Below are 57,671 nucleotides of genomic sequence, written 5' to 3'. Positions count from 1 at the left end.
TCCCTGCAGAGGCCGGCTTTGAAGAAATTGTAGATGGCATCAAGTATGTGTTGGCCAGTCACTACATGACAGGAAGAACCTTGCACCTTGATGGTGGCAGACACCTGAAGTAAAAGGTTGGCCTTCTTCTAGATTCACTCCCCCCGCTAGAGCTTCAAAATCTCTAGTGGTAGAGCCCATATATCGCACTCTACTTGTTCAACTCGCGCTCACCACTCTGGTTAAACTAAGCCCATAACGTGACAAACTTCACATTTATACCAATTCATCTCCTGAATTGCGCGCGCTGTATTAAACGCGACTCATATTAAACTTCGCTTGAATCCACCTAACTCTTTGGGGTTTGAGCGTTCAAACAAAAAATTCAAACAAATGTTTAAATTCATCGATTTTTGGAGCGATTTTCCACTCATTTAACAGGATGACTTTCGCTTTGATCTTGATCAATATGTTAACTGTTGCGCAACATTTCGAACGATAACTTGCATTAGAAGTGAATATTCACTTCCCCCATTTGCTTAGTACAAGGAATGAAACTATGTCTACTCAGGAAACCTTTAAAGCCTTCACTTCACAGCTAGAGTCTGTAACTAACCCGTTCTACAACTTCAATCAGCTAGTGACTAAAAACATCGAGACACTGACCAAGATTCAACTTGATAGCCTACAAGCATACAGCGCGCTTGGTAATGAATCTTTGCAAAGCCTCGCATCATTAAAGCAACCGCAAGACATCCCTGCTTACGGCTCAAAACAAATGGAAGTCGCGAGCAAAATCTCACAGCAGCTAATGGAAGATAGCCAAAAGCTGACCCAACTTGGTCAAGATTTTAAATCTGCCGCTGATGAACTGACGGCTTCTGCGGTTAAAACCGCGAAAAGTGCTTAATTTATTGTTTGTCGGTTGATGGCGAAGCTCAACGGTAAGCATCGCCATCTCTCAGCATCACTTCTTACAAGGATGTCAGAATGGAAAATAAATCGCCCTTTGAAGGTATGATGGATCTTATGTCCCAATATGGGCAAGCATGGATGGACAACCTAGGTCAGCCAACACAATCCACATTGATGAAAACCCAATCAGAAGACTTTACAAAGTGGGCAAACTCAATGGTGCAGAACCCAACCAATATGGTTGAACAGCAGATGAATTGGTGGACTCAACAAGTCAATTTGCTCAACGATTGTATTCTTGGCAATCAAGAACAAACCAAAGAGACCGATCGCCGTTTCCGTGACCCTTCTTGGAACGACACACCGCTTTATCGCTACATCAAAGAGAGCTACAAACTCGCCTGTGACAACATTCAGCAATCAGTAGAAAACAGTGAGGGTTTGGATGACGAGACCAAAACGCGCCTCTCATTTTTCACTCGCCAGTACCTCAATGCCATGTCGCCAAGCAACTTTGTTGCGACTAACCCCGAGATACTCAAGCTGACCATGGACAGTAACGGTGAGAACCTTATCCAAGGAATGAAGCAATTTCGTAAAGACTTGGAGCAAAGTGCCGACATCCTCAACATTCGCATGACGGATAAGAACCAATTCACCTTAGGTGAGAACATTGCTTCGACTCCAGGGAAGATCGTGTTCCAAAATGAGATGTTTGAGCTGATTCAATACAAGCCAACTACAAAGCAAGTCTATAAACGCCCGACACTGATCGTGCCGCCCTTCGTGAACAAGTATTACATCATGGACGTTAACCCTGAGACCTCTTACGTGAAATGGTTAGTCAGCCAAGGTCACACGGTGTTTATGATCTCTTGGGTAAACCCGAACGCACAAATGCGAGATGTCGACTTCGGCAACTACGTTACTCAAGGCGTGTTACCCGCGCTTGACGCAATTGAAAGTGTCACTGGTGAGCGCGAAGTCAATGGCATTGGCTACTGCATTGGTGGCACAACCTTAGTCGCGGCCATGGCTTATCTTTCAGGAAAACGCCGCAAGCAACGTATTAAGTCAGTCACGCTACTCACCACCATTCTCGACTTCACTAAACCCGGTGAACTAGGTGTGTTCATCAATGATCCAATCATCAGCAGCATTGAAGCACAAAACAACCAACGCGGTTATATGGACGGTCGCCAAATGGCGGTGTCATTCAGTCTGCTCCGTGAAAACAGCCTGTATTGGAACTACTACATCTCTAACTACTTGAAAGGCGAAAGCCCTATAGCGTTTGACCTACTCTACTGGAACTGTGACAACACCAACGTGACTGCTGCGACCCATAACCAGCTACTACGTCAGTGCTACCTTGAGAATCGACTCGCCAAAGGCGAACTGGTGATTGATGGCGTGACTATCGATTTGGGTAAGGTTAAGTCACCCGCCTACTTCCTATCTGCCATTGATGATCATATCGCCCTGTGGGATGGCAATTTTGAAGGCACTAAACTATTAGGTGGAGACAACAAGTTTGTCCTCACTGAGAGCGGGCACATTGCTGGGCCAATGAATCACGCCGACTCAAATAAATATGGCTTCTGGACCAACGACAACAACGACCAAGCTCCTTCTCAATGGCTTGCAAGTGCTGACAAACATCAAGGCTCATGGTGGGCGCATTGGCAAACTTGGGTTGATGAGCGTAACTTCTCTGAAATGATTGAAGCTCGTGAACTTGATGGTGAACTCGACGCGCCAGGTGAATACGTGAAACAACGCATTCAAGATGTCATCGTACAAGAAGCAAAAATGGAAAAGGAGTCCGCATAATGAAGCCAGAAATCGGCCAGACTGCCACCATAGAAAAGACCCTAGATAAACAAACCGTCGAAGCGTTTGCGAGTGTCTCAGAGGACCACAACCCAATCCATTTAGATGAAGATTTCGCTAAAACCACTCAATTTGAGCGCCCAATCGTACATGGCATGCTGGCATCTAGCCTTATCTCTGGCCTATTGGCCTCAAAAGTACCCGGAGCTGGCAGCATCTATTTAGGGCAATCCTTGAAGTTTGTTCGCCCTATCTTTGTAGGCGAAACCGTCACAGCCAAAGTGGAAGTGACTAGCGTACGCGACGACAAACCCATCGCAGTGATATCGACTCAGGTATTGAACGCAAACGGTGAAATCGCAGTCGACGGTGAAGCAACGGTGATGTACTGCGTTTAACCCTCAAACGAAGAGTTAAGCTCTACATTCAGCGCATCTAGTTGGTTGAAGAAACAATCAATGGGTGCTGCTGGATGGCTTATGTCAAGTCAGACAAACTCATTTCCAAATATCGACAGTGCCCTGTTCCTATTTAACATTCGAACTCATGCCACAGTCTTTAAGAGTTTTCCTCTACCAAGACTCTCACGCCTTTCTGATTCTATGTTCCTAACTAAATCATCATGAGATACCACTATTTGCAAATATATATTTCTAGTAATATTTCAATAACAAAGAGCTAGACAGAAGAGCCCTATATTTGCGTATAGAAACTTTCTGTTTAAGTGCTTTCAGATTATGCCTAAAGGGAAGACTATGGAAAGTATCATCAAACAAGCCATCGAACTACGGAAAGAGTCTAAGTACCAAGAGTCGAGAGCATTACTTAAAACACTATTAAACGATGAAACTTTTGCTGCTAAAGCTCACTTGCAGATTGCGTGGTCATACGACAATGAGGGCAAAGAGCAAGAAGCGGTCGAGCATTATCTATCTTCTCTTTCAGGGTCATTATCGTCGGTAGAAAGGTTTGATGCTTTGTTTGGGCTAGCAAGTACTTATCGCAGTCTAGGTATGTACTCGCAGGCACTAACCTACTTCGAGCAAACGTTAAGCGAGTACCCCAATTCTGTTGAAGTTCAGCCTTTCTATGCGATGTGTCTTTACAGCTTGGGTCGCCATAAAGAAGCAACATCATTACTGCTTGAGCTTTTAGTATCAACCACAAACAGTTACGCCATTAAAGAGTATCAGCGTGCCATTTCTTTATACGCTTAAGATTTAGATAGAACGTGATGAATCGAAACCCAGCCATGCTAACTCAAGTACTAGCCCTAGCTTGAAGTACTGCTCATGGCGTACAGAATGGAATTCGCGCGCCAAGTATCAAACCAATTCGTCTTCTTAGAAAAGGGAATATTGATAGAAAAAACGCCCCCGAAAAATTCTTTACTCACCCAGACTCAACGCGTGTAAGGCAGTTTTTGAACCTAGACGCTTAATAAACGACTAAACCAGAACACTCATCGGATAGTTCTTAGCTGGAGCACTTTCTGCGTTGAAAGTGCCCCAAAGTTTGTTAGAACAACGGAAATAAGGCTGATGAGTCAGCCTCTTTAATGGCTCGTTTGGGGGCTGTTTTCCTAGGAGAGCTTTGGCCTCGATTACGTTTTTGTTGCTCGTCAAATTTCAGAACATTACCTAATCGCTTGTTATCGACCTACTTGAGCTTAAATCACTTAAGCGTCCTGTGCGACTTTTAAAACGACTCGGCCTTGCTTCCCTTGATTACTTAAACGTTTAAAAGCTGCTTCGTAATCAGAGAGGTCGTAAACACTATCGACGTATACTTGCAGCTCTGATTGTTCAACCCATTTTGCAATTTTAGTCAATTTTTGATGATCACCTTTACTAACCATCAGGTACTTCATTTTTTTTGAACTGAAAAGATTTGTCACAAAGCCTAAGATCTGTTTATCGGGTTCAAGTGGTATAAATTGGCCGTTATCTGCAAGAACGGGTTTAACTTCTTTAAATTGCTTTTTATTAGACAGATCTAGAAATACATCAAATTTGGTTTGTAATTCATTAATGTCTGTTTCTTTATAGTTATAAACTTCATCAGCGCCCAGTTGTAAGAGAAAATCTTTCTGACCTGGCCCCGCAATGGCAGTGGTATGAGCGCCTAAGATCTTTGCAATCTGAACTGCATAAACTCCTAGTCCTCCTGAAGCACCATTAATTAAAAGCTTTGTGCCAGATTGCACATCACTCACCTCAGTTAACGCGGTTAAGGTAGTTAGTGCGCCTAAAGGTAAAGCTGCCGCTTGTTCAAAATTCAGATTTTCTGGCATTAAGGCAATATAATCGGTATTGATGCAGATATATTCTTGATGGGTTTTCATGCCTTTCAGCAAATCAACATATCCAAAAACCTTATCGCCTTCTTTAAAATTTCCAGCCCCTTTTTCAACAACGCCAGAAAACTCCAACCCCGTTCTTACCTCATGGAAGCCACCTAATAACTTCAGGTATAAGTCATATTTTCCGTTTATAAAGTCAATATCGGTGGGATTAACCGAGGCAAATTGTACTTTGACTAAAACTTCGTTTTCTTTAGGAGTCGGGATATCAATGTTGGTATTAAGGGAAGTCTTTTTATTGCTTGTTGTAATTCCTTTCATCATTCTTCGCTCCGATGGTTATTTGAATATAGCTTAACGAATGACATAGATTCCCTTACCAAGGTTCTGCCACACTCAAGTGGTCAACACTATTACTGGAAGCACCATGTCTAATCTGTCTTATTGCGCACCAATTGGGTCAGTTGACCCAATTCCCATCATGCTAAAGATTATGAATTAACCTGTCAATGAGTTTGTGGGTCGATTGACCCAAAAGTGCAAGTTGGTATAATTTGAGTTTGCGACAAAGATCTAGCTATATGGGGATATACGATTGAACAACCGTAGTATTGCAACGAGAAACCAGATTATGGAAGCCACTTTAGCTATCTTGAAAGTCTCTGGTGTAGAAGGGGTGACGATGAGAAAAGTGGCTTCAATGGCAGGTAAGAGTCTTAACAATGTCCAGCATCACTTCAAGAATAAAGAGACATTGTTGAATAACTTAGCGGATTTTTACTTTGCGCAATGCTATGAAGATATTGCACAGTTCTCACCCAGCAATCGAGTAGACGAGCCGAAACAAGTGCTTTATGAGTTTGTCCTGTTCATTTTAGGGCAATCTGAGCACATTAGTGATGCGTGCCTTGTTTTTAGAGAGCTTTGGGCTGTGGCTACTCGAAACTCAGAACTTGAGGATAAACTCAATCAATTTTACGTATCTTCAGTGGATAGAGCTTGTATCTTTTGGAGTGACTATGACAGAGCAAATGCAGAAAAAGCAGCATCACTGCTCCTGCCTTATGTTGAGGGTTACTCTATTCAGCACAAAGCCTTGCCTCTTGATAAAGAACAGATGGCTGAACTACTCTCAGAAACGCTTCACACTCTGTTGACTCAACCCGTTAATGATTAGGGCGGTGGTATTCACATGGATGTGGCTGTTTCTTCTACTCTGCTAAGTCATTGCTATTATCACTAAATTACTCCTGCCACTCAGAGAAATGGTCGAGTAAGAAGTCGATAGCAAGTCTTGCTCTTAACGGTAGGAAATGTCGATTCTGATACACAATCCAGCTGCTATTACCACTGCCCCAGTACGGTTCTAGAATGGGAACTAAACGACCAGATAAAATTGCTTCACTAAAGCTACTTTTAGGCAGATACGCTATGCCTAGCCCCTCTTCACAAGCTTGCAAAACAGTATGGACATTATTACTTTTCCACCGCCCTTGAACTTTCACTTCATCTAAGGGTTTATCATCTTCTTCAAATAGCCAAACATCTTTATTGGAGATAATACAATTGTGATGCCTCAATTGTTCAGGGTGAGTCGGTAAACCATGCTCATCAATGTAACTCTGGCTTACAGCTGCCATCATTGGTCGTTCGACTAGCTTTCTAGCGACAAGTCCTGAATCACTCAGTCGTCCGTAACGAATCGCAAAGTCGAAGCCATCTTCAATAAAGTTCACCATGCTGGTATTGAAGTTTAATTCGACCGTGAGGTTGGGATGTTGCTTGGCAAATTCCATCAAAGCAGGCGCGACATAGTTTTCAGAAAATGCACCAGCAGCGCTTACTCGAAGCACACCACGCAATTGCGTCTGCTGGGTGGTGAGTTGCTCATTAGCTTGTTGAAGTCCAAGTACTAACTCTTTGCACTGTTGGTAATAGGCTTCCCCCTCTTCCGTTAAGCTCACCATTCTTGTCGAACGGGCTAATAACGCAACGCCTAGTCGTTTTTCTAACCTTGTGACTTGGCGACTGACGTGGCTAGTACTGCAACCTAAATGTTTCGCTGCAGCAGAAAACCCCAAGCTTTCTGCAACCGTAACAAACTCGTTAATACCTTCAAAACTCTCCATATTCACCTTTGCTATTTGGCAATAATGTTTTCCTGAATAAACGTATTATCACTTAAATTCAAAATAATTAGTATAAAGGCGTTTAATAAGAAAACACTAAGAGTTAAGGAAAGCACCATGAGTGAAATTTTATCGTCAGGCAACGTTGCATTGGTCACAGGCGCTAGCAGCGGAATCGGCGCTGCTACTGCCCGACACTTGGTTGCTCGTGGACTACGTGTGATTGGCACTGGACGCAGCCTTGAGCGACTAAAAGAGCTGGCTGATGAGCTAGGTGAGTCTGGACTGATGATCGAACTCGACGTTCGTAACGAAGACGCTGTCGCTGCCGCATTAGCTGACTTACCCGCCGAGTGGCGTGAGATTAATATTCTAGTAAACAATGCCGGCCATGATGCTGGCGGCTGGCAGGAATTTCAGGATCTCGACCGTACGGCAAGTGATGATGTAATCAACACCAACGTCACTGGCCTGATCCGCATGACATCACATGTTATACCAGGGATGCTCAATCGAAACCGGGGTCATATCGTTAATATAGGGTCGATCAGCTCTTTCACGCCTTATCCGAAATCAGCAGTCTACTGCGCCAGTAAATTTGCCGTAGATGGCTTTACCCAATCCCTACGTATGGACATGGCTAACACCGCTATCCGCGTAACACAGATCGACCCCGGGGTAGTGCTGACTGGATTCCAATTAAGCCGCTACAAGGGTGATCAAGCTGCGGCGGACGCTTTTATTGATAGCTATCCGACCGGACTAACACCGGACGATGTCGCACGCGCTATTTGTTTTTCACTGGAACAACCACCTGGCGTGATGATAGACCGAATTGTACTACAGCCTACGCAAGGAGCCTGAGCCACATAGCTGGAGTGCGTAAAACAATATTGAGAGGTTAAAATGAGTCAATTATTTAGTGCCGAAAAAATCGGAGAACTCAATCTTACAAACCGCATAGTTATCGCACCAATGTGTCAATACTCTGCCGAATCTGGACAGGCTAGTGCTTGGCACCGCATACACTATGGTTCACTGGCAACTTCTGGCGCAGGATTGCTGATTATGGAGGCGACAGCTGTTGAACCAATTGGCCGTATTTCAGCGGGAGATTTAGGACTGTGGGATGACATGACAGAAGCCGCATTACAAAGCGTTTTGTCTGATGTTCGCGCCTGGTCCCCCATTCGTATAGGGATTCAACTATGTCATGCTGGGCGGAAGGGCTCTTCTCATTTGCCTTGGGAGGGAGGGCATAAATTGCAGTTGAGTGAAGGTGGCTGGCAAACTGTTGCTCCTTCCGCGTTGGGCTTTACTGAGCAAGACGAAACGCCAGAGTCACTCGACTTAGCGGGTATTGTGCGTATCAAACAAGCGTTTGTTGAAAGCGCACTTCGTGCAGTACGTACAGGGATTGAACTAATAGAAATTCATGCGGCACACGGGTATCTACTCCACCAATTTCTTTCTCCATTAAGTAACCAGAGGCAGGACCAATATGGTGGTTCGCTGGAGAATCGCTTACGCTTCCCACTTGAAGTATTTGAAGCTGTGCGCGAAGCCATACCTTCTTCAATTCCGGTTGGAGTTCGGCTTTCGGCAACTGACTGGATTGATGGCGGCTGGGATCTTGAGCAGTCGATTGTGTTCGGTCAGCAACTGGAACAGCTAGGTTGTGACTATCTGCATGTTTCCAGCGGTGGGCTTTCGCCGTTGCAATCCATCGACGTAAAACCAGGTTATCAGCTTCCGTTCGCTAGTGCCATTCGTCAACAAGTTACGATCCCGGTAATTGGCGTAGGTCTAATCACCGAACCACAGCAGGCTGAAGAAGTAGTTAAACAAGGGGATGCAGATTTGGTTGCATTAGGCCGCACAGTACTTTTTAACCCGCACTGGCCGTGGCAAGCTGCCGTTGCGCTCGGCGCTCAGGTTCAGGCCCCTCCTCAGTATTTGCGTTCTGAACCACATGGCTCGAAAGGCACGCTTGTTTTACCTTAATTATTTAACTGCTCAACATACTGAGTCGTTAATCTATCTAGGAACATACCTTCAATTAAGTTTATTTTCTGATCTAACTTATAATTTTCGATTTATAAATAATTACGCTGAGGGTAATTATTTAATTCGTTTACATATGCTGACAAGCTGAAAATGAATTTAGTTGCAATGAATTTACGTGGTAACCATGCTGGTAGCTCATCAGCAATTAAGTAGAAACTCTAACGAGCTTTTGTCCAGAGGTGTGCTGAAGCCGATCACGGCAAACACACCTTTGCCCTATTGTAAGTTATAGAATTTTTGCGTGATTGTTTGAACATAGGTATTTGGGCTATTCATTCTAGTCTGAGTAATGTCTATCGAACTGACACTCGCAGATGGAGCCACATCAAAAGATTTGAGCACGCCTTAATAGACAAGGTACTCCAATTTACCACTCCGGTTGCAGCATTATTTGCAATTAATAAGTAGAGGTTACTGCTTGAGTGCCTCTTGTAACATCTCTTTCAATTCAGTTGAGCTTTTAGCCTCTTTAACACAGTCTAAAGTCGCTTTATATCCAATTTTTGACTTGACCCGCACGACGAGTGGCACCAAGGCAGACTCATTGCGCGATTGTGTCTCTGAGTTAACTTCTATTCCGAAAATACACTTTTCAGTGAGTACCGAGATTCCCTTTTCTAGGTGATCTATGGCATCGAGTAGATTGGTAATCAGTAGCATTCCCCACGGGTTATAATCTAACTCTCCATGGATGTGTGCTTGTTTAGACGAATAGCAATGTCCTTGAGCCTGCATAGCAGACTGAATGGCAAACTCGGGAATCGTAGGATTTACTTTTCCTGGCATAGCACTTGAACCAGCCTGTACCGCTGGAAGCGTAATTTCTGATAAACCGCCCTCGGGACCGGAAGACATTAAACGCAGGTCTTTCGCTATCTTGATAATAAAGCCCGCTAAGTTCTCTACCTGACTCACACAATGAATTTGAGCATCAAATGATTGGCTGGATTGAAATAAGTTATCGCTCTTGCGAAGCTCTATACTGGTAACGTCTGAAAGTACTGCGATACAACGCTCGGCATAAGCCGTTGAGCAGTCCCCACTTCGCCCAATAATATTACCGCTTAAATTAACAGCCTGAAGGTCATTGCGACACGCTTTAAGGTGCATTTGATAGGTGCGTAGTGATGCTAAGTAACCACCCCAAAACTGTTTAAACTCAATCGTGACTGCATCCTGCATACAGGTTCTGGCGAGTTTAGAACTGTCGCTGTGATTCGCCATTAAATACTCAAGTGCGTATATCAAGCGCTCAGTGGTTGTATCTAAGCGATCAAGGGCTTCAATAGCAGCCAAGTGACTTGCTGTTTGCAAGCAGTCGCTCGTTGAATGATTCATGTTAATGGCATCATTCGGATGAGCAGGAGAATAAGAGCCGTAGGGCTGGGCATAATAGCTATGATTGACAATGTTAGCGACGACCTCATTGACATTCATATTAACGGAAATCCCACCACCACCATGAAAAGCGTGAACGGGGAATAACTCCCTTTGGTAGTTTTCTAATATGGACTGACAGGTGTTTTCAATATTCAATGAAAGTACTGGATCCATTTCTCCGATTTCCCTGTTTACACGAGCAGAAGCTAATTTGATACGTAAAACAGCGTTGATAAGTGACGCGTAGTCGCCAAGTGTTTTTTGATTGTCTACGGGGTACAGATTTAGAGCTCGCTGTGTTTGAGCACCATAAGGGAGTAACACCGGGATTCTCACTTCACCAATATTATCGACTTCGATTCTGTATTGCATGACTTTCCTTAATTGGGCGGATAGAACCGCCCAACATATTTGATTAGCTTTCGCCGTAGTAGACCCAAATACTCTTCGTTTTGGTGTAAGAAGATAGCGAATGAATGGCCATTTCTTTACCCCAGCCACTTTGTTTAAAGCCGCCGAATGGGCTGGCAAGTCCATAGCAACCATATTTGTTCACAAACACCATACCAGCATCAATCTTATCAACCATTCGGTGCGCACGAGTTACATTAGACGTGTATATACCTGCCGCAAGCCCATATTCAGTATTGTTGGCTATTCTAATTGCATCTTCTTCGGTTTTGAATTTGATGCAAGAAAGCACCGGACCAAAGATCTCTTCTCGTGCAATTCGTGCATTTTCAGGCACTTCTGAGAAAATCGTTGGTCGAACAAAGTAGCCTTGTTCATTACCATTTGATGTATCTCGCTCACCACCAGCTACCAGTTTTGCTTCTGTTTTACCGATCTCAATGTAAGACATGATTTTATTGAACTGAGCTTCATTACATTGAGGCCCTTGTTCACTTTCAGGGTCTAGTGGGTCTCCGCATTTTACCGCTTCAGCTTTGGCAATCAGCTTCTCAAGAACGTAATCGTAAATCCCTTCTTGGATTAAAAATCGCGTTGGTTCGGAGCATTTTTCACCTTTGTGAGAGAACATCACAGTAAAAGCACGGTCGATCGCAGCGTCTAGGTTTTCGGTGTCCTCGAAGAAAATACAAGGAGACTTACCGCCAAGCTCAAGCGTGACTGATTTCATGTTTGATTGGCCGCTATTTTCAATGATTTTGCGACCAATAGGTGTACTTCCGGTAAAGGAGACTTTTTGGACGTTATTGCTGACTGTAAGCTGATTTGAAGCTGCGCCATCAGCAATAACTAGGTTTAAAACGCCGTCTGGAATATCAACGCTTTCAATAATCTTTTCTATCAAGTATAGAGACGTCAAAGGTGTAAACTCGGATGGTTTAAGAATGACCGTATTCCCCATAGCTAAAGCCGGAGCGATTTTCAACGCAGCCTGATAAAGCGGGAAGTTCCAAGGTGCGATAAGTGCACATACCCCAACTGGTTCTTTATTCGTGAAGTTAAGGTATTCAGGATCGACAGGTGACGTTTCGCCATAAAACTTATCAGTCCAACCTGCATAGTACTCAAAGATGTCAGCACAAGTTGGAATATCGTCTGCTAATGACTCTGATAAGAGTTTGCCATTTGGTAGCGTCTCTAGCACCGCCAAAACTGCAGTATGGTCACGAATAACTTGAGCAATATCGCGAAGAACTTGAGCTCGCTCAGTCCTACTTACTTTACTCCATACACCTGATTGATGAGCTTGTGAGGCAACAGCCGCCGCTTCTTCAACCAACTGCTCATCAGCTAAAGGGATATTACACAACACATCTCTATTACTAGGGTTGGTAACCATCCAATTGTTCTCTGAGTTGCCAAGAACCCATTGGCCGCCAATAAATTGTTTTTTGTCTTTGCTTAGCCACTCTTTAGCTGAAGAGATCGCTGAGTTGTATTGAGTATCCATATTTTCTCCAAACTGCGCATTTGTTATTGTGGTCAGTCCTTGAAAATTTACAGATATCACATTTTTACAACAACTGAATAAAAGTAATTAACATATGAGTTTTAATCGTTAGAATTCAAAAAAATCTACACAAGCGTGCTATTTCTGAAATTTAAATGAAACGCAGTGACCGTGTTTACGTTCTACGTCGCTGTATTTGTGACAAGGAGCAAGATAATGAGACAACTACCCTCGCTGAATGCAGTCCGAGTATTTGAAGTTGCAGGCACCCACTTGAGTTTCACCGCCGCGGCAAACATCTTAAATGTTACGCAGGGGGCGGTTAGCAAACAGATAAAACAACTTGAGGAATATTTGGGTGTACCGCTTTTCAAACGCACATCTACTCGAGGTCTCCTTGAGTTAACTCCGATTGGCGAACAAGTTCTCGACACGATTTCTCGTTCTCTTTCAGAGGTAGAGAAAGGATTAGAGGTCATACGTAACCCTAATCTTCAACAGAGGTTAGTTATCCTTGCCCCTCCGACATTTACCAGCCGTTGGTTGAGTGTTCACCTCGTTAACTTTGCTAAAGCATTTCCACAATATGACTTACAGATCTACAGCAAACGAGAGCAAAGTACTCTGTATGATATTGAGATCCTTTTTGATGAGGTTGGTGAGTTCTATGCAAAAGACAACTTGTTGTTTAAAGAAAAATACGTAGCAGTCTGTAATCAAGACCTAGTAACAGAGAGCATGAATATTGAAGCCCATACACATAAGATGCTCCATATTCGCCACCATGGTCATAACCTCCCGGCATGGAAAGACTGGCTTGACTCAGCCAATATCCAATTGACAGAAGGACACCGAAAAGGGATTTCGATGAGCACTCAAGAACAGGTGATAAATACAGCTATCGCTGGAGGTGGATTCGCGGTAGTCGATCTAAATATGGTTTATCACTCACTTAAAAAACAGGAGCTGATCCAATTCCACCCTCTGCAATGTCGCAGTCGATATGGGTATTTCATTCATGTCCCTACTCCCAAAGTCGGTACGAGTAAAGTTGAGGCATTTGTATCTTGGTTGAAAGACGAGTGCCTTAGCGTGTCTTAGCTTCAACTTTTCAAACAACTATATTTCTCCAGACAATTTTAAAGTGTTGTTTCTTATGTTTTTTTAATTTTACATTAAGGTTTTAAGAACTAAACTCATGTATACCTAACTTATATTCACTCGTGTTTTGTTGGCTTTTGAATCTAAATACTCAGGTCAACAAACAAAAATTAAACATTTTGTTTACATAATGCGAGGAGTGAATATGGAATACGTACAACTGGGTAACTCTGGCCTCAAGGTGTCTCGTTTGTGCCTTGGAACTATGAACATGGGCTCTAAGGAATGGAAGCCTTGGATCTTTGATGAGAAAGAGAGCGAACCAATCATTCGTCATGCTATCGACCATGGCGTTAACTTTATTGACCTAGCAGACTTTTACTCATATGGAGCAGGTGAGGAAGTCGTTTGTAATGTACTCAATCGCATTGGACAACGTGACAAGCTGATTGTCACAACTAAAGTTGGCTACCAAATGAATGATGACATCAACGCACAAGGCCACTCTCGCCAGCATATAATGAACTCAATTGATGCGTCGCTAAAGCGCATGAAGATGGACTATGTAGATATTTACATGCTTCATTTCTTTGATGTAAACACCCCTATCGAAGAAACGATGTGCGCTCTGAATGATATCGTTCGATCAGGTAAGGCTCGCTATATTGGTGTTTCAACCATGTATACATGGCAGCTCGCCAAAATCATTCAGGTATGTGATCAAAACGGTTGGGTAAAACCAATCAACATGCAATTGCAATATAATTGCGCCTACCGAGAAGAAGAGAGAGAGATGATTCCATATTGCCAAGACCAAGGTATTGGAGTGTCGGTATTTAGTCCTCTTGCTAGAGGTATCCTCACCAATGATATGCAGTCTAACCGAAACAAAACTGATTTCTTTACTGCCGAAATGTATAACGACAAGGCTTCATTTGATATTTCTACTTCTGTTGCCCGTGTTGCCCAGAGGCACAACGTAGCCCCAGCTCAGGTAGCGCAAGCTTGGGTGCTATCAAAACAATACGTTTCATCGATGCTGGTTGGTGCTGATACACCTGAACAATTCAATAGCGCCTTAGCTGCTTTGGAGATGAATCTAGATCAAGAGGATATATTTGAGTTAGAACGCAATTATACGCCTTGCGATATAATTAATGATTATACTGCAGGGAACCGTATCCCTCGTGAGGCTCGTCTTCCCAAAGGTATTTACGCTAAATAAATTGCATATAATTTTAGCTGTATTTGAATGGCACGTTACGTGCCATTTATTATTTTATAAGAAAGAAACTCATCTATAACATTTAACTTAATAGATGAACCCGATCATATTACCCACTTCTATACAGCCCTTCTTGATCAAGTCAAAAATTAGCTCGACTACCTCCATTAGAACCTATTGCTAACTCAAGGGTTTTACAAGCCACTATTTTCACAAAATCAACTTAACTTACTGATACTTTGAGTGATATCGGCCTTTATGCACGTCTTGCAATTAAACTTAGCTCACAGAACTAAAAGTAAACCTCTCAAAATGCAACACTCAGTTAACAACGTGTTATTGATGACTATCACTTTTGACATATATGTATTTAAGCTCGACTTCACCTAACTATCTGTTAAATCGTGATATTCGATATTGAGTGAATTTTGTTCTTAAGTATGGGACTTTATTTCCATCAACCCCTAATAACATTGCTGTAACATTAGACCTAATTAATACGGTAGTTTATTAAGGGACATGAAATGACAAACCAATTTGTACTTGGCTCCAATCGAAAAATAGATCCTTCACGTCGACGCGCTGCACAATTAAAACCAGATGGAAGCGTGAACGATAATGACAGAGTTGAGATTGGGCCTACCGCTCTAGCATTCCAAGAGTGGGCAGACCTAGGTCTCACTCCTCCAAATCTACACAAAATGCGAGAGTATCGATTAAAACGCATTGTAGACCAGCTGCAAGCCCGAGACTTAGCCGGAGTTTTGCTATTTGACCCCCTAAATATTCGTTACGCAACAGATTCGACCAACATGCAGCTTTGGATAGCGCACAACCATGCTCGTGCTTGTTTTGTATCTGCAGAAGGCTACATGATTCTTTGGGATTTCCATAATTGTGAACATTTATCCGCACACCTACCGCTTGTAAAAGAAGTACGTAACGGAGCCTCGTTCTTCTACTTTGAAACTGGAAATCGAACCAATGAGCACGCCCATCACTTTGCAAAAGAGATCGCAGACATCGTAAAGCACCACGGTGGTGGGAGCAATCGTATCGCCGTAGACAAAATAGAGATTGTCGGCTTGCGTGAACTCGATAAACAGGGCCTTGAAATCTTTGATGGCCAAGAAGTTATGGAGCTAGCTAGAGCAGTCAAAAACATTGATGAGATCAACGCAATGCGCTGTTCGATTGCATCGACAGAGATAGCAATGAAGAAAATGCAAGAGGCAACTGTTCCTGGCGTCACTGAAAACGACATTTGGTCGGTGTTACATGCTGAAAACATTAAGCGCGGTGGAGAGTGGATAGAGTGTCGAATCCTGTCTTCAGGACCTCGTACAAACCCATGGTTTCAAGAGTGCGGCCCTCGCATAGTTAAAGAAGGAGAGCTCTTAGCTTTTGATACCGATCTCATTGGTCCTTATGGATTCTGTGCAGACCTATCACGCACGTGGCTAATCGGTGATGTAGAAGCTACCGAAGAACAGAGACATTTATACCGCGTGGCCTATGAACATATCCAACACAACATGGAAATACTAAAGCCAGGTATGACATTCGAAGAAGTTACACGCTCTGGACTTTTACTTCCTGAAAAATACCGACCACAACGCTATGGAGTAATGATGCACGGTGTCGGTTTATGTGATGAGTACCCTTCAATACGATATCCAGAAGATCTAGAAGGTCATGGGTATGACGGTGTATTGGAGCCAGGCATGGCACTTTGTGTTGAGGCATATGTTGGCGCTGTCGGCGGCAAAGAAGGGGTCAAATTGGAAGACCAAGTCATTATCACAGAGGATGGGTTTGAAAACCTAACGAACTACCCATTTGAAAAAGAGTTATTAAAGTAGGAGCAGCACATGACATCCGTACCTAAAAACACTCATAAATTACTAGTAAGCGCAGGAGCTGGGATAATTTTAACTCTGTGCTTTGTCTATGTATTACTTGCTCCAGAAGCAAGCACTGACATGTTCTCAAACCTGAAGAACTATATCGCACATAAATTTGCTTGGTTTTACATGGGCAGCGTCGCCTTGTTTATCTCCATTTTGATTTTCAGTGCTTGTAGCCGCGTGGGAGACTTAAGGCTTGGCAAAGATAATGAGAGACCTGAGTTTTCCGGGTTTGCGTGGGGTTCGATGCTGTTCAGTACAGGGATGGGCATTGGACTTGTATTTTTCGGCGTCGCTGAGCCTGTCATGCACTACATGAACCCTCCGATCGTAGAGGCTCAGACCGATGTCGCAGTCAGAGAAGCAATGAACATCACTTTCTTTCACTGGGGAATCAATGCATGGGCTATTTACACCATTGTGGCGCTTGTTATTTCTTATGCAGCCTATCGTAAAGGCCGTCCACTAGAAATGAGAAGTGCGTTTTACCCAATCTTTGGTGAGCGAATCAACGGACCATTAGGCGTAGCCATTGATGTCTTTGCGGTACTTGCCACAGTGGTGGGTATCGTTACCCCTTTAGGTTTTGGTGTACAGCAAATCAACGCAGGCTTAAATTACGTACTTGGCTTCGAGATCAGCACAGGCAATCAAATCGTCCTGATTACAATCATTGGAGTAATGACATGTATTTCGCTAGTACTTGGCCTAAAGAAAGGGATTAAAGCGCTATCACTCATCAATATTTGCGTCGCAATTGGCCTAATGACATATGTATTCTTAGCTTCTAATACCACCTTCATTCTTAACTCAACCGTTGAAAATGTTGGCAACTATTTGGCGAGCTTTGTACCACTGTCTTTTGATACTTATTCCTTTACCAACCCTGATTGGTTTTATGGTTGGACCCTCTTTTACTGGGCTTGGTGGATTGCCTTTGCTGCTCCGACAGGACTGTTTATTGCTAGAATTTCACGCGGTAGAACAATACGAGAGTTCGTAGTTGGCGTACTTGTTATTCCAGTAGGTTTTTCTTTCGCATGGCTGACTATATTCGGCAATAGTGCATTGGACCTTATTCATAACCAAGGTGTCGAGGAGCTAAGCACGGCTGTAATGACAAACTCTTCATCAGCACTGTTTAAGTTTTTTGAGTTGGTATCTGATTGGAGTCTGCCTAGTTACCTAGCACTATTCAGCATTTTCGTATTCTTTATTACGACCTCTGATTCGGGCACGCTTGTTATCAATACACTGACATCAAAGGATGAAGATAATGCTCCGATTTCACAACGCATTGGCTGGGTGATTGCTATTTCTGGTATCACTAGCTTGTTGTTAATGAGTGGGGGCATGACCGCCATTCAATCGCTACTTGTTATTATGGGATGTCCATTCGCCATTATGGTAACGATGATGAGTTATGGGTTTATGAAGTCTGTGTATATTGAAGTCTATTCACCCGCCACCAAGACCCGAGGTGCAGAATTGGATGAAGTGATTAGAAAAGCAGAACAAACAGAGATTGAATATCGGAAAGCTCAAATCATCCATGGTGGTAAGTAATCATATTGAGTTAAATTCTTTAACATCAACACCATAGATATTGTATGTGATTACACGGCTCTCCTACTCAAAAGTTCCTCCTTAAAAATACTTTTGAGTAGGAGAGCATTACATTCGCTCACAAAGTGTTCTGCGATACTCAATGACTGTATGCCCAATTCGCAGCCTGTTTCATACCAGAATCAAAGCAGTACGCTTGGCAGATACAAAGAAAGGCTTGGGATGAAGGTTACGATGAGCACCATAGGCAGATGTCCAAGCAGAATTAGCTTCATAGTTGGTTTAATGTATTTGTCGAGCGAGAGCTTGGCCACTCCCCCAGCCATGAACAGCATAGGCGCACACGGCGGCGAGATGTTCCCCAATCCTAAGTTAACGCCCACGATAGCAGCAAAATGAATCGGATCGATGCCTAGTGCCTTAATGATTGGCAGGAAAATAACTGCAGCAAGAATACTGCCGGAAATATCATCTACTATCATGCCTATCAGCATCAACAACACATTGATCAATAAGAGTAATACCAATTTGTTATCGCTAATCTGCAGCAACGCATCCGCGATCTGATTTGGTATCTGTTGAAATACCATCGCACGACTCATAACGAATAAAAAGAACAGCACCGCGATAATGGATCCCGTCATCGCTACTGAACTGACAGTAATATCCATTAGCTGTTTAAAGCTGATGCCTTTGTACACCATGAGTCCAATGACAACTGAGTAAACCACAGCAATGGAGGCAGCTTCAGTCGGTGTCGCCAAGCCGCTGTATATGGTGCCTAAAATAATGATTGGCATAAGAAGAGCGAACGTTGCTTTTCTTCCCGTTTGTTGGATATTTTGAAACTGGGCTTTGTAAGACTTAGGTTTCTGTACTTGGATACCCTGCTCATTTCTCAAAATAAAATGGTTGAGTACGCAGTACCAGAGAGCGAGTAACAGCCCCGGAACTATGGTCGAAAGGAACGCTGCTCCCACAGAAATACCGCTAGTAATCGAGAATATAATCATAGGGATGGATGGCGGGATCAGCAAAGCCAACACCGACGAACAGGCAACCAAACCAGTGGCATGCCCTTCTGGGTAGCCCTCTTTGACCATTCGTGGAATCATGATTTTGCCAATAGCAGCGATGGCGGCCGTCGAACTTCCTGAAATAGCGCCAAACAGAGTACAACTGATCACAGTCACAGCTCCCAAACCGCCTTTGATGCGCCCAACAAACGCATTAATGAAGTTGAGAATACGCTCAGAGATGCCACTTTCGGCCATGACAAAGCCGGAAAAGATAAATAGTGGCAGTGCCAACAGCGAAAAGCTAGCGACTGTGTTGTAACCATGCGGCAGCAAGAACGAGATGTTACTACCGGTGATATAAGAAAAGAGTAATGCGCCGACCCCAAAAGCAAATGCCACAGGGACACCGATCAGCAGCAACACGACGGTGACTGCCATTGCGAGAATAAATAAGGTCATGATCTGCCCTCCGGTTTAAACAGTTCGCGAACGTCACGACCAATATCGAGTAACAAATAGAGTGAAGAAAGGACAAAACCAAACACCATCGAAGAAGACCACACCCAGCGAGGCCACGCTAGGTTGGTGCTTAACCGCCCCCTGTCATAAATTTTCATCACATATTCCATAGCAAGATAAGAGAAGAACATCAGTGCGCTGAGAGAGACAAGATAGCCAAACAGCTTAATCAGCTCGATGGTCCTTGGATTGTTGACGATAAGATGAATGACTCCCCCGGTGATATGCTCTTTCGTCTTAGTTGCGTAGGCCATACCTGAAAAATAAACCCATACCCCAATTAACAATGCGACTTCTTCGATACCAGTGAATGGAGAATCAAACACGTAGCGCAGGATTACTTGAAAAAACATCAATAGTGACAAGCTAATAACCGAGCTAATCATGATGAATCGAAGTAAAATTTCTAAGAAATCACACACGCTGTAAAAAGTAGGCACATCACGTTGTGCAAGAGAGTCGTTCATAATTGCCTCACATCACTACTTCTGAACACCGGAGACGGAATAGACCTGATCCATGATGTCTTTACCTACCGTTTTCTCCATGCTTGGCCATTCGTTGCTGTAAATACTGGCCTTCGCTTTATCCATTTGCGCGTCAGTAAGTGAGACGACTTTGATGCCCGCTCCTTTTACTTTCTCGAGGTAATCGGCATCAATTTGTTCTGCTTTTTGCCAAACAACTTGCATGGTTTTATCTGCAGCTTGCTGCATCTTATTGCGCTCTTCGTCTGGCAATCCGTCCCACCAATCTTTGTTCACCAGAAAGAACCCTTGCTCGAAGTAATCTTTGGTAAGGATGTAAGTCTCTAATACATCACGCATTTGCCAGATTTCGATCGAAGGACCAAAGCCACGGCCATCAATCACGCCAAGTTGAAGAGAGGTGTACAACTCACCATAGGGCATAGGCACCGCTGAGAATCCCCAGTCTGCAAAACGGTCAACCGCGACAGGCACATCGACCGTACGAATTTTCAGCCCTTTGGTATCTTCTGGGAACTCGACAGGCACTTTCCCTACCCCTTTGCGAATTGCCATAGAGCCAAAACCCGTCGGTACGATGCCAAGAGCATGAAGGCCGATATCAGCAAAGATGTCATTGTAGATGTCGAGCATCCCACCTTTCAGACCATAGATCTGTTTAGCGCTGTTCCAATCGTCGGCAACGTAACCGAGCCACGTCAGATCAAGGCGTTTATCGAACTCAGACGCACCAAATGAGATGGTCATCGGGATCACCCCATCAACCGCTTGCTCGAACTGAGACTGCCAATCACCGAGATCGCCCCCAGAGTGATATTGCGGCGTGTAGTCAGAGCCTGTTTCTTTTAGCTCTTGCATGAACGTCTCAGCGGCAAAGTTAAAGATATGGTCGTTTGGATAAGCTTGAGCCAAAATGAAACGCTCAGCGGCTGCGTTAAATGCCACACATGAACTGATCGCTGCGAGTGCTACTGACTTGAATAACGTGTTAGTTTTCATAGTTCCTTCCTTGTCAAAAAGACGGCTTAATAAGACATTAAGCCGGTAGAAAGATGAGTTAGAACAACTCATTAGGGAAATTTAGCTTGGGAATGAGTACTTAATACCTTCACGCACACCGGAAGATGGCCAGCGTTGAGTGATGGTTTTACGATCGGTGTAGAAGCGAATCGCATCTGGCCCATAGATACACAGGTCGCCAAATCGCGATTGCTTCCAACCACCAAAGCTGTGATACGCCACAGGCACAGGTAGAGGGATATTTATGCCGACCATGCCCACTTTAATTTCGTCACTGAAGTAGCGCGCCGCTTCACCATCTCGGGTAAATAGGCACGTGCCGTTGCCGTATAGGTTGTCATTGATGATTTGCACGGCTTGATCCATTGACTCAACACGAATCACTTGCAGCACTGGGCCAAAGATTTCCGCTTGGTAGCTGGTCATTTCCGTGGTGACATGGTCAATCAAAGTCGCTCCGACGTAGTACCCTTCCTGACAGCCAGCCACTTGGATGTTGCGTCCGTCGACAACAAGGCGAGCCCCCTGCTCAACCGATGACGTAATATGCTCTTCGATACGTTGTTTGTGCTCTTGACTGATAACCGCACCAAAGCTGTTCTCTTTCTCGGCATAGTGGCCAACTTTGATAGAGCTCATCTGCTCTGTCAGTCTAGCAATCAGTGCATCTGCAACTTCATCTCCAACCGCCACTGCAACGGATAGCGCCATACAACGCTCGCCAGAAGAGCCAAAAGCAGCTCCTATCAATTGGTCCACGGCGTTATCTAAATCAGCATCTGGCATCACAATCGCATGGTTTTTCGCACCACCTAATGCCTGGCATCGCTTGCCATAACGCGCGGCTTCTTGATAAACGTAATGAGCAATCGGTGTTGAACCCACAAAGCTGACAGCTTCCACTCGTGGATCTTCTAGCAGCGCGTCTACCACCAGCTTGTCGCCATTAATCACATTGAACACACCGTCTGGCAGGCCAGCTTGCTGAAGAAGCTGCGCTAGGAATAGCTGCGCTGAAGGCACACGTTCTGAAGGTTTGAGAATAAAACTGTTGCCGCAAGCGATCGCCATCGGATACATCCAAAGTGGCACCATAGCTGGGAAGTTAAATGGCGTGATGCCTACAACGACCCCAAGCGGTTCAAATTGACTCCAAGAATCAATTTGGCCTGCAACATCTTTACTGAATTCACCTTTCAGCAGTTCAGGAACCCCAGCAGCATACTCAATGTTTTCAATCCCGCGGATCAGCTCCCCCATCGCGTCGTGGCTTATCTTGCCATGCTCTTTACCTATCAACTCGCACAGTTTCTCTGCGTTATCTTCAACCAACACTTTAAATTTAGCGAAGATCTGTGCGCGTTTTGCTGGTGGGGTTTTACGCCAATCTTGTTGTGCTCGCTGAGCAATGGTGATGACTTCATCGACCAAGGCTCTATCAGCCATTGCCAACTTAGACTCCACTGCTCCTGTTGATGGGCAGTCGACATCTAAGAAATTCTCACTGGTTTCTACCACGCGTCCATTAATATAGTGACCAATAATGTTCATTACCTTCTCCTTGTCTTATTTGTTCTCAATGCTTTCGCCTAGTGCATTAACCAGTCGATCAATCTCATCGGGGGTGGTGATAAATGGGACGCCCAGTTGAACCGTATCGCCGCCATATCGGAGGTAGAACCCTTTGTCCCACATGCGCATTGCCACTTCGTAAGGTCGTTTTACTGGTGAACCATCTTTATGTGTCAGGGTAATTCCAGCAGCTAATCCGTAGTTGCGGATATCGCTGATGTCGGGAAGATCACGTAGAGAGTGGACCGACTCTTCAAATTGAGGAGAAAGACCATTCACTCGTTCCATGATGTTTTGATTTTCGAGTTCGTCGAGCGTGGCCATCGCAGCGGCACACGCAACTGGCGATGCGGAATAGGTATAACCATGAGGGAATTCAATCGCGCTGACATCACCACTGTTTGCCATGAAAGCGTCGTAGATTTCACTTTGGCAGATCACAGCACCCATCGGAATAATGCCGTTGGTTAGCTGTTTCGCTGTGGTCATGATGTCTGGCGTGACACCAAATTTCTCTGCGCCACTGTAAGCACCCATTCGTCCGAATGCGCAGATAACTTCATCAAAGATCAATAAGATATTGTTCTTATCACAGATCTCTCGAACCTTTTTCAGGTAGCCCACAGGAGGTGGCAAAACGCCCGCTGACCCCGCAACGGGTTCAATAATCACCGCGGCAATATTGCTGGCATCATGCAAAGCGATCATTTCATTAAGCTGCTCAGCTAAGTAAGCCCCTTGAGCTGGTAGCCCTTTTTGAAACTCGTTACCGGGAATGATGGTGTGTGATAAGTGATCGGTATCCAAGCCTTGCCCATAAAGTGCCTTGTTGCCAACGATGCCACCAACGCTCACTCCACCAAAGTTCACACCGTGATAGCCTTTTACGCGGCCGATGTATTTGGTTTTGCTCGCCATACCTTTCTTACGCCAGTATGCACGCGCCATTTTCAGAGCCGTATCGACAGATTCAGAGCCATCATTGGTAAAGAACACTTTATCCAAACCTTTAGGCATCAAGTCTGCAATCCGTTCAGCTAACTCAAATGCAGTGGGGTGACCAAATTGAAACGAAGGGGCGTAATCTAATGTGGCCAACTGTTTGGTTATAGCTTCATTAATATATTGATTGTTATGACCTAAGCCACAAGTCCATAAACCAGACAGCGAATCATAGATCTTGCGATTGTTTTGATCGGTAAAGTAGCAACCTGACGCAGAAGTCATTAATCGCGGATTACTTTTAAACTCACGATTCGCCGTAAACGGCATCCAGAGAGAATCCAACTGATTCGGGGTGAGTGCTCCATTCATGTTAACGTTCCTTTTTATCTGCCGTTACGACATGCAGCCAAAACAGCAATTAAACAAAGTAGTAACATTTACTTTACATTCCGCCTTGCTCGCATTAAATTGCATTTACCAAAACGTAAGTTTGCTTATTTCAAACTAACTAGAGTTAGCAATGGCTAAGAAAACGATTAATCAATTTTCCCACTCTGATTTACGCCTGCTGAACATCTTTAAAGTGGTGGTTGAAAATAATGGCGTTACCCCTGCCCAAGACGTACTAAGCAAAAACAAAGCAACCATCAGCATCGCGCTGTCAGATTTAGAAACTCGATTTGGATTTTCCCTGTGCCAAAGGGGGAGAGGCGGCTTCAAGCTAACACCTGAAGGGGAAGTGATTTATCGTGCCTATTTGGCCCTGCATGAAGGGATTGATAACTTCACTAACGTGATCAACTCCATCGATGAAACCACTCGTGGCGAGCTACGTATTTACATCGACGACAACTTTATTAATCACCAAGAGATGCTGGTCACCCACACTTTACAGAAGGTCAGCCAAAAGTTTCCCAACATTAACCTGTACCTCACTATGGGAAGCAGCCAAGCAGCGAAAGAGAAGCTCAGTCATGATGAAGTCGACATTGCCGTTATGCAGAGGACGACGCCTGACGCCGGATTGACCTATCTCGACCTGTACAAAGAAAAAGAGTATTTGTACGCGTCAAGCAACCACACCATTTTCAGACGCAGCTATCTCGACATCAGCAAAACGGATATCTTGCAGCTCCCGACAATACAATCGAACTACTCTAATGGTGTAGAGTGGTCGCGTTACAACACCAAGGCAACGACCGATGATAAAGAAGCAACGGCTTTCTTGATTTTGACTGATGAATTCACTGGCTACTTGCCAAGCTTCTACGCCAAACAATGGCTAGACAGCGGTCGAATGAAAGCGTTAAGACCACAGGACTTTAACAATCACATTGATTACTGCGTCGTGATGAAAACAGCGCGCAGCAACGAATTGCTCATCAAAATCTGGCTCGACTGTTTTGATGATATATTGAGGGAGAAAGGTTACGTCACAAACTTTGAGGCTTTACGTTGAAATTAGCCACGCCCTGCACTAATACGTCTTGATAAGATATTTCTCTCGTTACAATGCTTGAGACTCCCTCATTCGAAGCTACAGAACTCAAACATCCGAACAACAATCAATCAAATGCGCATATTGTTTTATAAACTATATTGAATATCATTGATATTAGTGATATTTCTCAAAAGATCATATCGTTGGATAACGAGCACACCGATAAACAACATTGCATACAAGGAAAGCATGAGCTTCGAAGACAGACCATATCTTAGAGAAATACAGTTAAAGCGCGACAACATTAGTGACTTCGAAAACTACCCTTTCTCTATTCCTGCGGTCAAAGAATTAGACCATCTCGAATTTCATCCTGATGTCACCTTTTTCGTCGGGGAGAGCGGGACAGGGAAATCCACTCTTATCGAGGCGATTGCCGTTTCGCAAGGGTTCAACCCAGAGGGAGGGACGAAAAATTCAACTTTCTCGACCAGCCGTACGCATTCAGATCTGCACGAATTCATCAAGCCGATAAAGAGCTTTAAGCACCCTAGAGACGGTTATTTTCTTAGAGCAGAGAGCTTCTACAATGTCGCGACCTTGATGGACGACACTGGATATTTGCAAGGCTATGGTGGCAGATCTCTTCACCAGCAATCACACGGTGAGTCTTTCATGGCAACATTAACCAATAAGCTTCGTGGGAACGGGTTATACATCATGGATGAACCCGAGGCTGCGCTATCACCAGCCCGTCAAATGGCTGCTGTATCAGCTATACATCAGCTGGTAGAGGAGAATTCTCAATTTATAATCGCTACACACTCCCCTATTTTGTTAGCTTACCCAAGAGCCAAGATATATCAGTTCTCCAATACGGGAATCTATGAAGTCGCGTATGAAGACACTGAGCATTACGCGATCACTAAAGACTTTCTCAATCACCATCAGCAAATGATGAAGATCTTAATGGAAGACTAATGTGTAACAAGGTCAGTCAGAGTAGGGAAAAAGCTCTCGCTTCTAAGTTGAGTAAGGCTTTCAGCTTTAACCATTAGAGCGTGTTTGCATCGGAGACTCACCAAACAACTGCTTATAGCTTTGGCAAAAGTGCCCTAGATGGAAAAAGCCAAAGTCGAAGGCGATTTCATTGATGCAGCGCTGTTCGCTTGGATCTTGTAGAACGCGTCTTATCTGGTTGAGACGTACACTTTGTATAAATTGTTTCGGTGAAATGTCACAACAAGACTCAAAAGCGTATTGCAGCGTGCGGCGACTAACATGAACAGCATCACATAGCTCGGTCACGGTTATGGGGTTGCGATACTGTGAATTGTCTAGGTACTGCCTAATTCGACGCATCGTCACCTCTCGCTGTGTAGCATTGGCTTTTTGAGTATCTTGACTAGACGACTGAGCGAATAACTCAACCAACATATCCTGAACTATTCCCTCATGAGTATGAAAAGACCAACGAGGTTGATTTGAGGAAAGTAGCAGTGCCAAGTACGCTTTTATTTGTTGAATGTAGTGTTGAGAACAGGAAAGAAACTGACTCTTGTTGGTCAATGATTCAACCTCCAACTGTTGCTGAATTTTCTTAACCAATGTTGGGCTGACGACAAGCCCATAGATAGAAAAGTTTTCCGGCGTGAGCAACTCAAAATCTACCCCATCCTCTCGCACCAAAATGCTATCAGAGTCGCCTTGTGCGTGGTTGATGTGTAACGGTCTGTCGTTTGCACTGAGGCCTAACCAAATCCCTTCATTAACGCGGCATTGCTGCTTGAGCTTTCGGTTACTGTCTTCTTGAAACAGGTGCACTTGCGAAAATTTTCGTTCTCGGATCTGACCTAGAAAACGCCCTCGACTCAGTTGGTCATATTCTTGCTGCCAGTTAAAAAGACTGGCTGCCTGCTGATTTGCATCAAATGTGTTAAACGTGCACAAATCAGGTGCATGACCCATTAATTGTTCATTTTCTCTCATCATTTCATGACCTACCCACTTGACCCAACTTAGCGCAAAATCAATTTAAATAACTGTTTATTAATGATTTTTTATATTTGCCAATTCTTGATATTTAGTCGGTTCAAAAATCGCTTAATTGCCCTTTATACACAAAAGGTTAGTCAGCAAGAACTGAACCAGTTTATTGAGAGGGTATTTATGACAGCAACTTATCGTCGCCAACTGGGACATCTGGTTTTTAACTTTGAGTCATTAGCAGATCTCATGGCAAAGGCGACACCAGAACGTTCAGGAGATGCTCTAGCGGGTGTATCTGCGACTTCTGCTGCAGAGCGTGTCGTGGCTCAAATGACACTGGCAGACTTGCCCCTCAAAACGTTCTTAAATGAGGCTGTGATTCCTTATGAGAAAGATGAGATCACTCGATTGATCATTGATAGCCATCATAGAGAGGCATTCAAGCCAATTGAGCACCTTACCGTAGGGGACTTTCGTAACTGGTTACTCAGTGATGAAGCCGACAGTTTCGCCCTTGCTAAACTGCGATCTGGCTTAACTCCGGAAATGGTGGCAGCAGTAAGCAAGATCATGCGCAATCAAGATCTGATTCAAGTAGCCAAAAAGTGTCGGGTAGTGACTGCGTTTCGTAACACCATAGGTTTGCCTAGCCGATTGTCGACTCGCTTGCAGCCTAATCATCCTACCGACTCACTTAATGGCATTGCAGCCACTATCTTTGATGGGCTGATGTATGGCAATGGAGATGCAGTAATCGGCATTAACCCAGCCACAGATAATGTACCGCAGGCGGTTAAGCTGATGAATCTAATGGAAGAAGTCATTCAGCACTACCAAATCCCGACCCAATCTTGCGTATTGACTCACGTGACCAACACGATAGAAGCAATAGAGATGGGTGCCCCAGTGGATCTTGTCTTTCAATCGATAGGAGGTACTCAAGGTACCAACGATACCTTTGGTGTTAACCTTTCGGTGCTCAAAGAAGCTTATGAGGCGGCACTTTCTCTAAACAGAGGCACCGTGGGAAGCAATGTCATGTACTTTGAAACTGGGCAAGGTACCGCGCTCTCTGCCAATGCTTTTCATGGTGTCGACCAACAAACGTGCGAGACACGAGCTTATGCCGTAGCACGCCATTTTAATCCGCTACTAGTAAATACCGTGGTTGGCTTCATCGGTCCTGAATACCTCTTTGATGGAAAACAGATCATTCGAGCCGGGCTTGAAGATCATTTTTGCGGCAAGTTACTTGGCCTGCCGATGGGGTGTGATATCTGCTATACCAACCACGCCTACGCCGACCAAAATGATATGGATAACCTTCTTACATTGCTTGGTGTTGCCGAATGCTCGTTCATTATGGGCATTCCCGGTTCTGATGACATCATGCTAAATTACCAAACAACCTCGTTTCATGATGCGCTCTATGCTCGCAAGGTATTAGGTCTAAAACCTGCCCCGGAGTTTGAAGATTGGCTAACTCAAATGCAGATTTTTGATGACGTCAATGAGGTGCGCCTAAATGAACATCTATCCGGTTCATTTGCTGGTGCTCTCGCACAACTTAATGGGGGGCGCGCACATGGGTAAAGTGGTCTCTATAGAAAAGCACTCAGCTGACAAGGTGGTTACGCAAAACCCTTGGGACGAGCTTAGAAGTTTTACATCGGCACGCATTGCACTGGGCCGAAGCGGAAACAGCATACCAACTAAAGAGTTGCTCTCATTTCAACTCGACCATGCACAGGCGATGGATGCCGTTCATTGTGCTCTGGATATAGATGTCTTCATTGAGAATCTCAGTCATTCAAACTCTGTTATTCAACACACTTCTCAACCACCAATTAAGGCACACAGCAAAGCGGTTGACAGGTTTATGTACCTACAAAGGCCTGACCTGGGTCGTCAACTTGATGATGCTTGTTGGAAGCATCTACAAGCAATCCATCGCTCGGAATCGACCCAGTTTGACCTCGCAATAGTAGTAGCAGATGGCTTGTCTTCAGTAGCGATTCAAAATCATGCAAAGCCCGTTATTGAGTACCTACTCTCTTCACTAAAAGAAGACGAAATGCCATGGCGTGTTGCTCCAATTACGGTCGTAAGCCAAGGCCGAGTCGCAGTCGGAGATGATGTTGGTGAGTGCTTACAAGCCAAGATGGTACTCGTCTTAATTGGAGAGCGTCCTGGGCTTACCTCTCCAGATAGCATGGGGATGTACCTGACTTGGCAGGCCAGAAGAGGCTCAAAAGACTCAGATAGAAACTGCATTTCCAATATTCGGCCACAAGGCTTGGTTTATGAGGATGCGTGCCATCGAGCGATATACCTGCTGAAAGAAGCCCGTCGGTTAGAACTATCTGGAATCAACCTTAAAGACCGCTCGAGTATCGAGGAAGAAGTTGGTGATCAGCTGGATGACAAGCACATAAGCAATTTTTTAATTGGATAACACACAAAGATAGAGGGATTTACAATGTCAGAACATCAGGACTATTTGGCGCAAAGACAGCTTAAAAGGGGCACCGCAGGGTGGATATTGCTAGCTGGTTTGGGAGTATCATATGTGATCTCCGGTGACTTTGCTGGTTGGAACTTTGGTATCGGTCAAGCCGGTTGGGGTGGATTTCTTATCGCAGCCATTGCAATGGCGGTGATGTACTTCACCCTTGTCCTCTCATTGGCGGAAATGTCTGCGGCCATTCCAGCTGCAGGCGGTGGCTATAGCTTTGCTCGACAAGCAATGGGGCCAACGGGTGGATTTTTTACGGGCTTATCTGTCTTAATTGAGTACGCCCTAGCGCCCGCCGCCATCGTCATTTTTATTGGCTCGGCAGTGAATGAATTAATGGGTATTGATGGCCCCCTTGTTTACGCGATCTTCTATGCCATCTTTATCGGTATTCATATGGCCGGAGTGGGAGAAGCTCTCAAGGTCATGATGGTTATCAGTGGATTAGCTGTACTAGCCATTCTTATGACCGCTGGCGTATTAGTGAGTGAGTTTGATGCGAGTAAGCTCTTTGATATCGCTCCGACAACGGCACAAGCTACTGAGCTACTTCCTTTTGGTTGGTATGGTGTCTGGGCGGCTCTGCCATTTGCAATGTGGTTATTTCTTGCGGTAGAAGGGGTTCCACTGGCTGCTGAAGAGGCGAAAAACCCAGCCAAGGATGTACCAAAAGGCATTATCGGCGCAATGTTGTTCTTGCTTGTCACTGCAACCTTAGTGGTTCTGCTGCTTGCAGGTGCGGTCGGTTCAGAAGTCATTGCAAATAGCGCTGTCCCACTGGTTGATGCCTTGAAATTAACGGGTAACCCAACGGTTGCAACGGCCGTTAATATTCTAGGACTTGCCGGACTTATCGCTTCATTCTTCTCGATTATTTATGGTTACAGCCGCTTGGTTTTCGCTTTGTCGCGTGCGGGTTACCTACCACAAAGCCTATCGCTTACCAACAAAAACAAAGTGCCTGCTCGCGCTTTAGTGGTACCGGGAGTGTTTGGTTTTGCTGTGTCATTGACTGGAGAGGGAGACCTAATATTAGCAATGGCAGTCGTCGGGGCAACGGTGTCTTATGCGTTAATGTCACTTAGTCATATTCTATTGCGTATTAAGCAGCCCGAGCTTCATCGTCCATACAAAACACCAGGTGGCGTACTGACTTCTGGCACCTCTCTTGTGCTGTCACTTATTGCAATGACTGGGGTTTACGCTTTTGACCCATCTGCATTCTTTATGACTATGGGGTTATTTGTGATTGGTGGTGCGTATTATGGTCTCTACAGCCGCAACAAACTGGTCGCAACTACGGCAGAAGAGGAGTTCGAGATGTTGTCTGTTGCAGAAAAAGAGCTAGAGGTAATTAACTAAATCTAATATCACCAAGGGTTTAAAGCTCTACGTATTATCAGAGCTTTAAACCTTACTTCACTCCTTCCCCACCATCTCCTTCAACCAATCGACAAACAGATTTACTTTGTCCGATTTCCTCTCTGGTGAAACAGCAACGTAGTAGTGTTGTTTGCAGGTCACTTGGGTGTTCGGAAACGGGGTCATCAACTCTCCAGACAAAAGCAGAGGTTCAATTAAACTGGTTCTTCCCATGGCAACCCCTACTCCATGCTGCGCGGCGAGCACAGCTAAGTCAGAACGGTCGAAGCTCATTCTAGAATATTGCTCAACACCTTCGAGGTCATTCGCATGCGCCCACACCTTCCACTCGTCTTCATTTGAGTCGTAATCCCATGCTTGGTTGTCATGCAGCAATGTAGCGTGGCGCAGTTGCTCTACCGACTCTCTCAAGTTCAGTTTATCGGCATACTCTGGCGTGCATACAGGAATAATAGTTTCTGAAAAAAGCGATTCGCACTTGAGATGTTTAGGCTGGTCGGCATCAAAATAGATCGCGGCATCAATGCCATCTCCTTGAAGCTTTATATTCTCATTACCTGTAAGCAATTTGAGCTCAATTGAGGGGTACAACTCTTGGAAACGACGAATATTAGGTACTAACCAGCACTGCGCGAATGAAGGGCGACAATACACTGTCAGCAGCCCTGAAACGTCACCGTTTTGAACATCAAATACGTCTTGGTTCAAGGCATCTAATGCACGGCTTACCGACTCATAGATACGTTGTCCTTCTTCAGAGAGGGTGATTTTTCGATGGCTTCGAATAAACAGTGAAATACCAAGCTCTTCTTCCAACTTAGTGATTCGATGTGAGATCGCGCTAGGGGTCAAAGCTAGCTCTTCCGCAGCCAATGAAAAGGAGCAATGACGAGCCGCCACCTCAAAGGTGTGCAGCTTAGATAATTGAAAGCTATTTAATCGATTCTGCTTGGTGAACATATTGTCACTGGTATACATAATTTCCCCAATTTTCCACGCCAATGGAAAAATCATCCTACATCATAGGTGTGAGAAATTTTATCCTTAATTACGTTTATTCACTCTGAACGCTTCCAATCTTAGTTTTTAAGTGAATCTATTTCATCCAAATGTGAGTTATCGTCATTTGTCAGCAACCTTGAAAATATATCTAATGGAGTTAAAGGCTATGGTGAGTGCTAGCTTGACGAGAGACATTCACCTCCACTTGTCACAATGAAAGGTATCAAGATGACGATTGCAATTGACCAACTCACACAACAATATCCGCTTATTAAAGAGCTAATCTCGCTCAAAGAAACATCTTGGTTCAACCCTGCTATCACCAGCTTTGAGGAAGGATTACCTCATGTTGGACTTGCTCAGAGCGACATTAAAGACGCCAGTGACAGGTTGAGTCGATTTGCGCCCTACCTCGCCCATGTTTTCCCCGAAACCAAAGAAAGTAACGGGATCATTGAATCGGACGTGGTCACCATCCCGTCGATGAAAGCGATTTTAGATAGTGAGTACGCCACCCATATCACTGGGCGGCTGATGCTAAAGAAAGACTGCCACCTACCTATTTCAGGCTCAATTAAAGCCAGAGGTGGTATCTATGAGGTATTGGTACTCGCAGAGAAACTGGCAATAGACGCTGGAATGCTCAATGAAAGTGATGACTACACGATATTATCAACCGGGCCGTTCAAAACGTTTTTTAACCAATTCAGTATCGCAGTTGGGTCGACAGGGAACCTTGGTTTGTCTATCGGGATTATGAGCGCAAAGTTAGGTTTCTCTGTCTCGGTCCACATGTCAGCAGATGCCAAGAAGTGGAAAAAGGACAAACTGCGGTCTCATGGAGTAACGGTCGTCGAATATGAACAAGACTATGGTGTGGCGGTTGCTCAAGGGCGAAAAGAAGCAGAGAAAGATCCGAACTGTTTTTTCATCGATGACGAGAATTCGCAGTCACTATTTCTTGGATATTCCGTCGCTGGAGAACGATTAAAGCAGCAGTTTTCTGAGAAGAATATTGTGGTCGATGCTGAGCACCCACTGTTTGTTTACCTTCCTTGTGGTGTTGGCGGAGGCCCGGGTGGGGTCGCATTTGGGCTAAAAGCCGCGTTTGGTGATCACGTCCACTGCATTTTTGCTGAACCGACCCATTCACCATGTATGTTGCTTGGCGTACACACAGGGCTTCACGATGAAATCAGCGTTCAAGACATTGGTATCGATAATATCACCGCCGCAGACGGCCTTGCTGTAGGTCGTGCTTCTGGTTTTGTTGGCAGAGCAATGGAAAGACTGTTAGACGGATATATCACCATCTCTGATGAACGTATGTATCACCTACTCCGTCAACTCAGCGAATCGGAAAGCATTCAACTTGAGCCTTCAGCGCTAGCCGGCATGCTTGGTCCGGTGATCTTAACCAAGAGTAATGAATACCGAGCTCGAATGGGCTTCGACGATATCAAAATGGCTAACGCAACTCACCTTGTTTGGGCCACAGGAGGTGGCATGGTTCCACAATCAGAAATGCAATTCTATCTGGAACAATCAAACAACTAACACCTTCTTATTCTGTCGGTTGACCACCAGCACCCTACGTTTTAGGAATGCTCAAAATCAAAAAAAGGGGTGCGGTTATCACCGCGCCCCACATCATTCAACTATCAAGTATTGGACAAGACAATGGTTTAAGAGAACAACTCCGTACGATTTCGACCATTTCTTTTCGCAGCATACAAAGCGTTGTCCGCCAACTCTAACGTAAGGGATATTGGCGTTGAATCACCGTACCATTGCGCCACACCAATCGAGATCGTCGTCCCCTCTTCGAGTGATGTAATATCTGACTCAATTGACAGTCGGATGCGCTCAGCGATCTCATAAGCCACATCCATGTTCGAACCATCGAGGAAGATAATGAACTCCTCTCCCCCAGAACGACAGACAACATCGACATCTCTTACTTGAGCCTTCATCAACTTTGCAGTCTGCTTAAGCAACTGATCGCCAAACTGGTGACCATATTTATCGTTTACAGCTTTGAAGTGATCAATATCTAACGCCAATACCGATACTGGTTTTTCACTCTGTTGGAAATTCTCTATTGCTCGCTTCAACCCTCGGCGATTCAACAGACCCGTCATTGGATCAGTCAGGTTTTCGGAATGCAGTTTCTCAATCTGATTCGATACCAAATTGAAGGTATTCTCGCAGCTCACTTTCAGTTGCGACGCTTCAAAATACCAAGGGTTAACATTACTGAGCTCAGTCGATAACGAATGCGTGGTATCAAATTTATTTACGGTATTAGCAAGCTGCCACAACGGCCTTGAGATGCAAATCGCAGAAATCCAAATGAAGATCAAAGTGCCAATTCCGACTGGGATCGACTCAAACATCACATACTGCATCTGAGTCTCTAGCTCCATAATGGCTCGGTCTTTTGGAGTTTGAGCAATGATCCCCCAGCCAGTACTTTTCACCATGGCAAAGCCCGACAACATGGCTACACCTTGGGTATTTACAATCCCCTTGGAGCCATCACCTACATTCAGCACGGCTTCTACCGCATCATTACCCAGTACCACTTCGCCAATACGATTCTTCTCTGGGTGATAAATCAGAGAGCGGTTTCGATCCACCACATACAGATACGAACCATCCTTATAGTTGTGACGACTCAATAAGTTACTCAAAAGACTGGAGTCTTCTAAATAAATACTGCCACCCACATACCCAAGATACCTGCCTTGAGGCGAGAATATCGGATACGTCATGCTTATAAGGTAATTCCCAGCAGGCGAAACAAATGGATCGGAGATTAACGGAGCCTTTGCTCGTATGGACTGTCTAGAACGCTCCGATGTCAGTTTCACCCCTTGAATGTTGACACTCGTAGGCATAATTGAAGCAATCACACCGTCATGATCCACCACATACACAGAGTTAAATGAGTCTGTCTGTTGTTTTAGCCTCGTCGTCTCTTGAGCAACAAAGTTCGCGTCATTGACACGAGAAGAGAGTAGTCGCGCGCTGTACTTTAGTTGAGTCATAACTTGCTCAACGTATACATCGGTCATTGCTGCCATTTTGTCAGCATAGACTCGATTAGCCTCTAGGCTTTTATTGATTATTAATTCATGTTGAGCGCGGTAGCTTGAATGAAATACGTTCATCAACGTAATAGCGACACTCAAGATACACAAAGATAAGACAAGTAGTCGTAAGTTAATTCGATGACCAATCACTGACGTCATGCCTGACTTCCATTGAAAAAAAATACCCCCCTATTCCTTGGATGATATTCATCACCAAATAGGAGAGCATTAGTAGAATTTAAATTTATAAAATAATATTACCAACAGTGATGAATTAAGTAAAAACAAAAGTATTCAGAATGAGATTTCAATCTTGTTGGGTTTAAAAATAACAATATACGCTGAACTCGCAACCAAAATAGCAGCTTAAATGTCAAATAAAAACCACTGTAAAATCATGGAATTTGCACCACTGTCTCAAAAGTGAACCAAACTTAGTGATTGACTTTACTTGATATTTTCAAAGCAGCTGTACTGCGTGGCAATACAACTAAAGGGTTAGGGTTATATTAGAATTAAGAGTTATTCTTATTTGTCATATATAGTAAAACGACGACTTAATTACCCCAACCCACTGTAATCTAAATCTCAAAAAGAGTAGTGCATCAGCATAATTATTCATATTTAATAAACCAACTCAATGAGTTTAAATAAAGAACAACCACCTTGTGGCACGTAATTTCCACCAAAATCAGCCATTCAAATAATATTTAGTTACAATTTCACACTATAACTTTGCCCTTTAATTAGCTTGGCTTTTCATTTACTGTGATGACACTTGAAATTGACAACGGTTGACGACGTGAATCTAAGACAACTTGAAATCTTTTATGCTGTGATGAAATCTGGCACCGTTTCTGGCGCAGCTAAACAACTTCATGTGTCGCAACCAAACGTCACTCGTGTTCTCTCTCACTCTGAACAGCAATTGGGGTTCGCACTGTTTGAGCGCATCAAAGGCAGACTAGTCCCAACCAAAGAAGCACATCTCCTCCTTCCCGAAGCAGAAAAAATCTATCAACAGTTGGGTCGATTTCGCAATCTGACGAATAGAATCAAAGCTGGGGAAAAGCACCTGACCATTGGCGCGCCTCCGATACTCTCTGCCGCTATGTTGTCACCGCTCATCGCTCAGTTGTGCAAAAGTGGGGATTACAACATAGAGATCTCGACAGGGAATCAAGATGAACTATGCGATGCCCTATTAAAGAACCAGATCGACCTTGCGATCTGTTTTGGTCAAGATGCTCCGCCCTCTCTCGTTCAAAAAACGCTGTTAACGTCTGAGATGTGCGTGATCACGCCTCCTCAAAATTCAGACGATGAGGTTATCTGTCTCAAACAGTTACTCAATTCTGACAATACATTGATTGGTCTCGATAGTCGCGATCCATTAGGTGCGCAGCTTCATCAAGCCATACATGCACTCGAACCCGAATACCACCCTTCGGTATCAGTTCGAAACTACGGCTCTGCAGCTGAGTTAGTCGTCCACGAAGTGGGGTGTGCCATTGTCGACCCTTGGACAGCTCACCAATACAAAGATCGAGTACACAGAGCAAGATTAACGCCGACCATTGATATTACGGTGTCGCTGCTTTATGCCGAACATAATCCATTAAGCATTTCTGCAAGAAACTTCGTCCAACAATTGGAAGCGAGCCTATAACCTGTTGTTATAGGCAACCAACAAATAAGCATTCGAACCCTTCTCGGTAAACCTCTACTCTGTTTTTAATTCAACAGGATACCAAGGATGCTTTATGTCTATCGCTCAACCCTACTTACTCTTCTTAGGCGACGTTACTGACCCAATCTCAGCCAAAACAGCGCGCGGTATTGCGCTATGGCGACCTGAATTGTGTGTTGGGGAACTAAAATTGACGACAGATACTGTCTCTTTAGGACTGGAAGACCTCACGCTAGAAAAAGCGATAGAAAAAAGCGCGAAAACACTGGTCATCGGTACTGCCAATGCCGGAGGTATCATCCCTGAAACTTGGAAACCGACGCTAATCAAAGCAGCACAACTTGGGTTTAGCATTGCATCGGGTATGCATTCCCGACTCACAGAGATCCCAGAGCTTGCAGAGCTTCAAGCCAAAGGAAAGACGCAACTTCACGATGTACGTCACTATGATGCGCCTCTTGCAGTCGGTACGGGCAAAGCTCGCCAAGGCAAACGACTTCTCACCGTCGGAACGGATTGTTCAGTCGGAAAAATGTTTACCGCTCTGGCTTTAGAAAAAGCGTTAAAGGATCTAGAAGTCGATGCGCAATTTAAAGCGACTGGCCAAACCGGGATTCTCGTTGCAGGCGATGGGATATCTATCGACGCTGTAGTTGCCGATTTCATTTCTGGCGCCGTAGAGGCGATCAGCCCAAGCTTTAACGACCATCAATGGGATATTATCGAGGGACAAGGCTCTCTATTTAACCCTTCCTTTGCAGGAGTGAGCTTAGGCTTGCTTCATGGTGCCCAAGCGGATGCGCTTGTACTTTGCCATGAAGTTGGTAGACCTCACATTCGCCACCTTCCTCATTGCCAACTCCCTTCCATTTCTGCCACGATAGAAGCGAACTTAGCGGCAGCTAGATTAACAAACCCAAATGCAGCATTAGCGGGTATTAGCCTGAATACTTCTGCTTTGAATGAGGAAGAAGCCAAAGCGCTTTGTGCAGATTGGCAAGAGACTTACAACGTACCTGTTACCGACCCTGTGCGTTTCGGAATCCAGTCCATTGCCAGCTATCTCAATGCTAACTTTTAACTTGCGAGAATAAATCATGTTAATAGAAGCGACTCCGTACAGCATCGAATTGGCGACCCCTTTTGTCATATCAAGAGGTGCACGAACTCATTGCCACACGGTGAGGGTGACCGTCTCTCATGACCACCAGCAAGGGATTGGAGAGTGTACACCTTACCCGAGATACGGTGAGAGTGTTGAATCAGTAATAGCACAAATAGAAAGCTGGACTTCAGACTTAGTCAGCATTTCACCACAAGAAGCGAAACAGCACTTACAATCAATGCCAGCAGGCGCAGCACGTAATGCCGTAGATTGCGCGCTTTGGGATTTGATTAGCAAGCTAGAAGGGACATCCTTCCCATCGCCTACTTTTACTATTAGCCCAGCAATAGAGACTGCCATGACCGTCTCCATTGGTGAGGCAGAAGCCATGGCAACGCAAGCCAAGCAATACGTAGACCAAGGCGCGTCACTGTTAAAAGTGAAATTGGATGGTGAATCGGTGGTTGAACGAGTTGCCGCTGTGAGAGCCGCAGCTCCGAATAGCAAAATCGTACTAGATGCAAATGAAGCTTGGGGTACTCTCGATCTAGAACAGTTATTCGAACAACTTGCCCGTTTTGATATCACCATGATTGAGCAGCCTTTACCATCAGGAGAAGACCAGCTCCTAGCCAGTATTAAGCACCCTATTCCACTCTGTGCAGACGAAAGCTGCCACACGAGAGCACAACTCGCTGACCTGAAGGGACTGTATGAGATGGTCAATATCAAACTCGATAAGACAGGCGGGTTAACAGAAGCATTACTCTTAGAAAAGCAAGCCAGAAACGAAGGCTTTGCCATTATGGCTGGCTGCATGCTGGGCACTTCGACCGCTATGAAAGCGGCTTTGCCAATTGCAACCAACGCAGAGGTGGTTGATTTGGATGGTCCAGTGTTACTTGGCGATGATGTTGAAGATGGACTTAGGTACCACTCAGGAAAATTGTACCTGTAACGTCTCTCACCTTAACACATGCTTATACGCTGCCCTTTAACTAGGGCAGCAATCGAATAATTAGCTGGCGTACTTTGCTTGATAAAACTGATGTTGTTCTTCTGAGTCCATCAAGTTGCAAGTCTTACACATGCGCACTTTGTTGAGCTTGTACTTCAAACAACATGTCTTTCTTCGAGCGAACAAAGCATGCCCGTGACTACTTGATACGGTTTTCACTTCTACTAAGCTATTTTTTTCACCCAGAATCTTCGTCAACCAACGCTCTACTCGCTGATTCAAATCAGCATCTGAGCTATGTAGCTGTTTGTCAGACAAGCGGGTGAAGCCTTGAGCCAAGGCATTACTTAAGTTACCCCAAAAGCGTTTTCGATTCACACGTTGCTCGGCAAAAATAGGCTCTAGCTGAGCGCCGATATCGGCGACAATTTTAGCAAGCTTTTCATCTAACTCTTGGTCGCTCAAAACTTGGCTGCCTTGGTTTTCTATCGCAACCGTATTAACTCGACCGTTTGGCTCAATGTTAAGATGAATCGCTTTTGCATCAATGTTTGGAACAATGCCGTACTTCCATCGCAATGCCACTAAAGTCGGAAAAATAAGCTCAACTAGCTGCTTGTGCCATAAAGATGCGCATACCGCAGTTCCCAACTGGGTGTGTTCAGCATGCAAAGACATCAGCTCTGAAAAGGATTCATTCAGCCAAGTATTCAGATCGATATTTTCGTCGCTAAGCACTTTGAGTTCATGGCGTTGATCAACCTGTGTTAATTCGTTTAACGCCAGATCCAGCGAGCACTGTTTTCTTTCCCCCCATAACGACTGCAAGTGGTTAAAGTCCGTTGTGGTAAAGCCCGATGGAACCGCTTTTAAGGAAGCGGCCTGGATTGATTTGATTTTCATTCTAAAACTTAACTTTGTTGTTCACTTACAAACTGTGATTTATCTATTTCACACTGTATGAGATATCGATACTGTACTCGCGCTGCTTCCATGTAACGAAATCGGGTGCAGCAGGAAACGGTTCCGCTTTTCGGACCAGCTTAATTGCGGCTCGGTCAAACTCACGAATTCGAGACGGTTTTGCGATTTTGTAATCTTTGATCATCCCCAACCTATCGAGGGTAAATACCACCACAACGACACCCTGTTTGCGGCGGGATTTCAGTATTTTGGGCGTGACCTTTTTAGAAAGTAAGTGCTGACGAATATAGTAGTCAAACTGCGCTTCATCAGCGATACCACCCGCTTGGTTCCCTGCACCGGTTTCTTTTTGCTGAACGTTTTGCTGCTTCGAGCCGTCTACACCTTGCTCTCCAACTTTCTTTTGCGCAAGCAATTCAGGGGAAGGTTGTACCTTCATCTCTTGAGGCTTTGGTTCGACTCTCCTCTCTTTGGGTTTAGGTTCAACTTTGCGCTCTTTCGTTGGTGGCTTCTCTTTCGGCAATACTTTCTTTTTCACTGGCTCTTTCTTCTGCACCTCAGTTTTCTTTAAAGGTGCTTTTTTAGGAACCACTTGTTTTATTGGCTCTGGCTCTGGCTCTGGCTCTGGCTCTGGCTCTGGAGGAGGCTCTACAATATCTTCGACAGTGTCTATTATGGGCGTCGCAACGCTCTTCGGTGTAACGACAGTCGCCCCCATCATTGCAGCCTGCAAGCCAACACTAATTCTCAGCATATCTGTGCTTTTTGCGATGACAGTATCTTCCTTAGGGGAGAAATAAAGCCAAACGCCCACAACAACGTGAACCACGAGTGAAAGCACCACAAAACCCGTAAAGGCCGAGCATCTTACATTCATGCTCTACCCTTACTGCTGTATAGCTAGATGCGATACATTTAGCTCTAGCTCCTGCAATGCACCAAACAGTGCGACAACTCTTTCCATTGGCACTTTTTTATCACTATGGATGACGACACTCAGTTGGTTTGGATACAACAGTTTCTGCTCAGTGAGCTCATCTTTAAGCGCTTCCATCGAAAGCACTCGTGTCTCGTTGACCAACCAAGCCTCATCTCCATCAACGACACCAATTGAAACCACATTTTTTTGCACGTTCGCAACCATTGGCTTTTCAACGGCTTTCGGAAGTTCCACTTCCATGGTTAACAGAGGCACGTTGATCATCAACATCATGAACGCGATGATGACAAAAATGACGTCTATCATTGGCGTCATGGCATCTTGCAGTGAGCTTGATACCTCTTCATCTTCTAAGTCAATCATGTTCGCTCTCTTCCAACTGAATACAGTGAGAAAAGTGATTAAGCACATCTGCAGCTTCCGCCAAATGAATGCGAATTCTCGACTTAATTAAGGCATGGCAAAGTACGCACACCACAGCGATAACCATCCCTGCAGCTGTTGTTGAAAGAGCTTGCCAAAGACCATCAGCAACAATTGATGGGTTGACAGGGCCATCACTCAGACCGATGTCGCGAAATGAACGCATCAAACCAATGATTGTACCAAGTAGACCCAACATGGGAGCGAGTGATGCAATCGTCGTCAAACCTGACAGTCGACGTTTTAGCCGGTTCGAATAGCGAACGAGCATGATTTTAATCGCCTCATCACGAACCTCTTTGGTGCTAGATTTATGATGAACCAGTTCATCGATGACAAACTGATATCCTGTTCCTGAATGCTTCAAGATGTTCAAAGCACTCTGCATTTCATGCTTGTGTAATGCCTGAAAGATCGCTTGATTGTCCCCTTTTGAAAGTCCTTGTTTTCTCAAGACAACAAACAGGCGTTCTAGCACTAATGCAAGTGCAATCGCCGAACACAACACCAAAGGTGCACCCGTCGCGATGGTCCAAGAATCAATTAACATAGTTCACCTCTTGTTTCTCAGCTGCTTGGATATGTTGCTCGAATGTTTTGAGTCGCTTATACACAGAAATCAGCTCTACGATTGTCGACCAACTGAACACCAAGTAGTGCAATGACCCTTCCACCTTATTAAAGGCACGGATAATCTGCTGCATGGTGCCAAAAGTAATAAGACCAGCAATAATGGTCGGCGTTAACATGATGTATGGCAGTATTGAAGAAAGCTGCAGGTAGCTCACTTTAAACAAATCAAAATAGAGGTAATGACGATACATAGTGACGTAATTGGTACGCACGTGTTGAAACAGCTCTTTCATCGATTGTGGTTGAGCTCGTGTGTGGTCGTCTTCACCAAGCACTAACTCTTTACGCAACGCGGCTTCGGCCTTTTGGTTATTGAACTCCAAGCCCGGTAACTTCACACCAACAACCGCAAGCAGAACAGTGCCAAACAAAGCAGAGAGAATCGCTACGTAGATCAATACGTGTTCTACTTCGCCAAAAAATGGCACCGACTTAACTTGTTTACTCAACTCCCATAGCACAGGTTGAAACGCCAATAACGTCATCAATGAACGTAGGAACGATACTCCAAGACGCTCTACGATATTGGCGAAGCGCATAGTATCTTCTTGAACACGCTGCGAAGCGCCCTCTATATGACGAACTTTATCCCAATGCTCCATGTAGTAATTGTGCATTGCAGTGCGCCAACGAAAAACGTAGTGACGCATGAAGAACTCGAGCAAAATAGCAACCGCAATAAAGATCGCTGAGATTCGTAAGAAGGTCCACAAGTGACCATATATATCATTGGCTTGTACAGAGCCGGGATTAGTCAATGCTTGTTGAATAGCATTATAAAAGTCACCAAACCATTCGTTGACTTGTACATCCAACTGCACTTTGTACCAAGTCGCAAAAAGAATGATCACGCTGCCTAACCAAGACCAAACGTACCAGCGCTTATTAAAGAAAAAACTACGGAACATAAATTAGATACCTTCAGATGACACAGGCGTGCCTATCAATATTGCTTGTTTTGGTAAAGGGATGATCTGTGCAACAATCTCGGTCAAACGCTGCTCGGTCACTTGCTGATCCAGAGTGTGCATTGACTGCAAATAGTCTGGGCCTTGATACTTTTCGTAGCTCAGAGCTAAACGACGCAGCCAAGTATTTGTATCCGACAATCTCAATGATTCTGCGAATTGAATGTCGCCTTGAATACGAGGGTAATTTTCCAAAGGCAGTTGCTGAGATAGGTTTTCTAGCACCGTATTATGAGCTGCCACTAACAAGTCAACTTTCTCTGGTGCCGTAGTAAACTCTGTCGATAAGCGCACTTTATTGTCTTTATTCAAAGTCATCTCAAATCGAATCGAATACACACCACCAAGTTCATGACGAAGCTTATTTTTCAGTGCTTTTTGTACAATTGGATTCAGCGTTGATACCAAGAAACTCGATTCTGGTGTCCACATCATGTCCGCTTCACTTTTGATGGTGACTGTCGATTTATCTTCATCGTGGATTGCCTGTTCCAGAGTGTGGTATCCCGTAGGCAATACAGATTCTCGACCTTCAAAATCTGATTTACGCGTCACTGCAGCTAAATACGGCAGTACCGACTTTTCGATGTCTTGTTCAGTGGTCTGCCCAACAATGAATAGAGACACCGGTTGTTGGTTTAGGGTCTCAACAGCTGACGTAAAGCGGCTCATGTTTAGCGCTTCAATATCATTGTTTGTTGGTGAAGCGTCTTTTGGTGTTCCCCACAGCGCCGCTCGTTCGGTTTCATGTTTAGACACAATATGAACAGAATCGCTAATAGCTTCTTTAGCTTTTTCAAACTGTTCAGCGTTCAACATCCAATCTGTTTGTGTGATCCAATAAGCACGCATTAAAGGCTCTAGGTTTGAAGCTGCCACTTTTGCAGACAAGTCTAGTTGACTGCCTGATTGTGCCCAGCTCCAAGTAGCATTGTGGTCCTTTTGCCATTGCTGCAACGATTGGTTAGAGATCATATTGAAATCAGTTTGTTGCCAAACCTGTTGAGCCGCTTGTAGCATCCAAGGTGGATATACAGCACTGTTGTAACCCGCGTGAGATAACGCTTTGATATAGAGTTCGCCATCAGGCGTTTTTCGGTCTAGCCAAACAACTTGGTCTCCATTAGCAAGCTTCCATTGTACGACTGCAGGGGAAAAGTGCTTATGCTTGCTCATTACATGCGCTTTAGCGAGGGTCGGCGCTTTAAGCTCCACGAGTTCAGTCTCATTGTTTGAGGCCTGAACACGTTTGGTCGACGTGACTTTTTTAGCTGGCGCTTGTATGGCTGCATATTGCTGCGACGAAATTTTCTTTGATAGCTGCTCAACTTGTTCTGCCGTAGGCAAAGTACGGCGCTCTCCACCTGGGATCTGATAGAACATAAACTGATCGGAGGCGTTAAGGATTTGGTTTAGTCGCTCATTTAGCCCTTCAACCGTAAGTTCATCGATCCATTTTAGGGTACGAGCAGATTTGATTGCGTAATCTTCCTCCACACTGTCTTGCATCACTGCAGATGTGAGTTTGTCTTCCCATTTTGCAAAATCACGCTTTGGAATGATTTGTCGGTTTCTCTGAACGGAGGCTCTTGCCTTCACCTTCAAAGCCAACAGTTCTGATTCATTGATTCCATTCTGCTTTAGTCGCTCAATTTCAGTCAGTACAACTTGTTTCCCTAAAGCGTGATTCGTTGTTTTGGCTGCCATCGCCGCAATCAATCGATCATTAGTAGGCTCACTAAAAGAGATATGAACAGATGAAATCGTCGCATCGTACTCAGATTTTGAGGCGCGAACAGAGGGTTTGATTAGCTTTCTAATAAAGTAGTTTTGCAGCCTTTGATAAGCACCTGCCTCAGTGATACTTGGTTTCATTTCACTTCTGAAACCATACACGACAGCAGAAGTCGTGCCTTTTGGATCCTGCACCTTACCAATCACCAACCCATCTTTAAGAGGAAGCTTTACGTAGTCCCTATTTGGTACTGGCACGCTGTCTTCTGCTCCAAAGGTATTCTCAATGGCTTCGGTGAGCTTACGATCATCAAAATAACCACTCGCCACCAAGGTCATATTGCCCGGCACGTAATATCTATCGTAGAAAGCGCGAATATCTTCAATCTCGACATCTAGAATGGCTTTCTTAGTGCCAATAGTTGGACGATCTACATAGCGAGATCCATTTCGAACGACCTGCTTTTTGGCTGTATTGACTCGTTCAGCAACACCAGCACCTCTGCGCATCTCTTCAAGTATGACTCCACGCTCAAGCTGCCAATCTTGATCTTTCATTTTTGCACCAAAGGCTAAGTCACTCAGCAATTTGACAGATTGCGAAACATCTAGAGCGTCATTGGGGCGAGTTCTCACCATGTACTGAGTTTCAGTTTGGCGGGTCATCGCGTTGATTTGAGTGCCAGTTTTCCAGCCTACTTGGTCGAAGAAACGATGCATGTCGATACTGTGCGCACGGTTCGAACGAAAGACCATGTGCTCAACAATATGAGCCATGCCGCGATGTTCATCATCAACAGAACCAGCGTTGACGATCAAACGAAGATTAAAGGGGTCTTTTGAATTTTGACTGTTATGAAAAACATACTGGAAGCCATTATCCAAATAGCCGTGATTGAGGTCTGAACTCCATTGAATTTCTTTTGCAAAAGCACCTGTGCAGGCCAATACCAAACTCGATGCAATGATACAAATAGAAACGCACCTACTAAGAAACATAATAATAACAACGCTATAACATAGTGAATAAAAAAGCACACCTAATGAGAAGTTGATTTGATAATGATTATCAATAATTTTCTCATTAGCATTGAAAACGATTCCAAGATTACTATATTATGCGACGCACATCCAAGAATTTTATTGAAAGTAGCCATGCCATCATCTGGGTAAATAGAGCCAGATCATGGCTTTGAAAACAAGAATGTCATTTAAATGACCTAAAACTGCTACTTAATCGATCAAAAACCCAGTCAAAGCCATTCTTTTAAAGTGGTAAACTGGGATTATTTAGCTGAATGATTATTAATATCATTTAACTTTAGGTCTGGTAACGGTATCAGACACATGCAGTGGTATGACTTGCACAAAGTCATTTTTTGAATCTTTAAATAAAAATAAAAGAATCACCAAAATGAATAAAAATGTTATTGCGCTGGCAATTTTGTCAGCTTTAGGGAGCCCAATCAGCTATGCAAATGAGCCAGTTGATCTTGGGGATATTGAAATATCGGATGGAAACAGCAGTAACGACAGCGCTGTAAATTCTGATGCGATTTATGAAAGCTATGACCCGATTGACTCAGGTACATCGGTGATGAGCGAGACAAGCGTGCAAAACAATAAATCGGGTGGTATTGATACAACCGATCTATTGAAATCGTCACCGTATGTTCAGATGGACAATAGTTTGGATGATGCTACTCAAGAAAACATTCAGTCTATTCGCCCACAAAACTTTTCGATTTCAGGCGGTAACTATTACGACAATAACATCCAAATCGATGGCGTTTCTGCAACATCAATTCATGATGTGACAGACCCGAGTGGTGGCGATCTCGATTGGAACAATGTTGTAGGCCAGACGAGCCAAAGCCTTTATGTAACACCCGATTTAATTGGCTCTGTCGAAATCATGGACTCTAACATCTCGGCAGAGCACGGTGACTTTGTGGGCGGTGTTGTGAACTATGAGCTTCGCAAACCTAAAAAAGAGTTTGGCTTCAGCCTAAGTACAAGTTTCCAAAACGACAGCATGGTGGAATACCATGAGCCAACCGAAATCGATCCTGATGATGATCCAATCGCACCACCTGAATTCACCAAACAACAAACTACCGTTAGCTTTGATCTGCCACTGACAGAGAAACTCAGTGTGCTGGCGTCCTATAGCAAAAGTACCTCTGAAGTGGAGTACACGCAGGATGAACAGTACGGAGGCACAACTGGTGATAATGGCGATACTTCTGAAAACTTCTTATTGAAAGGGGTTTACGAATATCGAGACGACCTCACCTTTGAAGGCCAGATCATTCATAGCCCTTACGAAAGTGAGCGCGATTTACCGAATGCACGCAATGACCTGACTATCAGCAACTCTTCAGGCACTCAAGGCTATTTGAGTGCGACAGGATTTTCTGGAGCGACAGATTGGAACACCAAACTTTCTGTTTTACATAACGATGCATCACGAACGTCAAATAACGAACGATACCAAATGGATGGTGAGTTCTTAGACTGGTGTAATACCACGTCAAACTGTAACGACGGTGGTATCGGCGACTTAGAACAATTGCAGACCGATTACGCTTGGACAACTTCGTTCTCAACAATGCTTGATAAAGGAACGTTAAATTACGGCAGCGAAATAAAATACACTGACGCAGGTAAGTCTCGACCAGAAGATGTGTATTACTACTACAACATTAAAAAGTCTGGAACTGATGATTTCGTTTGTGACCCTAACGATCAATCTTGTACTCCGGATATGGCTAACTGGAAGCACTTAAAGTATGACGCTTTTGATGCTGATGTCGGTGTGTACAGCCATGCACTGTGGGCAGAATACCTGACTCAATTTGGCCCCGTAGAAATGAGAGCCGGTACGCGCTACTCATACGATGACTTTATGGAAAACCATAACCTTGCACCGCGTTTAACGGCAAGCTGGGAGTTTATCGAAGAGACATACCTAACCGTTGGTGCAAACCGTTACTATGCCAACAAGATGATAGGTTATGCGATCAAAGAGCAAACACCTGCTCACACCTGTTATCAACGTGATATGAAAGACACCAGTGATGGCGGTTGGGGCGGCGTACCGGGAGACTGGTATGAGTGTTCAAGTCAACCAAGTGTTGATAACTACAGCGATTCAGACCTAGACACGCCATACAGTGACGAATTGACGTTAGCAATCACCATCCCTACTTTCTTAGATGGTAATGCGCGCTTCAAAACCGTTTATCGTCAGAACCGCTCACAGTTTGCAAAAAGTGATGAGCTAACGGATGCCAATGGTGATGATTACTACGAAATGACCAACGACGGCGAGACTGATTACTACGGTTACTCAATCGAATGGTCAGGTAACTATAAAAAGCACTTCTTCAATGCCAACGTAACTTGGTCTGAAACCAAGAACAATGGATTGGTCGATTACACCGCCGATCCAGAAGATGAAACTGAGCTTGTTTACTACAAGGGTCAGATCATGACGATGGCTGATATGTATGAAGATGACGCTCGTCAGAACTACGCCGCACCATTCAGAGCATCAGCTTCATGGTCAGCACTGTGGTTTGATGACGTGTTAATGACTAACGCTACCGTTTACTACCGCGGTAAGTATGAATACCTCACAGACACACGAGATAACTACACCGACACTGACGGCAGCAGATACGACATTTATGATGTCGAGGAGCAAAAAGCAAAAACCACTGTCGACCTCAATGCCACTTATCGCTTCCTGAAGTATAAGCAACATAATGCGTCAATTGATCTACGAATCAAGAACCTATTTGATGAAGTTAACGGCAGCGAATCCAATTACCAGATCGGACGTTCTTTCTGGGTTGGCTTAAATTACTCAATGTAATATCAACCGTAGAACGAATTAACCCTTCAAACAGGTTAATTCGTTCATTATTTGCGCGAGATCGGTCACATCTCGCGCAATCGACCATTCATAAAAAACAATTCCATCATTTTTTACTACCCACCTTTAAAATTGAGGTATATACTCTTTCTTATCCCTAGATGGAGGCAGAAATGGATACCCAAAACACCACGACTACGTTTCAACAGCTAAAAACCGGTGCAGACGCATACATTCAGCGTCGTAATCAACGCTTGCTAGCTAACCACCGCAAAGAACTGCGTAACTTTACACGAGCAGAAGCATCAACTTACTTAGGTATTGATGCGAAAACACTGGATCGTTACGTGACTTCTGCTGACATCGATCCACGCCGTCATGAAGACTCACAGTGGTCCATCGACATCTCAGAAATGTACAAAGTGCGCGATCTACTGCCGGAAAATCTACGCAAAGATGCGAAATTTATCCGCAGCGAAAAGCAAAAAGCGCAAGTTATGGTTATCCAAAACCAAAAAGGTGGTGTGGGTAAAACCGTATCAGCAGCGACCATTGCTTCTGGTTTAGCGACTGAATTCCACCAAGAATATCGCGTTGGCCTTATTGATATGGACGGCCAAGCAACCCTCTCTATGTACTACGCTCCAGAAGCGGAACAAGAAGGTTACCTTTCTGTTGGCGATCTTATGATGCGCACTTTTGATCTAGATGAAGGTGAAACATTTGAACAAGCCGTTTCAGAAGCATTCTTAGAAACCACCATCCCTAACTTGCGTATTCTGCCTGCAGCGCAAAGCGATCGTGCTATGGAAGGTTGGTTCCACGAGCGTGTATTTAGCCAAACTCTTGCATCACCATATTCACTGCTGCACGACATTATTGAAAGTGTTCAGGACGAGTTCGATATCATCATCATCGATACGCCACCATCACTTGGCTATGCGACGTTTAACGCATATTACGCAGCAACCAGTGTGGTATTCCCGCTATCTATTACTGAAAACGATATCGATGCAACTTGTTCATACTTTAGCTACATCCCACAAGTTTGGGCGCTGCTAGAAAATGCTAACCATCAAGGTTACGACTTCATGAAGATTTTACTTACAAATCATCGTGATAGCTCAACAACCACAGACCTGATGAACAACCTATACGACCAATTCTCGCCTTACCTGTACTCGAAAGAGTTCAAACACAGCGAAGCGGTTCGTCAGGCATCTTCTCTTCTTTCGACGGTCTTTGATATGTCGAAAAGTGAGTATCCAAAAAGTAAAGCGACCTTCCAAAGCGCACAGCAAAACAGCTACGAAGTCACCAGCCAGATCCTTCGCGATATTCTGAACGTGTGGCGTGAACAGGAGAATAGTTAATGGCTAAGAAACGTGGCGGTAGCCCTCTAGGAAATACACCCGGCTCTATTGCCGCTCAGCAGTCAGCAGCAAAAGCGACAGTTGAAACGCTGACAAGCCAACTAACGAAAGAACTGGAGAAGTCAGGCCAAAAAGCGGCCGACTTTCTGCAGGAAAAATTCGGTATCGGCTCGGTAGGCCAACAGATGGTTTGGAAACTCGCTTCGGGTCAAACAGCAACCTTCAATGAAGTAACTTTGTCATTTGAGCAAGTAAAGGACGAGACCTACGTTACATTCGATGTAAATGGTCGCGATCAAAGCCTGCTTACTAAAGAATCACTGGAAGACCTAAACTCGCTTGAGTTCCAACAGTTCTACCCAGCCGTTGGCCGTGAAGTGGATGGCCAAATTGATGTACTTGATGGATCTCGTCGTCGTGCTTGGTTCTTACTTCAAGAAGGACGTGTAAAAGAGTTCAGAATTCTTGTCACCCAAGATGAGATTTCGACTTCTGATGCGAAGGCGCTAGCGAAACAATTACAAACGGCAAAAGAGCACAACCAACGCGAAATTGGTCTTCAATGCCAAACCATCATGAAAAGTGGCAACTACACTCAAGAAGACGTTGCTGCGATGATTGGTATTAGCCGCCCAGCAGTGAGCAAAGCACTCAAAGCAGCGAGCATCGACCAGAGAATTATCGCCCTATTCCCAGTAGTAAATGCACTATCACACACGGATTATGCGCTGCTTGGAAAAGTGATGAAGACATACCAAGAAGACAGTAAAGGCTTAACCGCGTTTATCCAAAAATTGGGTAAAAAGGCTGTCAATGTTCAGGTTGAACATTGTAGTGACGAGAACAAAGAAGCCCTACTCTCTTTGATCAAATCAGAGCTGAAAATTGCGGAATCTAAAAAGGTAACCGACAAAGCTGAAGTTACCCAACTCGCTGAATTTACTAGTAAAGGCATGTTTGCACGTAAGAAAGTCAAAGGTCGTAACTTCTCTTACGAGTTTGGCCGTTTATCAAAAGAACTGCAGTCAGAACTGGATGAAGCGATTCAAGCTGTACTGGATAAAGCAACGCAAGACTAGCTAACGCATTAGCAAAAATAAGCCCATTTATCTAGTTCAAAAAAGGCTGAAACTTATACTTCCAATATAAGTTTCAGCCTTTTTCATTTTAGCCTTTCGCCTAGCGATGCTTATATTGCGTCGGGCAATAACCTCGCGAAACGTCAGAACTGCGAAACTTAGTATGCTTAGTCTTACGCCCCGACACCCGAGCCCGCCAGAGCTTAAAACTCCCGGTTTTTAACCGTTTTCGCATAAATCGGATTACTTCTGGTTCGCTCAGCCCAAACTGTAGCTCTATGGCTTCGAACGGAGTCCGATCTTCCCAAGCCATCTCTATGACCCGAGACTCACTCTCTTCGCTCAATATCATTAGTCAATTCCACACTAAAAAAGAAGAATTTTACGTTCAGAGCTGGTGTTGGGTTCATCTACAAATCAAAGTTTTTGTTTAGAGCGTGGCGTGTTCAGGCGAATCAATAACTCATCAAGAACGAAAGATGATATCCGCCTAGCGAAACCTCCCTCCAAAGACGACTCCCTTTTCTCGAGATACGATACAAAATAATTCTATATTTGAGACTCAGCCACACTACATAGAACGTAACCCACTGTTTATTCGATATAATTTACATTAGGATAATGCATATGAAGAACTAGGTAGAAATATTCGGCTTAATAGAGCTGTTAGGTTTAATCATAAAGTCAAGGTGATAGAGGTAATCTTAATGCCTGATTGCCGCAAGGTGAAATATGGATATCGTTAGCATTTCTGGTATTGAAGAGAGAGTCAAAGGACAAACTCCCGATGTTTTGTCATTGAATTATGATTTGTCGGTATTGCGCATTAAATTGATTTTTCCGTCAGACCAAATTGTTGACGTTGCTTGTGAAAATGTTGAGGGCTTTCGAGTTCTTGATGAAGGGCAACTACTAGAGTTTTGGGGAGGCGCTGCGACTCGGTATTGGCTATTTGAAGTTAAAGCTAATGGCTGGTTAGCTTCAGAGAACATGTGTGAAACTGCACCGCTAATAGTAGAGGGCGGTGAGCTCAAAGAATTTATGGTAGCGGGGGCTAATGAGTGCGTAAGTATTTTAGCTTACACGCAACCATATGTGCAGTACGAATAATTTTCACCTAACGAGAAAGGCGCTTGGACGAGGTGTTTGTACAATCTAAAGTCAAACGGGAACTATGTCATAGATTTCTCATATGGAAAGCCTAACTGGTCTTGATATACGTATAACGGGCTCAGTGAGCATGAAAAACTAGTGATTACCGCATTTGTTGAAGTAGGGGGAACAGCCCTTGCATTTTCGCAAGTAAACCGGCTTGGTCTATCTAGTTCTGCCATCGAGTCTTGGGTTCAAAAAGAACTACTTTAGAACTCAGTTATGTCTGATGGTATAACTGAAAGTTTCGTATTAGATATGGCTTTGTATATCAAAGCATTAAGTGCAATAAATGAGTCCGCTCACTAGCAGGGCGTATGGTCAAGTTAAAGGACGAGTATTTCCCAAGATGAGAACGAACTTAGAATTAGAAGCGAAAAAGCTTAAAAGCCTACTCGACAACAAAAAAGTATCTGAGATTTATCGCCATCGAGAAAGTGAACTGTGCATAGAATTCTCTGATGGTTCCAGACTTTTCGTTAATTGCAATGATAATAGAAGCCTCGAAGTGTCAATAACTGGTTGTCGCGAGCATTAAGAACTGCTGAAAAAATATAACAATACGCTACACACTATACGCTTGGAGATTTTGACATGCCAGCAAGAATGGATGAATACCTAGATAAGGTTATTAAAAATCGATTTTCAATATCACTAATGTCAAATGCCAAATGGCGTAAAGTGTTTACGGTTTTGGATGTGCCAGAGCTGATGTTGAACCAGTGTTACTGGAAGTTTGTTGATAACGATTGTGAATTTCTAGGTTGGTTTACTAAATCAGATGAGTTAATGGAAAAGTATGTAGGTGACTATGGATCAGGGCCTTTTGCCTACAAGCGAATTGAGTGGTTAGAAATCCCCAAAGTAGGTAAGCCTAGTGGGTATGAAAATGTGCCCTTTAAGCACTGGCATCAAGATATAGATGAAGCATTGAATATCTTAAACTCGGTTGGGCACTTCGATACTGAGCTCACAGATAGAGGGTTACGTATCTACGGTTTCAGAGAATAAACATATAACACACTGTGAAGAGGTATTCCCAGCCCGTGGCATTGTCACCATGCGTTAGTTTTAGTTATTAAGGTGGTATCCGATGGCTATGGTACTACGTTGCTCACTAATTATTTGGTCGTTATATTTTTGAGGTCATATGAGCTGGAATCTTATCGCTAGCACTACAAGTGCATATGTTATTGCGTTCATTATTTTGCAGCCAATTTATCATCATAAAAAAGCGCTTAAAGTAGTTTCAGGTTTACTCTTTCTCTACCTTGGTTTAAGCATATACAACTTCAACTATGGCTACTCCATTGGTGACATTACATCTTTCGCTATGTTTTCAGCTATGCTGTTAAGCTTCTTAGCACAATTACGCTATAGCTACCAAGTCAAAGAACAGTATGGCTTTTATCCACGATTGTACTTAAGAGGCTTTCCCATAAAGGGAATCTTTATAAAGCACCCAGATATCAAAAGAGCTCATTCAGAACCAGATACGATAATGACAATTCTCGCTTTTCTAGGGTTCGTTTTAGGTTTTTCTGCCGTACTATTCATGGAAATAGCATCGAATTCGTGAAAACATACAAAGCGTTTGGCATTCTCGGTTTAATTCAGCTTTAGTAATCTCGGCACAATAGATTAAGTAATGGCGTTGCTCACTACATCAATGCAGTGCTATACACAAAGGAAAAGCCTGTGACTAAAAGGATTCAAAATAGAGAAGTTAAAGTGTGTCCAGTAGTACTGCGCAAATCAGGCTCGAATTTGGAGTTGCTAGTATTCGAACATCCTTTGGCCGATGTGCAATTAATAAAAGGTACGTTAGAGCTGACAGACAGTTCAATGGAAAGCGCAGCGCTTAGAGAGCTTGCAGAGGAGTCAGGTATATCCAAAGTATCCGGTACTAGATACCTCAGAAGTTGGGAAAGTGGTTTCCAAAATCAACTGTGGCATTTTGTCCTGTGCGAAGTTTCGGAAAGTTTGCCAAACAACTGGGCCTTCTACACACAAGATGATGGCGGCCATGAATTCAATTTTTTCTGGCACAAACTCGGAGGTTGTTTGGAATTTGATTGTCACAAGGTGTTTTGTAAAGCCATTAAACAAGTCGAAACTATGTTTATACAACAAGCATATCAAAGTGATACATAACATTTGGCACTCCCACTTGAAACCTGCTCACCAGACCCGTCATCTAACCTTTACCACAATCAGAGGTCCCTTCATTGAAATTGGTATGTAAAACAGAAAGATTGGTTATTCGCCAGCTTATGCTCAAAGACGCGGATTTTGTCATCCGTTTATACAATGATGAGTCTTTTATTCGCAATATTGCCGATAAAAACATCCGTACCTCAGAAGATGCGGAGAGCTACCTTACCAATGGTCCATTGGCCAGTTACGAAACATATGGTTTCGGCCTGAACCTAGTCTCGTTGCGCAAAACGGGCGCACCTATAGGAATCTGTGGCGTATTAAAACGTCCCGAGTTGGACAGTCCAGATCTTGGTTATGCATTTCTACCGGAATATTGTAATCAAGGGTATGCGACGGAGGCTTCTATTGGGGTACTTCAACATGCTGTTAAAGCTCTATCTTTAGATACTGTGCTAGCTGTTACCTTCCCCAGTAACAAAGGTTCAAACCGAGTACTAACAAAAGTAGGTTTTGAACTAAAGGGCACCATCGAATTGTATGGTTTAGAGAACAACTTATATGAATACCGAGCGTGAGATGGCCTTGTGACTTAACTCGACACACACTTCAAATTAATTCAATCGCACTCAGTTAATGCCAATATTGAGAGCTCCCCTACCCCCTAGGTTATATTTTCCCTTCAAGATCGCCAGCATCATTAAGACAATCTCATCATCCACACTTAACCTTTAACGCCTACTTTAATCGTTAGTTTTGAAGAAAATTGAGACATTTTGTTTATTGCTACGTAGTGGTTCAAAAAACGAGAAACCACATGCAAACAGTCAACATCGTATGGCTCAAACGAGACCTTCGGCTCACCGACCATGCCCCTTTATTCAATGCACTATCGCCCGAGAGACCGACAATTTTGCTCTACATATTTGAGCCATCACTGCTCAACAACCCTCACTACTCAGAGAGGCATTGGCGATTTGTGTGGCAGTCTCTTGAGTGCATGAACGAAACGCTAGCTCATCACGGACATCAAATCTCTGTAATGCAGGGAGACGCGTTAGAGTGCTTCCAAGAGATACAATCTAAGTACCTAATAGATACCGTCTATTCCCATCAAGAGATCGGCTTGAATTGTACTTTCGAGCGCGACCGCTTGCTCAAGGGATGGTTCGATGCCGAAGGTATCGCTTGGCAAGAGTCTCAGCAGGGGGCTGTCTTGCGCGGATTAGCAAACCGAGAGGACTGGGATAAAAACTGGTCTTTAGTCATGCGCTCTGAAATATTAAAGCCTGAACTGTGTAGTGAACACTTACATACTTTAGACTCTAAACAAGTTGACCATGCATTCACCCCTCCCAAATCATGGACGAATTTAAGTAGTGGCATGCAAACAGGCGGAAGTAAGCTTGCATGGCTAACACTTCACGACTTCTTTAACCGCAGAGGTAAAGACTACTATCGCAGCCTTTCTAGCCCAATCACATCTAGAAATGCTTGCACTCGCTTGTCTCCCTATCTTGCGTGGGGCAACATATCGCTTCGTGAGGTCTACCAAGAGCTATTGCAACATTGGAACGTACCGGGCTTTCGTCGTAGCTTAATCGCCCTATCATCTCGGCTCCACTGGCATTGTCATTTCATCCAAAAATTCGAATCAGAGTGTGAGATGGAGTTTCGTTGCACCAATACGGCCTATGAAGCGTTACTCTCACAATCTTGTAATACAGATCCAAATCACCTCTTGGCTTGGAAGTCCGGTAATACTGGATTTCCTTTGGTCGATGCCTGCATGCGCTGCTTACATCACACCGGATACATCAATTTCCGAATGAGAGCGATGTTGGTCAGCTTCCTTACCCATCACATGAGCATGGATTGGCGGGAAGGCGTGACTCACCTAGCCCAGTTATTTCTCGACTTTGAGCCTGGTATTCATTATTCCCAGTTCCAGATGCAAGCTGGCGTGACCGGCATTAATACCATCCGCATATACAACCCTATCAAGCAGGCACAAGAACATGATTCAGATGGGGAGTTTGTCAAAAAATGGGTGCCTGAGTTAGAACAAGTTCCTACGCCATTGATATTTGAACCGTGGAAGATGACACCTATGGAATCAGCAATGTACCAATTGGACCCGGAATCACCGTACCTAGATCCTATTTTCAATCTCGACGAGAGAGCGCGCCAAGCGAGAGAGCGACTATGGTCTTGGAAGAAACGCGCCGATGTGAAAAGCGAAGGTGCTCGGATATTGGCAAGGCACGTTCGTCAGACCAATAAAAGCGCAACAGGTTGATCGCAGAGCAAACCTTCGACGTAATTACCTTTTTAAACAAGGCGTTCGTTGAACACATAGAGACTACGGATAGACACATGAGAGATCTAACTTTTTCGCACGATGATATTCAAACCATGGAAAAGCGTTTTCGTACTCGGTTGGTCAACTCGATATCGGGATTTAAAAGCGCGAATCTGATAGGGACAAGAGACCAACAAGGACAAGAGAACCTTGCAATCGTTAGTTCTGTCGTCCATTTGGGCTCACACCCTCCCCTGTTGGGCTTTATTGTTCGCCCGTGTAAAACGCCAAGACACACGCTTCAAAACATAATTGAAACCAAGTCGTTCACAGTAAACAGCGTCAACGACAAGATTTTCCAAAAAGCACATCAAACATCGGCTCGATACTCAAAATCAATTTCAGAGTTTAATGAAGTAGGACTCACTCCTTATTACGACGGCAACTGCCCTGCCCCGTTCGTTTTAGAAAGCCGTTTAAAAATCGCGTTAACTCTGAAGGAACGTATTGACATTAAGAGCAATGACACGGTAATGCTTGTTGGAGAGGTCAACACCATTCACGTTCCAAGAATGGCGATCATGCATGATGGTTTTCTAGACCTCGACGCGTTAGGCACAGTCACGATTTCGGGGCTAGATAGTTACCACAGGACTCAACGCATTAACCGTTTAAGCTATGCTAAGCCAGACAAAAGTGTATTTCCACTAACCACCGACGGTGAGCCATCGTCATGGGCAGCTGTTAACCCTGTGCCGGAATAGCCGTGATTAAGCCTAGCTCGTTTTAGGCTTATTAATCACGTCCCAAGAGCATTCTGGTAAAGGCATCTCTCGATTCAGGAGTGCTATCTCTGTCTACCACGTAATTTACATGGGCACTGAACTTAGAAGATGGAGATAGCTCAATACTCCAAAGCGCGTTGATTTGGTTTGGCACCATCGAATATCGAACATCAATAATTCGTTGTTGGTTATGAGGGTCTTGGGCAATAAAGCCATCGGAGAAACGCGAAAACCGCTCAACATCGATCATTTGCT

At 44.2% G+C, this 57,671-nt stretch carries 51 protein-coding genes and 1 pseudogene (2 of these 52 cut by a window edge); 32 read left to right on the top strand and 20 right to left on the bottom strand.

Annotated features, from left to right (window positions below; translation table 11 throughout):
* The 6 genes and pseudogenes from folM to AC6R05_RS23955 all read left to right on the top strand — a co-directional run.
* Positions 1-113 carry the end of a dihydromonapterin reductase gene (gene folM / locus AC6R05_RS23980; protein ID WP_500648930.1) on the top strand. Its footprint begins 604 nt before the window's first position, so the window shows 113 of its 717 coding nt (coding positions 605-717); the start codon falls outside the window, past its left edge; the stop codon is at positions 111-113.
* 425 nt (positions 114-538) lie between these two features.
* Complete coding sequence (locus tag AC6R05_RS23975; protein WP_004738385.1) at positions 539-889, top strand: phasin family protein; 351 nt, start codon at positions 539-541, stop codon at positions 887-889.
* A gap of 80 nt (positions 890-969) precedes the next feature.
* Complete coding sequence (phaC, locus tag AC6R05_RS23970; RefSeq protein ID WP_500648929.1) at positions 970-2,727, top strand: class I poly(R)-hydroxyalkanoic acid synthase; 1,758 nt, start codon at positions 970-972, stop codon at positions 2,725-2,727.
* On the top strand, positions 2,727-3,125 hold the full coding sequence (locus tag AC6R05_RS23965) for a MaoC family dehydratase (RefSeq protein WP_500648928.1): 399 nt from the start codon (positions 2,727-2,729) through the stop codon (positions 3,123-3,125). The genes phaC and AC6R05_RS23965 overlap by 1 nt, the downstream gene beginning before the upstream one ends.
* Before the next feature lie 357 nt (positions 3,126-3,482).
* Positions 3,483-3,944: a tetratricopeptide repeat protein gene (locus AC6R05_RS23960; RefSeq protein ID WP_500648927.1), complete on the top strand. Its 462-nt coding sequence runs from the start codon at positions 3,483-3,485 to the stop codon at positions 3,942-3,944.
* 84 nt (positions 3,945-4,028) lie between these two features.
* A pseudogene (locus tag AC6R05_RS23955) lies at positions 4,029-4,168 on the top strand (amino acid ABC transporter ATP-binding protein); the annotation flags it as partial.
* 237 nt (positions 4,169-4,405) lie between these two features.
* Here the strand turns inward: AC6R05_RS23955 and AC6R05_RS23950 are convergent.
* Positions 4,406-5,353 carry an NAD(P)-dependent alcohol dehydrogenase gene (locus AC6R05_RS23950; RefSeq protein WP_500648926.1) on the bottom strand — a complete coding sequence of 316 codons (948 nt, stop codon included), beginning with the start codon at positions 5,351-5,353 and terminating at the stop codon, positions 4,406-4,408.
* 307 nt (positions 5,354-5,660) lie between these two features.
* On the opposite strand from AC6R05_RS23950, the gene AC6R05_RS23945 reads away from it, so the two are divergent.
* Complete coding sequence (locus AC6R05_RS23945) at positions 5,661-6,206, top strand: TetR/AcrR family transcriptional regulator (protein WP_500648925.1); 546 nt, start codon at positions 5,661-5,663, stop codon at positions 6,204-6,206.
* A gap of 67 nt (positions 6,207-6,273) precedes the next feature.
* On the opposite strand, the gene AC6R05_RS23940 is transcribed toward AC6R05_RS23945, so the two are convergent.
* Positions 6,274-7,158: a LysR family transcriptional regulator gene (locus tag AC6R05_RS23940; protein WP_500648924.1), complete on the bottom strand. Its 885-nt coding sequence runs from the start codon at positions 7,156-7,158 to the stop codon at positions 6,274-6,276.
* Positions 7,159-7,275: 117 nt separating this feature from the next.
* Between AC6R05_RS23940 and AC6R05_RS23935 the strand changes: the two genes are divergently transcribed.
* Both AC6R05_RS23935 and AC6R05_RS23930 read left to right on the top strand, forming a co-directional pair.
* Positions 7,276-8,022 (top strand): SDR family oxidoreductase, encoded by a 747-nt coding sequence (locus AC6R05_RS23935; protein ID WP_500648923.1) that lies wholly within the window; start codon positions 7,276-7,278, stop codon positions 8,020-8,022.
* Between the two features lie 42 nt (positions 8,023-8,064).
* Complete coding sequence (locus tag AC6R05_RS23930; RefSeq protein ID WP_500648922.1) at positions 8,065-9,162, top strand: NADH:flavin oxidoreductase/NADH oxidase; 1,098 nt, start codon at positions 8,065-8,067, stop codon at positions 9,160-9,162.
* 474 nt (positions 9,163-9,636) lie between these two features.
* Here AC6R05_RS23930 and AC6R05_RS23925 read toward each other — a convergent pair whose 3' ends face one another.
* Positions 9,637-10,977, bottom strand: a complete 1,341-nt coding sequence (locus tag AC6R05_RS23925; RefSeq protein ID WP_500648921.1) for a lyase family protein — start codon at positions 10,975-10,977, stop codon at positions 9,637-9,639.
* 43 nt (positions 10,978-11,020) lie between these two features.
* Positions 11,021-12,526: an aldehyde dehydrogenase family protein gene (locus AC6R05_RS23920; RefSeq protein ID WP_500648920.1), complete on the bottom strand. Its 1,506-nt coding sequence runs from the start codon at positions 12,524-12,526 to the stop codon at positions 11,021-11,023.
* Between the two features lie 216 nt (positions 12,527-12,742).
* On the opposite strand from AC6R05_RS23920, the gene AC6R05_RS23915 reads away from it, so the two are divergent.
* The 4 genes from AC6R05_RS23915 (at position 12,743) to AC6R05_RS23900 (ending at position 18,325) form a co-directional block, all read left to right on the top strand.
* On the top strand, positions 12,743-13,627 hold the full coding sequence (locus AC6R05_RS23915) for a LysR family transcriptional regulator (protein WP_500648919.1): 885 nt from the start codon (positions 12,743-12,745) through the stop codon (positions 13,625-13,627).
* Between the two features lie 205 nt (positions 13,628-13,832).
* Positions 13,833-14,852 (top strand): aldo/keto reductase, encoded by a 1,020-nt coding sequence (locus tag AC6R05_RS23910; protein WP_500648918.1) that lies wholly within the window; start codon positions 13,833-13,835, stop codon positions 14,850-14,852.
* A 524-nt stretch (positions 14,853-15,376) separates the two neighbouring features.
* The gene (gene dddP, locus AC6R05_RS23905; protein ID WP_500648917.1) at positions 15,377-16,714 is read left to right on the top strand and encodes a dimethylsulfonioproprionate lyase DddP; all 1,338 of its coding nucleotides are present in this window, start codon (positions 15,377-15,379) and stop codon (positions 16,712-16,714) included.
* Positions 16,715-16,723: 9 nt separating this feature from the next.
* On the top strand, positions 16,724-18,325 hold the full coding sequence (locus AC6R05_RS23900; RefSeq protein WP_500648916.1) for a BCCT family transporter: 1,602 nt from the start codon (positions 16,724-16,726) through the stop codon (positions 18,323-18,325).
* A gap of 182 nt (positions 18,326-18,507) precedes the next feature.
* Here the strand turns inward: AC6R05_RS23900 and AC6R05_RS23895 are convergent, their stop codons facing one another.
* The 5 genes from AC6R05_RS23895 to aptA form a co-directional block, all read right to left on the bottom strand.
* Positions 18,508-19,803, bottom strand: a complete 1,296-nt coding sequence (locus AC6R05_RS23895) for a TRAP transporter large permease (RefSeq protein WP_446578012.1) — start codon at positions 19,801-19,803, stop codon at positions 18,508-18,510.
* The gene (locus AC6R05_RS23890) at positions 19,800-20,330 is read right to left on the bottom strand and encodes a TRAP transporter small permease (protein WP_500648915.1); all 531 of its coding nucleotides are present in this window, start codon (positions 20,328-20,330) and stop codon (positions 19,800-19,802) included. Before AC6R05_RS23890 ends, AC6R05_RS23895 begins: the two co-directional genes overlap by 4 nt.
* 15 nt (positions 20,331-20,345) lie before the next feature.
* Positions 20,346-21,350, bottom strand: a complete 1,005-nt coding sequence (gene dctP / locus AC6R05_RS23885; protein ID WP_500648914.1) for a TRAP transporter substrate-binding protein DctP — start codon at positions 21,348-21,350, stop codon at positions 20,346-20,348.
* Positions 21,351-21,431: 81 nt separating this feature from the next.
* Complete coding sequence (locus AC6R05_RS23880) at positions 21,432-22,922, bottom strand: CoA-acylating methylmalonate-semialdehyde dehydrogenase (RefSeq protein WP_500648913.1); 1,491 nt, start codon at positions 22,920-22,922, stop codon at positions 21,432-21,434.
* 15 nt (positions 22,923-22,937) lie between these two features.
* Positions 22,938-24,257, bottom strand: a complete 1,320-nt coding sequence (gene aptA, locus AC6R05_RS23875; protein WP_500648912.1) for an omega-aminotransferase AptA — start codon at positions 24,255-24,257, stop codon at positions 22,938-22,940.
* 151 nt (positions 24,258-24,408) lie between these two features.
* Between aptA and AC6R05_RS23870 the strand changes: the two genes are divergently transcribed.
* On the top strand, positions 24,409-25,347 hold the full coding sequence (locus AC6R05_RS23870; RefSeq protein WP_500648911.1) for a LysR family transcriptional regulator: 939 nt from the start codon (positions 24,409-24,411) through the stop codon (positions 25,345-25,347).
* A 231-nt stretch (positions 25,348-25,578) separates the two neighbouring features.
* Positions 25,579-26,310 carry an AAA family ATPase gene (locus AC6R05_RS23865; protein WP_500648910.1) on the top strand — a complete coding sequence of 244 codons (732 nt, stop codon included), beginning with the start codon at positions 25,579-25,581 and terminating at the stop codon, positions 26,308-26,310.
* A 66-nt stretch (positions 26,311-26,376) separates the two neighbouring features.
* Here AC6R05_RS23865 and AC6R05_RS23860 read toward each other — a convergent pair whose 3' ends face one another.
* Entirely contained in the window at positions 26,377-27,297 is a 921-nt protein-coding gene (locus AC6R05_RS23860; RefSeq protein ID WP_500649029.1) for a helix-turn-helix domain-containing protein, read from the bottom strand.
* Positions 27,298-27,498: 201 nt separating this feature from the next.
* On the opposite strand from AC6R05_RS23860, the gene AC6R05_RS23855 reads away from it, so the two are divergent.
* From AC6R05_RS23855 to eat, 3 genes are read left to right on the top strand one after another with little or no spacing between them, the layout of a single operon-like run.
* Positions 27,499-28,911, top strand: coding sequence for an ethanolamine ammonia-lyase subunit EutB (locus tag AC6R05_RS23855; RefSeq protein WP_500648909.1), 1,413 nt, complete (start codon positions 27,499-27,501; stop codon positions 28,909-28,911).
* Entirely contained in the window at positions 28,904-29,773 is an 870-nt protein-coding gene (gene eutC, locus AC6R05_RS23850) for an ethanolamine ammonia-lyase subunit EutC (RefSeq protein ID WP_500649028.1), read from the top strand. Before AC6R05_RS23855 ends, eutC begins: the two co-directional genes overlap by 8 nt.
* Before the next feature lie 24 nt (positions 29,774-29,797).
* Positions 29,798-31,195, top strand: coding sequence for an ethanolamine permease (gene eat, locus AC6R05_RS23845; RefSeq protein ID WP_500648908.1), 1,398 nt, complete (start codon positions 29,798-29,800; stop codon positions 31,193-31,195).
* A gap of 57 nt (positions 31,196-31,252) precedes the next feature.
* Here eat and dsdC read toward each other — a convergent pair whose 3' ends face one another.
* On the bottom strand, positions 31,253-32,194 hold the full coding sequence (gene dsdC / locus AC6R05_RS23840) for a DNA-binding transcriptional regulator DsdC (protein WP_500648907.1): 942 nt from the start codon (positions 32,192-32,194) through the stop codon (positions 31,253-31,255).
* A 252-nt stretch (positions 32,195-32,446) separates the two neighbouring features.
* Between dsdC and dsdA the strand changes: the two genes are divergently transcribed.
* Positions 32,447-33,775 (top strand): D-serine ammonia-lyase, encoded by a 1,329-nt coding sequence (gene dsdA / locus AC6R05_RS23835; RefSeq protein ID WP_500648906.1) that lies wholly within the window; start codon positions 32,447-32,449, stop codon positions 33,773-33,775.
* Positions 33,776-33,903: 128 nt separating this feature from the next.
* On the opposite strand, the gene AC6R05_RS23830 is transcribed toward dsdA, so the two are convergent.
* Positions 33,904-35,472 (bottom strand): sensor domain-containing diguanylate cyclase, encoded by a 1,569-nt coding sequence (locus AC6R05_RS23830; protein WP_225311017.1) that lies wholly within the window; start codon positions 35,470-35,472, stop codon positions 33,904-33,906.
* A gap of 643 nt (positions 35,473-36,115) precedes the next feature.
* On the opposite strand from AC6R05_RS23830, the gene AC6R05_RS23825 reads away from it, so the two are divergent.
* From AC6R05_RS23825 to dgcA, 3 genes are all read left to right on the top strand, one after another.
* Positions 36,116-36,982 (top strand): LysR family transcriptional regulator, encoded by an 867-nt coding sequence (locus AC6R05_RS23825; RefSeq protein WP_500649027.1) that lies wholly within the window; start codon positions 36,116-36,118, stop codon positions 36,980-36,982.
* Positions 36,983-37,076: 94 nt separating this feature from the next.
* Entirely contained in the window at positions 37,077-38,084 is a 1,008-nt protein-coding gene (gene dgcN / locus AC6R05_RS23820; RefSeq protein ID WP_500648905.1) for an N-acetyltransferase DgcN, read from the top strand.
* 16 nt (positions 38,085-38,100) lie between these two features.
* Positions 38,101-39,066: an N-acetyl-D-Glu racemase DgcA gene (gene dgcA, locus AC6R05_RS23815; protein WP_500648904.1), complete on the top strand. Its 966-nt coding sequence runs from the start codon at positions 38,101-38,103 to the stop codon at positions 39,064-39,066.
* 60 nt (positions 39,067-39,126) lie between these two features.
* On the opposite strand, the gene fhuF is transcribed toward dgcA, so the two are convergent.
* From fhuF to AC6R05_RS23785, 6 genes are read right to left on the bottom strand one after another with little or no spacing between them, the layout of a single operon-like run.
* Positions 39,127-39,969, bottom strand: a complete 843-nt coding sequence (fhuF, locus tag AC6R05_RS23810) for a siderophore-iron reductase FhuF (protein ID WP_500648902.1) — start codon at positions 39,967-39,969, stop codon at positions 39,127-39,129.
* A 43-nt stretch (positions 39,970-40,012) separates the two neighbouring features.
* Complete coding sequence (locus AC6R05_RS23805; RefSeq protein WP_500648901.1) at positions 40,013-40,867, bottom strand: energy transducer TonB; 855 nt, start codon at positions 40,865-40,867, stop codon at positions 40,013-40,015.
* 9 nt (positions 40,868-40,876) lie between these two features.
* Complete coding sequence (locus AC6R05_RS23800; RefSeq protein WP_500648900.1) at positions 40,877-41,293, bottom strand: ExbD/TolR family protein; 417 nt, start codon at positions 41,291-41,293, stop codon at positions 40,877-40,879.
* Positions 41,286-41,903, bottom strand: coding sequence for a MotA/TolQ/ExbB proton channel family protein (locus AC6R05_RS23795; protein WP_500648899.1), 618 nt, complete (start codon positions 41,901-41,903; stop codon positions 41,286-41,288). Before AC6R05_RS23795 ends, AC6R05_RS23800 begins: the two co-directional genes overlap by 8 nt.
* Positions 41,893-42,894: a putative transporter gene (locus tag AC6R05_RS23790; RefSeq protein ID WP_500648898.1), complete on the bottom strand. Its 1,002-nt coding sequence runs from the start codon at positions 42,892-42,894 to the stop codon at positions 41,893-41,895. Before AC6R05_RS23790 ends, AC6R05_RS23795 begins: the two co-directional genes overlap by 11 nt.
* Positions 42,895-42,897: 3 nt before the next feature.
* Positions 42,898-45,687 carry a M16 family metallopeptidase gene (locus AC6R05_RS23785; protein WP_500648897.1) on the bottom strand — a complete coding sequence of 930 codons (2,790 nt, stop codon included), beginning with the start codon at positions 45,685-45,687 and terminating at the stop codon, positions 42,898-42,900.
* A 415-nt stretch (positions 45,688-46,102) separates the two neighbouring features.
* Between AC6R05_RS23785 and AC6R05_RS23780 the strand changes: the two genes are divergently transcribed.
* From AC6R05_RS23780 to AC6R05_RS23770, 3 genes are all read left to right on the top strand, one after another.
* Positions 46,103-48,568, top strand: coding sequence for a TonB-dependent receptor domain-containing protein (locus tag AC6R05_RS23780; protein WP_500648896.1), 2,466 nt, complete (start codon positions 46,103-46,105; stop codon positions 48,566-48,568).
* Between the two features lie 173 nt (positions 48,569-48,741).
* A complete protein-coding gene (locus AC6R05_RS23775; protein WP_285403497.1) occupies positions 48,742-49,941 on the top strand; it encodes a ParA family protein in 1,200 nt (399 codons plus the stop codon).
* Positions 49,941-51,020 (top strand): ParB family protein, encoded by a 1,080-nt coding sequence (locus AC6R05_RS23770; RefSeq protein ID WP_500648895.1) that lies wholly within the window; start codon positions 49,941-49,943, stop codon positions 51,018-51,020. The genes AC6R05_RS23775 and AC6R05_RS23770 overlap by 1 nt, the downstream gene beginning before the upstream one ends.
* Positions 51,021-51,120: 100 nt before the next feature.
* Here AC6R05_RS23770 and AC6R05_RS23765 read toward each other — a convergent pair whose 3' ends face one another.
* On the bottom strand, positions 51,121-51,372 hold the full coding sequence (locus AC6R05_RS23765) for a TIGR03643 family protein (RefSeq protein ID WP_500648894.1): 252 nt from the start codon (positions 51,370-51,372) through the stop codon (positions 51,121-51,123).
* A 380-nt stretch (positions 51,373-51,752) separates the two neighbouring features.
* On the opposite strand from AC6R05_RS23765, the gene AC6R05_RS23760 reads away from it, so the two are divergent.
* The 7 genes from AC6R05_RS23760 to AC6R05_RS23730 all read left to right on the top strand — a co-directional run bounded on the left by AC6R05_RS23760 (position 51,753) and on the right by AC6R05_RS23730 (position 57,395).
* A complete protein-coding gene (locus tag AC6R05_RS23760; RefSeq protein ID WP_050487392.1) occupies positions 51,753-52,130 on the top strand; it encodes a hypothetical protein in 378 nt (125 codons plus the stop codon).
* A gap of 636 nt (positions 52,131-52,766) precedes the next feature.
* Complete coding sequence (locus AC6R05_RS23755) at positions 52,767-53,183, top strand: DUF6678 family protein (protein WP_500648893.1); 417 nt, start codon at positions 52,767-52,769, stop codon at positions 53,181-53,183.
* 139 nt (positions 53,184-53,322) lie between these two features.
* Positions 53,323-53,751, top strand: coding sequence for a hypothetical protein (locus AC6R05_RS23750; protein WP_500648892.1), 429 nt, complete (start codon positions 53,323-53,325; stop codon positions 53,749-53,751).
* Between the two features lie 119 nt (positions 53,752-53,870).
* Positions 53,871-54,326 (top strand): NUDIX hydrolase, encoded by a 456-nt coding sequence (locus tag AC6R05_RS23745; RefSeq protein WP_500648891.1) that lies wholly within the window; start codon positions 53,871-53,873, stop codon positions 54,324-54,326.
* A gap of 74 nt (positions 54,327-54,400) precedes the next feature.
* A complete protein-coding gene (locus tag AC6R05_RS23740; protein WP_500648890.1) occupies positions 54,401-54,907 on the top strand; it encodes a GNAT family N-acetyltransferase in 507 nt (168 codons plus the stop codon).
* A 239-nt stretch (positions 54,908-55,146) separates the two neighbouring features.
* On the top strand, positions 55,147-56,628 hold the full coding sequence (locus AC6R05_RS23735; protein ID WP_500648889.1) for a cryptochrome/deoxyribodipyrimidine photo-lyase family protein: 1,482 nt from the start codon (positions 55,147-55,149) through the stop codon (positions 56,626-56,628).
* Positions 56,629-56,705: 77 nt separating this feature from the next.
* Positions 56,706-57,395: a flavin reductase family protein gene (locus AC6R05_RS23730; RefSeq protein ID WP_500648888.1), complete on the top strand. Its 690-nt coding sequence runs from the start codon at positions 56,706-56,708 to the stop codon at positions 57,393-57,395.
* 31 nt (positions 57,396-57,426) lie between these two features.
* Here AC6R05_RS23730 and AC6R05_RS23725 read toward each other — a convergent pair whose 3' ends face one another.
* Positions 57,427-57,671, bottom strand: the end of a protein-coding gene (locus tag AC6R05_RS23725) for a metal-dependent hydrolase (RefSeq protein WP_500648887.1). Its footprint extends 760 nt past the window's final position; only the last 245 of its 1,005 coding nucleotides appear in the window; the start codon falls outside the window, past its right edge; it ends in the stop codon at positions 57,427-57,429.

Source organism: Vibrio sp. R11-SG3-ISO9 (assembly GCF_059834255.1).
Note: the sequence above shows the minus strand (reverse complement) of the source record. Positions and strands in the feature narration are given on the sequence as shown.

Coding starts and splice junctions, on each gene's coding strand:
- AC6R05_RS23790 (WP_500648898.1), bottom strand. CDS start 42,894: ATGTTCCGTAGTTTTTTCTTTAATAAGCGCTGGTACGTTTGGTCTTGG.
- fhuF (WP_500648902.1), bottom strand. CDS start 39,969: ATGAAAATCAAATCAATCCAGGCCGCTTCCTTAAAAGCGGTTCCATCG.
- AC6R05_RS23860 (WP_500649029.1), bottom strand. CDS start 27,297: ATGGGTCATGCACCTGATTTGTGCACGTTTAACACATTTGATGCAAAT.
- AC6R05_RS23760 (WP_050487392.1), top strand. CDS start 51,753: ATGGATATCGTTAGCATTTCTGGTATTGAAGAGAGAGTCAAAGGACAA.
- dctP (WP_500648914.1), bottom strand. CDS start 21,350: ATGAAAACTAACACGTTATTCAAGTCAGTAGCACTCGCAGCGATCAGT.
- AC6R05_RS23785 (WP_500648897.1), bottom strand. CDS start 45,687: ATGTTTCTTAGTAGGTGCGTTTCTATTTGTATCATTGCATCGAGTTTG.
- AC6R05_RS23925 (WP_500648921.1), bottom strand. CDS start 10,977: ATGCAATACAGAATCGAAGTCGATAATATTGGTGAAGTGAGAATCCCG.
- eutC (WP_500649028.1), top strand. CDS start 28,904: ATGGGTAAAGTGGTCTCTATAGAAAAGCACTCAGCTGACAAGGTGGTT.
- AC6R05_RS23960 (WP_500648927.1), top strand. CDS start 3,483: ATGGAAAGTATCATCAAACAAGCCATCGAACTACGGAAAGAGTCTAAG.
- AC6R05_RS23965 (WP_500648928.1), top strand. CDS start 2,727: ATGAAGCCAGAAATCGGCCAGACTGCCACCATAGAAAAGACCCTAGAT.
- AC6R05_RS23895 (WP_446578012.1), bottom strand. CDS start 19,803: ATGACCTTATTTATTCTCGCAATGGCAGTCACCGTCGTGTTGCTGCTG.
- AC6R05_RS23735 (WP_500648889.1), top strand. CDS start 55,147: ATGCAAACAGTCAACATCGTATGGCTCAAACGAGACCTTCGGCTCACC.
- AC6R05_RS23940 (WP_500648924.1), bottom strand. CDS start 7,158: ATGGAGAGTTTTGAAGGTATTAACGAGTTTGTTACGGTTGCAGAAAGC.
- AC6R05_RS23730 (WP_500648888.1), top strand. CDS start 56,706: ATGAGAGATCTAACTTTTTCGCACGATGATATTCAAACCATGGAAAAG.
- AC6R05_RS23765 (WP_500648894.1), bottom strand. CDS start 51,372: ATGATATTGAGCGAAGAGAGTGAGTCTCGGGTCATAGAGATGGCTTGG.
- AC6R05_RS23855 (WP_500648909.1), top strand. CDS start 27,499: ATGACAGCAACTTATCGTCGCCAACTGGGACATCTGGTTTTTAACTTT.
- AC6R05_RS23805 (WP_500648901.1), bottom strand. CDS start 40,867: ATGAATGTAAGATGCTCGGCCTTTACGGGTTTTGTGGTGCTTTCACTC.
- AC6R05_RS23920 (WP_500648920.1), bottom strand. CDS start 12,526: ATGGATACTCAATACAACTCAGCGATCTCTTCAGCTAAAGAGTGGCTA.
- AC6R05_RS23950 (WP_500648926.1), bottom strand. CDS start 5,353: ATGATGAAAGGAATTACAACAAGCAATAAAAAGACTTCCCTTAATACC.
- AC6R05_RS23915 (WP_500648919.1), top strand. CDS start 12,743: ATGAGACAACTACCCTCGCTGAATGCAGTCCGAGTATTTGAAGTTGCA.
- AC6R05_RS23930 (WP_500648922.1), top strand. CDS start 8,065: ATGAGTCAATTATTTAGTGCCGAAAAAATCGGAGAACTCAATCTTACA.
- AC6R05_RS23770 (WP_500648895.1), top strand. CDS start 49,941: ATGGCTAAGAAACGTGGCGGTAGCCCTCTAGGAAATACACCCGGCTCT.
- AC6R05_RS23900 (WP_500648916.1), top strand. CDS start 16,724: ATGACATCCGTACCTAAAAACACTCATAAATTACTAGTAAGCGCAGGA.
- AC6R05_RS23800 (WP_500648900.1), bottom strand. CDS start 41,293: ATGATTGACTTAGAAGATGAAGAGGTATCAAGCTCACTGCAAGATGCC.
- dsdC (WP_500648907.1), bottom strand. CDS start 32,194: ATGTATACCAGTGACAATATGTTCACCAAGCAGAATCGATTAAATAGC.
- dddP (WP_500648917.1), top strand. CDS start 15,377: ATGACAAACCAATTTGTACTTGGCTCCAATCGAAAAATAGATCCTTCA.
- dgcA (WP_500648904.1), top strand. CDS start 38,101: ATGTTAATAGAAGCGACTCCGTACAGCATCGAATTGGCGACCCCTTTT.
- dgcN (WP_500648905.1), top strand. CDS start 37,077: ATGTCTATCGCTCAACCCTACTTACTCTTCTTAGGCGACGTTACTGAC.
- AC6R05_RS23975 (WP_004738385.1), top strand. CDS start 539: ATGTCTACTCAGGAAACCTTTAAAGCCTTCACTTCACAGCTAGAGTCT.
- AC6R05_RS23890 (WP_500648915.1), bottom strand. CDS start 20,330: ATGAACGACTCTCTTGCACAACGTGATGTGCCTACTTTTTACAGCGTG.
- AC6R05_RS23865 (WP_500648910.1), top strand. CDS start 25,579: ATGAGCTTCGAAGACAGACCATATCTTAGAGAAATACAGTTAAAGCGC.
- AC6R05_RS23755 (WP_500648893.1), top strand. CDS start 52,767: ATGCCAGCAAGAATGGATGAATACCTAGATAAGGTTATTAAAAATCGA.
- AC6R05_RS23910 (WP_500648918.1), top strand. CDS start 13,833: ATGGAATACGTACAACTGGGTAACTCTGGCCTCAAGGTGTCTCGTTTG.
- AC6R05_RS23880 (WP_500648913.1), bottom strand. CDS start 22,922: ATGAACATTATTGGTCACTATATTAATGGACGCGTGGTAGAAACCAGT.
- phaC (WP_500648929.1), top strand. CDS start 970: ATGGAAAATAAATCGCCCTTTGAAGGTATGATGGATCTTATGTCCCAA.
- AC6R05_RS23870 (WP_500648911.1), top strand. CDS start 24,409: ATGGCTAAGAAAACGATTAATCAATTTTCCCACTCTGATTTACGCCTG.
- AC6R05_RS23935 (WP_500648923.1), top strand. CDS start 7,276: ATGAGTGAAATTTTATCGTCAGGCAACGTTGCATTGGTCACAGGCGCT.
- AC6R05_RS23750 (WP_500648892.1), top strand. CDS start 53,323: ATGAGCTGGAATCTTATCGCTAGCACTACAAGTGCATATGTTATTGCG.
- AC6R05_RS23775 (WP_285403497.1), top strand. CDS start 48,742: ATGGATACCCAAAACACCACGACTACGTTTCAACAGCTAAAAACCGGT.
- eat (WP_500648908.1), top strand. CDS start 29,798: ATGTCAGAACATCAGGACTATTTGGCGCAAAGACAGCTTAAAAGGGGC.
- AC6R05_RS23830 (WP_225311017.1), bottom strand. CDS start 35,472: ATGACGTCAGTGATTGGTCATCGAATTAACTTACGACTACTTGTCTTA.
- AC6R05_RS23945 (WP_500648925.1), top strand. CDS start 5,661: ATGGAAGCCACTTTAGCTATCTTGAAAGTCTCTGGTGTAGAAGGGGTG.
- dsdA (WP_500648906.1), top strand. CDS start 32,447: ATGACGATTGCAATTGACCAACTCACACAACAATATCCGCTTATTAAA.
- AC6R05_RS23780 (WP_500648896.1), top strand. CDS start 46,103: ATGAATAAAAATGTTATTGCGCTGGCAATTTTGTCAGCTTTAGGGAGC.
- AC6R05_RS23795 (WP_500648899.1), bottom strand. CDS start 41,903: ATGTTAATTGATTCTTGGACCATCGCGACGGGTGCACCTTTGGTGTTG.
- aptA (WP_500648912.1), bottom strand. CDS start 24,257: ATGAATGGAGCACTCACCCCGAATCAGTTGGATTCTCTCTGGATGCCG.